We start from the raw sequence: 57,671 nt of genomic DNA, 5'->3' as shown, positions 1-57,671 counted from the left end.
AGGGGTGGAAATAACTTTTACAATTGAGGTGAGAGCCAAAATCGAAGCGGAAAACGGGTGAGCTGGGTGCATAGTTTACAATCTATGGATATAATATTAATAAGGACTGACGTGTAGCAAGCACGCCAGCCCGGCAGATTGTCTAACCGAACGGTTAGCCCGAATTAGAGGTTACAAGAAATAACCGCAATCCTTGGCAGGGGCGGTTATTTCTATAACTATTATAGCATAATCTTCCAGACAAAAAGATGAAACTCATCCCTGACTATTCCAGGGTTCAGGCCGCCTCATAAGCGAGGCGGCTGATTTGTTCCTTACGATCAATTCATGCAAGTCAGGCATTTATTAGTCGGAAGCAACCCTCTACTCGGGAACGCATTGAAGATATCTTAGAGAAGTCTGTGACCAAGACCTAACTGAATATTAAGGGGAAGAGGAGCGGGCAGCTGCAGGATAATGATCCGGGCCGCTCGCTCCTTTGTTAGCCGTTTAACGCCATCCCAAGAGTTCTCGGATCTGGACACTCGACCCCGGAATGAAACTCGGGATATCGAGCGATGCCAAGGTACTGAGAAAGCCGAAGTGGTCGTTTGCTTCTGCACAAGAAATGCTGACCATGAAGGATCGTATTGACATGGCTCTGGAGCTGCGCAGCCTTGTTCGAGAAGCGTCCTCCCCTAAAGAACGACGAGGTACGCCGCATCCTCGCCATTTACCGTTTTCTCCTGCCTGATGCCGCACTGCGTTTGGCAGGAGGCTGCGGTCTGCTGCCAGATAAGGCACTTGTTCTACTTCTTACCGGATACAGTCTTATAGGGCCAGCGTATTATGCCGCCCAAATTGTAAAGATTAGAATACCCAAGCTTTAATAACATCTTTACTGCAGCTTTGCTTCGATTGCCACTCCTGCAATAGACAAAAATAGCAGCTTGCTTGTTTGGAAGTTTTTGGCCGGCCTCTCTGGCCAGCACGTTCAAGGGAATCAAAGTACTTCGAGGAATGTGGTTCTCAACATATTCCTTTTCGGTCCTGACATCCAGAAGAATGATATCCTTTTCAGTATCCAGTCGCTTTTTAGCTTCGGAGGGATCGATCCGTAATTTATTGACGTCTTTGTCTGCGTACTTGCCGTACAGCCAGATTATTATTACTCCAACTATCATGGATATAGTTATTGTCTGGTTCATGCTCTATCCCTTTCTTTTCATAATTTTAATGATGATGCCGATATACCCCACAAGGGTATATCGGCATTGTAGGCCAAAACATCCATTTTGTCAATTGAAAATAATCCCTATATCTCAGCACAATCTTAATAAACTGCTTCTCTTTTGCTAAAAGCATCGATAAAATCTAGGTTAAACTAACTTTTAGCAAAAAAGCGAAACACATGACCGCAATTTTAGATTCAAAAAATCACCATTAATAAATTATCCTCGTGCCGAGCTGTCATTCAATATCCTGGGGTAAGGAAGCCGGTCTACCTAAGTAATATCCTTGTACCAGGTCAACGTTAAGACTTTTTAAAGCTTCGAAAATCTCCTTGTTTTCTACAAACTCTGCGACGGTCTTCTTCCCCAGAGTATGGGCGACATCGTTAATGGCTACGATCAAGGCTCGCTGCGTCGGGTCTTTGTCCATATTGCGGACAAACGAACCGTCAATCTTCAGGTAATCGACCGGAAGCATACGAAGGTAAGTAAAGGATGAAAATCCCATGCCGAAATCATCGAGGGCAAACTGACATCCTAATCGTTTAAGCCATTCTATCCAATGTTCCGCTCGAATAAAGTCTTTTACCGCACTGGTTTCAGTGATCTCAAAGCCAATTCGAGAAGGGCTGACACCACTCTCGCGGATACTGGTTTCGATGTATTCCAGGAAGTCAGCATCTTCTAAACTCATTCCGGAGATATTTACAAAAATTTTAATCTGAGGGTATTGTTGTAAGGTCTCAAGGGCCGCCTTAACAACCCATTGATCAATTTGCGGCATTAAACCAAAGCGCTCGGCAACCGGAATAAAATCATTCGGGGAAATTAATTGGCCCTGACAATGAATGCGAATTAAGGCCTCATAATGGCTAATACTCCCATCCATCGTAAAAACGGGCTGGTAATAGAGGACAAACATATTTTCCTTAAGTGCCTTTACCAAAAGGGTGGCAATTTCACTTGTCTGAGTAAGAAGTGTACTCATTTTGGAAGTGGAGTCTATGAAAATAACTTGATTGCGGCCTTTATCCTTAGCCGAATAAAGTGCGGTATCAGCTAAGGAAAGGATCTTTTGATAGTCTAAGCTGCCGTCAATCTTGGCGACACCGATGCTGACCGTTAAGTTGCAAGATAGATCATGAGAAAGAGGGCCAAAATTGTTTTCATCAATGGCACGCCTCAACGTTTCCGCAACCTTGGTACCCCTGTCAACCGACGCTCCCTCCAGCAAAACGACAAATTCGTCCCCGCCGAGCCGCGCCAGAAAATCCTCTTCGGTAAGGTGCGACTTTAAGATATTCACCAAGGTTATGAGTAGATTATCCCCTGCTTGGTGTCCCAAGGTATCGTTGACTAACTTGAAATTATCTAAGTCAATAAAAAGCAAAAAACTATAAATGCCTCGCTTTGCCTTTACCACTACTCGTTTCAAGTTTTCTTCAAGATAGTACCTGTTGGGGATATTGGTTAACGAGTCATGGGTTGCTAAGTATTGCAGCCGTTCCTCCATTTGTTTCCGTTCAGTAATGTCGATGATAACCCCAACTAATCCGGCGATAACACCTTCAGAATTTAAGTAACTGGCTTTATTAAAGATAACGTCATGCCATGTTCCATCGGCATACACTACGGAAGATTCATAGGTTTGCACCTCCGGTTTGTTAAATAACACCGAGTCCATTTCAGCGTATTTGTCGGCTAGTTCTTTGGGAGATAAATCATAGACAGACTTGCCCACTATTTCATCTTTGGGCAGCCCGAGATATTCCTCAAACGCAGTATTGCATCCCCGATATAAGCCATTCGAGCCCTTGTAAAATATTGGGTTTGGAATGGTGTTAATCAACTTCTGAAGAAAATGCAGCTGTTCTTTTAAAGCATTTTCAACCTTTTTTCTCTCCGTAACATCCCTATTGATTGCCTGATAGTATTTTTTCCCTTCAACAACAATCGACCTTAAACTTACTTCAATGGGAAATGTAGATCTATCCTTACGCTGATGAATCGTATTATAGACGACTCCATCGGCACCCTCGTCTTGTATTAAATGCTTAATTTCCTCTCTCTGTTCTGGGGGCCGCAAATCAACGATACTATCAAGTTGATATAACTCATCTAATTCATAACCATAGGTTAAAACCGCTCGTTCGTTAGCATAAACAATTCTAAGATCTTCATTAAGAAGGAGTATAATATCGTTCGCATACTTAGCTAAGTACTCGCAATGGCGATTAATAGCCTGCTGTTGCTCCAGTTCATCTTGATCTTTCTTTCGTCTGCAGACTTCGTGTTGACGTTTCCAAAAATATAAGAAGATAAGTCCTAGGTTAATGACCATGATACAAATCGTAAAAACATGTAAGAGAACAGATTCTATTCTTTCATTGAGATAGATCGTGTAAACAATAATTCCGAGACTTATTATGAGAGAAACCATCATAAAAATACCAGCAAAAGAAGGACGGCTGACTATTTTTTTCATTGAACCCCCCCTCAAAGTATGTTAAAAGGGATAACCCTGCTTCAGTTCACAACGATTTCATGTGATCTTACAATTTTTTATAGTCAATGAATTCGACATATTTCGCTAAAATCCTTTAGTATGATGGCACATCAAAAAGCGGATTAATCATTAATTTTTGTCACAATGCTCGGACGTATTACGTAAATTATTCTAGGATATCTTATCTTCTGTCATCTCAGATGAAAGGAGATGGCGGTTATGTATCCTTGGTGTTGGGGTAACAGAATCTTTGGCTGCAGATGTTGTTATCCATGTTATTGCCGCCCTTGGTATTGGTAGGATTATCTGGTGAAACAGCCCCTAATGCCATTTTCGGTATTAGGGGCTGTACCGTTGCTTAATATTTTTTAAACTAAGCTAATGTAGGATGATTTATATCTATTCCGCCACCTTTGTTAAACGGAACTTTCCAAAACCACCAACTTACATACCCTTTTAACATAACCACAGATGTAATGGTTTGTGATGACTGTAAGTCTTGGAATTGTTTTTTAGGTACGTATACCATGAAAGTCACAGTTCCTCCTGGTTTAATGTTTGTATTGTTACCCTGAGTAGCTTTAGCTTTCACTGGCATCATATATCTCCTTGCTGTGAAATAAAGAGTGTTATCCTTTAATGTATAACTGCTATTGTTTTCCACCTTCAAAGTGTAATTGATCCCGTCCGGAGTTAATTCTTGTTTCATTAGAGATACTGATACTACCTTGTCATCAAATTTTGGCGGAAAATTAAAGCCGACGTACAGACCTAATCCCAAAATGACAAGAATTAATGCGATACCCATTTGCCAGAATAATCTTTGTTTATTTCTCATAGAAAATCACTCCCCCCTTGTTCCCCGAAAAAAGATTTACCATCTGTATCCTATTCTATTTCTCCTATAGTTTACCTTCTAATCAATCCAAACCCGGAAAATATTATCAAGAACCAGAATCGCAAAAACAGATCCATTCAAAGCTATGGCATTTACCTCTTTAGACACCATGATAAAGGAAAGTTAAAACCATTTCCTAATTAATTACCTTTATTTTACTTATGTATTGTTATTTACTTATTAGCTATTTAGCTATATACTCAAACTACATTTAGGAAACGTTTTATTGGCAGGTGAAATCAAATGAATGAGGGCATCTTTAAGGCCATGTCCGACTCAACACGGAGAAAAATCATCGAACTCTTGAAGGAAGGACCAAAAACGGCCGGTGACATTGCAAACCAATTTCCGTATGCTCAGCCCACAATTAGTCGTCATTTGAATGTGCTCAAAAATGCAAATTTAATTATCGATCAGAAGGAAGGAAACTTTATTATTTACAGACTTAACGCAACGATTTTGCAAGAATGGCTTGGATGGCTTCTAGAACACTTCGGAGGTGGAAATAATGATGAAAACGAATAAAGCAATGCCTTGGTGGGGTTGGCTTACATGGGTTTTAGCAATAATACTTGGACTTATAGCTTACTCTCATCTCCCTGCACAGGTTATTGGCAAAGCGAACCGAATGACCCCGCGTTTACTAATTGTTTTGTATGAACCGGCAATCATGCTCTTCATCATTCTCTTATGGCACGTACTGTGGAGAATTGACCCAAAGAAAAAGAACTACGAAACCTTTTGGCCAACCTATCGATATATCGGCGGCGTCATTGTCGTATGTATTAGCTTGGTGTATCTAACTGTGATCGGTCATGCCTTAAACATCGCATCGATGCGATTAGTTCCAACCGTAATTGGCATTATGTTTATGCTTATAGCCAATATGTTACCCCGTATCCCCCAATTTTGGAGTGAATGTAAAGAGAATGGAATCGTCGCCAAAATTTGTTCCGTAGATCCCAATCAACCTTTGTTGGGCATTGGGATAGATTTTGAGCACGCCGGTACTCCGGAACTTGAAGTCTATCCCCTCGGAGATGGTTCGTCTGAGGACTATCTTATTTATGATTTAGCTTACATTTTCAAGTAAGTCTTCGTTACAGATATTACTTTTCTTTTCCTTCAATAGTACAAAACCGTATACCAACATGAAAATAACCATAAAGATGTCAGAAAATCGATACATTATAGCATAACTCTTAATATCTGCAATTAGGCTTAATATTATTGAACCAATTGTAAAGCTTAAGTCCATAGACGATAGGAATGTTCCATTGGCTGCACCTATACGTTCGGCAGGTGACCTACTTACCGCCCAAGCCTGTAATGATGGCTGAACCGCACCATATCCAAATCCATAAAATAGTGAAGCAATGACCAGAGAAGCAACCGAATGTACGTAGGAGAGTATCATAAGTCCAATGATCATTGATATTGCTCCAGGTATAATTACTACGGCATGACCTTTCTTATCAAATAACTTTCCCACAAAAGATCTTGTCACTAAAATCATTGAAACGTGTCCAATAAAATATACCCATATATTGAATAGCTTTATTTCTCGACCAAATAACATTATATAGCTCATAATTCCACACAAAGGAATTACTAATAAAAAACAAAGAAACGACGGGAACAACGCTCTCTTTTCGATTAAATCTCTTAATACAATGATTTTTTCTTTTTTAGCACCTAACCTTTGTGCCTTATTTTGAGGAATTACCACTAATTGTAACAATAGTATCGCTATACCAACGAAAATTATTGAAACCGCAGCTACAACATTGAACTTATATCTATTCATAACTATAATTGCTATAATTGGCGCTAAAGACATCGAAATTATCATAGATAGTGAGTAATATCCCATTCCCTCACCTCTAAGTTTACTGGGAACCATTTCCGAAACTACGGCAGCAATAGCTGTAGATGACATCCCCCAACCCACGCCTTGAAGAATACGTACTACTATAACTGCTGATATTGGAAGGAACATATAAGAAAGAGTGCATAAAGCTAAAATTAAAAGACCAATTAATAAAAGTGGCTTCCTATCAATTTTATCGGCTACGTGTCCCGTAACTGCCCTACATATAAGTGAAGATATAGAGAATCCGCTGACAACAAGACTTGCTTGAATATTACTCCCACCGATCTGTTTTGCAAATGCAGGTAAAGTCGGTACCAATAAATAAAAAGCTATATAAACAAATAAATTTATAATTAAAATAAGTATATAACTCTTCGTCCAAAGTCTATTCGAAGAATTCAAATTTAATCTTTTCAATTATTTCTCCACCTTCTCCTGAATAGTTATATTTCCGTTAATTTTTAAGAGAACACGTTTATAAATTTCTATTTCCTCATCTGAGATTCCCGCGACTATTGTCTCAAACATATTTTCAAGAAGAGGTGTTACTTGTTTCTTTAGGTTTATTCCCTTCTCAGTTATTTGTACACAAAATGCCCTTCTATCCTTTTCATTAGGTTTTCTTTCAACAAGTTTTTTCCTTTCTAAGATATCCAATATCCTTGCCAAAGTAGGTTGATCCTTATCGACGTTTACTGCTAACTGCTTCTGTGTGATTTTATCTTTCTGTGATAGTTTCAATAATACAATCCACTGCTCAAGAGTAATATCATGTAATTCAAGTTTTGAGTTTAAATAACGCATTATTAATTTATTAGTTTGATTTGTCAGTTGGCCGATAGATTCATCATAAGACATTAATATGCCCTCCCATTTACTTGTCCAAACAATTATTGTTATGCTAATTATATTTTAGTTGAATAATTAATGTCAATTACATATACAAATTTGACTTAGTCTTTAATATAGGAGTAGCACCGATGATAAGCGCGTAACTTTTGCCCCTTGCCGCGAAGGTATTCACTTCTTCTACGTTCCGTAAAATAATCCAAAAAAATGAAAAGGACCAGATCGTCCAATGGAATGACAATCTGGCCATATGTTCCCTCACACACTCTGTCACTATAAAAAGACAATCGCTCTCTCAAACCCGTAACTCACTTTTTCGCTCCCTATTTCTCTCAAAGAAAGACCTTTGGCCATCTCAACTACCCACGCCTAGCGCTGTCAAGTAAAGAAAACTTAGCGGACGCTAAGCCTCCGGCGAAAGCGGCAGGTTAGTTGCACTTATGCTTGAAGACGAAGACACTGTCTTCGCACGAATTAGCTCTTCTTGCAGTATACAACCAAAGGTTATACTTTCTGATAGTACTAGAAAAGGCCACCTTCGGTGCCCACCCTGCCATGCACCACACAAGACTCAAAGCCCTCCATGGTAATTTCTCATTGTTTTTCGGGGAACTCGCTGCTAATCTACCCTCTATATTTATTAGTTAATCCTTTTAAGAAATTTCGAGCGTATTTATCACCGCACTCTTTATAATTCTTATGCCCTTCGCTTCTTAACAGAGCGCTTATTTCACCTTTCGTAACATTGACCCCTGTTTCCGCGAGAATATTTATTATATCGTCGCTTGTCAGGGACAACGCTATTTTCAATTTCTTAAGCAACATATTATTAGGGTTTTCATTGTTCTTTAATACCGGTTTTTCAGATGACTCAGGTTTGGCATCTTGCTTCCCTCTTTTATAAGTTATCAAACCATTTAAAAATGACTCTAACATGCTGTTCTTGCATGTTATTCTTTCTTCCATATCTTCTGTTGCGCCCTGATCGTCAACCTTATCATTCTGACGGTAAGGGTTCTTTGATTTAATAAGCAGCTTTCTAACCATTTCTTCGGTTAGTTCAAGGCCACCAAGCTTAAATATCTCAACCATTTCGGTATTTCTTATGTTCAGTGCATACCTTATTCTAATGAGTATGTCATTATTATCCATTCATAAGCCTCCTAAATCGTTCTCAGCTATCCATTATATCATGAATATCTTAATGCGGCAGAGCTAGATAACTAACCCTGATAATATGACCAGAGTTGGGAGGGTTCAAAAACATGCTCCTAACAAATCCTGCGAAATATTTTGATGTTCCTGAAGAAAATAATCACGAGAAGGTATCTCGATACATATCTTAGGATCGTGTGTGACTTAATTCTTTTACAAATATTTTACAGCAAATATCTTTAGAATTAACATTATTTCGATAAAATGAAGTAAAGAAAACTCAGCTGGTGCAGGCGGTTGCCTAGTTGCACTTATGCTAGAGGACGAGGACACTCTAATACATTGATTATAATAAGGAGGATTATATGATTCTGCATTCCTGTAAAGAACTATCTCAGCTATCTCTTGAAATTGATCGACTTTGGGTACCTGAACTGTGCGGTACCAGCGATAATGTAAAATTCAGTGCAATAAAAGGAACAGCCCTTGATATTCTAGGAGATTTATACGGAGAAAGCTCCAGGGAGTTCAGAGTTGTCAAGCTGACTAATTCACCGGCCACCATTGCCAAAGTAGTGAACCATATTATTCAGCGAAACTGCCAAAACTCGCTTCGAACTGACGTAGTTAATCTGTAGATTCCAAATTCCTTAGGATATCAACAATCAAGAAGCGTTCTCCTTTCACAATAAAATGGAATGAGAACGCTTTCGTCTTTTCTGAAATTCTGCCTTATACGTTCACTATGCCAGTGACTTTCTGAAAATCTACGGGCAGCCTTGAGAGCAGTATACTCACACATTTTTTTAATCAATATTGAGCTTCAATCTCTTTTATCCGCCGATATAGTTCTTGATTAACTGGTGTCGCTACACCGTATTTTTTTCCCAACTCCAAAACTGCCCCTGAAAATAACTCCACCTCGCTGAAACGCCGGGCTTCCATGTCCTGACGCATAGAAGGTTTGCCTTTTGGATTTAATGTATCTAAGAGATTCAGCCAATAGGTTAAATCCGTCTCCGTCAAATAAATACCTTCCTTTTCGGAAAGAACCATGACTTCCCTCATAGCGGCAATCATTGTTTCTCTCGCTGAGCCTTCTTTTTGAATCCCACCGTAATTGTTCTCATAAACCGCAACTGTTTGGTTCACGCCCACATTGAGCATAAATTTGCCCCACATACGCCGGTTCATATCCGTTACTGCTTCAAAAGGTACGGCCATACTTTCAAGAAATTGAGCAACTCGTTTGACTCGCTGGGAAATAACCCCCGGTTCTTGTTCCCCAAAGACCAGCATTCCCATATGCTCATAGGTTAATCGGTTCCCTTCTTTAACAGCATCCATGCCCTGGGCTACACAGTAAAGAATCTTATCCATGCCATAGGTCTGCCCAATAATCCTTTCACTGGTAATCCCGTTGAGCGCCGATAAAATGATTGTCTGCTCCCCTACTTGATTCTTGGCAGCCTGGATAGCCTTATTTAGTCCATTGTACTTTACTGCAAAAATAAGCAGATCTGCTGGGTCTTCTTTATCTTCCGGGTTCAGATAATTAAATTCACAGCGTTGACCATTACAATAAACGCCGTCACGTTTATATCTTCGGATTCTTTCTTCATCAGCGATAATTCGCAAATCTCCTTTGGGCATTCTCTCGCTCAAATGATGAGCAAATAAAATCCCTAAGGCTCCCAAACCAATAATTGATACCTTTTTTATCTCCATAACACATTAACCTTTCTTGTTTATTACTTCTTGCTTATTGTGTATATCTGCAATTGTCCCATAACTCAGACGGATATTAAAGTGTCGCTGACCAAGGCTGGTTTACTCTTCCCCTTCCATAACATAGGGTACTAAACTCTTTTTAATTTTCCGAATCCCGCCGCGAGGGTCCGAAACGTCTCCGTTATAGCGGGGTATCACATGAACATGCATGTGAAAAATGGTCTGCCCGGCGGCTGCCCCGACATTAACACCAATATTATAGCCATCGGGATGGAAGCGATCCTCCAAAATTTCTTTCACTTCCTCAGCCAGCTCCCAGATGCCTATCACTTCATCCTCAGTCAATTCAAAAAGACTTGCACTATGCCTTTTGGGAACTATCAGAACATGCCCTTCATTGACCGGAAACTTATCGAAAATAGCACAGGCTAGTTCGTTCTGGGCTAAAATGTCTTTTTCCGAAAACGTACAAAACATGCAATCTGTCATTTTGCTTCCCCTTGCTTCTTGTGTAAACACCCTTCCTTGGCATAGCCGTCAATGACCAACGACGGCCGAGTGTCATTTATTCATTTTCGCCAGATATTCTTTAGTTCCCTTCCTTTATTTGCAAGTTTTCATTAAAACAAATGGGTACACCATATCGGTGCCCCATTTGTTTTTCAAGTTTTATATGTTTTACAGACTAGATTTTTTAGATTGAGCTGCTCGCTAATTTAGCTCCCATATCAAAGGCCTTCTGACAATCGATCGGAAATCGCTCGGCTTTCACTTTAGCCTTGTGGTTTACATCAAACATGGATGCCTCATATTTGGAGTAATCGTCAAATTGGTAGGTATCCGTGGAAATTACAAATTCGGAGGGCCCTCCCAGCCGCTGCAGCATGTTTTTATAATTCTGAAACACATTTTCTTCGTAGTTAACGTGTTTCAAAAAATCCTCCGGAACATTCATAGTATATATGAAACCCGATGATAGCTTGCCTTGAAAAACAGATTCATGGCGTTCATTATAGGATAGGTTAGAAAATAACAACCGTTCCAGAAAACCCCGTACCCCGGCGGTAACATTTCCAAAATAGATAGGTGAACCAATGAGGAGGACGTCGGCCACTAAGACTTTCTCCAAAACATTGGTTAAATCATCCCGTACGGCACAATGTCCGGCATTCAAAGAACCTTTCCGCTTACAAGCGAAGCAGCTAATGCATCCTTTAAAATTCAAGTCAGCTAAATGTATAATTTCCGTTTGAGCTCCGACAGATTCAGCACCCTCCAGAGCTCTTTGCAACAGCGTAGCAGTATTCCAAGTTTTCCTCGGACTTCCATTAATAGCAATTACGTTCAAGGTCATAATCATCTCCTACTAAATTACTCTATTTAATGAGTAGCATTATACTCTTAAAAAATTAATTTACAAGTTGGCAAACGGCAGCCTAAACTTTTAATTCTCGGCCTCAGATTGAATAAGAATTTATGAATTTTGATCTGGAAATGGTCTATTATTTAATGAAAAACGCAGCAGCATTTAAAGCTTAGATTAAGGATACTATGAACATTCTCTGATCTAAATTTCTTTGATAATTTTGGGATTTCGTCTATAATTGGTTTGATATGTCTAGCGAATGAATATCTCTGGAGAGGAGCGAGCTGGAATTGTCCGATAAAAAGATTCACCTTTTAATGGTCATGACGTCTATATTTTGGTCCGGCGCTTTTATTACCGGTAAAATTGCAGTAGGAGCATTTCCTCCTTTTGCCCTTACTTTCTTTCGCTTCCTCTTCGCTCTGCCATTTATTTTCGGAATACTGTATTTCCGAGAACCGGGTAACCTTATCCCCCGCGGTAAACAATGGGTCCCCCTTATTGTTCTCGGCTTTATCGGAACATTTTGCTATCACTCATTATTCTTTACTTCCTTAAAATATACCACGGCCATTAATTCCTCGCTTATCGGGGCTATGAATCCTATGGTTACTGCACTTCTGGCAGTATTGTTCTTTGGCGAAAAATTGACTCCTACGAGGACATTTGGCTTTATTTTATCGTTTAGCGGCGTTTTCCTTGTTATTACCAATGGTGATCTTCAGCTTATTTCCCAATTTCGTTTTAATAAAGGGGACCTCATTATGCTGGCTGCCGTTTGCTGTTTCGCTGTTTATTCCCTGCTTAGCCGCCGTTATATGAAGCAATATCACCTCTCCCCTCTGATGGTAACTGCTTATACCTTCTTGATCTGCGTTATCATCTCCGTCCCTTTCCTTTTATGGGAGAACCCATCGAGCTATTTATTTTCAGCGTCGGTTAAGGGATGGCTCTCAATTCTTTATATGAGCGTATTTGCCTCTGTCTTGGGTTATCTTATTCAGATGGTTGCTATTCAACGGATTGGGGCTCCCCGAACCGCTGTTTTTATTAATTTGGTCCCGATCTTTACGATTATTCAGTCCGTGACTATCCTTGGAGAATCAATCACACTCATTAAACTTATCGGGGCCGCCATCGTCATTTCTGGTGTATATCTAACGACACGGCCGGAAGCAAAAAGAAACTATACCGAAAAAGCCAACAGCGCTGCCTAAGGGAATTATGGACTGAAACATCCTAAACAAAGGTAAAATACATCCAAATAAAACGAAACTGAGAGAATTAAAAATGGAACAACTATTATTGGGTGCTCTTAAGACCAGCCTCTTTGAATTAATCAGCCTTGTAGGACCGTTATTTGTTATTGGATTAATACTAGGCTTCATAGAACGCAAGTCTAACATGTATTTCTTTAAAGCCTTTGGTTATAAGGGAATTTTAGCGACGGCTTGGCTTGGAACTCCGGTTCACGAGCTGGGGCATGCCTTTATGTGTCTGATTTTTGGTCATAAAATAACCGATATAAAATTACTGACACTTAATCGTTCAAATGGTACCCTGGGCTATGTCTCTCACTCTTACAATAGAAAGAGTATTTATCAGTCCGTAGGAAATCTCTTCATTGGCATGGCACCTCTAATCACAGGTATTGGCGTTCTGTTTCTCTGCCTGCACTTTTTCTTGCCGAAATCATTTAGTGTCTACGAATTATATTTAAAAACACAAGTGCTCTCAAAGCCAGCCGACTTAACCTCGATTAGGGAGTTTTTCAACAGCAGTGCTCTTTTATTCAGAACCATCTTTACCTTAAGCAATTTATTAAGCTTAAACTTCTGGATTTTTCTCGTAATCGCTATCTGTGTTTCGTCCCATATAGCCTTAAGCTGGGCAGACATTGAGGGAGCAGCTCAGGGACTGATTGCCCTCTTCTTTGTCCTCTTCAGTCTCTCAACCATTGGAAGTTTACTAAATATTAATACGTATGGTTATATCACGAAAATAACTCATTATACCGCTTATATTGTCACTCTTTCAGAATTGGCTTTAATCTTTTCCTTCTTCAGCCTGGCAATAGGTTTTATCGTTTATCAAATCCCAAGAAAAACTACTCAACAAAATGCTCCTTCTATGTTCTGAGAAATGTCAAAAAGTTGCTGACCCAAAGCACGAAACTTCAGTTAACTAATTAAAAGGCCATAAAAATTCCCGCACCCTGTTCAATAGTGCGGGAATTTAAGCATTCTTTTTTGGCTACAGGAGGCTTTGACGATACTCTCCACTGGAGACTATCGTTGAAGTCCCGATGTACAGCTATAGCCGGACTGGTTCACTAAACTCTGTCAATAGCCTTCAGGATTCCATAAATTATTGCCTGAGGTCTTGGCGGACATCCGGGAATATAGACGTCCACGGGAACCAACGAATCAATGCCATTGTTTGTGGCATAGGTATCTCTGAATATTCCTCCGCTGCAGGCGCAGGCACCAACGGCGACAACAAGCTTGGGATCCGGCGTCGCTTGATAGGTTTTTATGAGAGCCTGCTGCATATTTCGAGTCCCGGTTCCTGTTACCAACAACATGTCGGCATGCCGCGGAGAGGCAACAAAACTAATCCCGAGTCTTTCCAGGTCGTTAAAAGGGTTGTTCAAGGCATTAATTTCGTAGTCACAACCATTACAGGACCCGGCATCGACCTCCCTGATTTGGAGACTTCGGCCAAAAATCTTCTTAATATTAGCTTGTAAATCCCTGCAAATAGTTTCGTAAGAGGTATCTGGCAAATTATCTTCATTAATTATAGTAGTTTTCTTGTCATGAGGATTTAACTTTACCTTATCGCTTTCGGCAAGCTCAAAATTGTTGGTCGTTTGCACAGCACTCACCGGGCATATCTCCTCGCACAGAACGCAAAAGATACACTTCGCGTAATCAATACCAATGGCGCGGGCGCTTTTATCAAAAATAATAGCTTGAGAAGGGCAATGCAAGGCACATTCCCCGCAGAACGTGCATTTACCCGGGTCTATCACCGTTTGACCCAGAAACGAAGCGGAGGTACTATCTTTTATATTTGGATAATCCTGCGTCAACCTTGGATATTTGATAATCTTTTTCAAAGTATTAAACATATCCATCTTCCTTGCTTAGTCGTGACATACTCCCACCACCTTCGCTCGCGCTCAGAGGCGGGGGCTTCTTGGGACATACCGGCTAACGCCCGTATAATTACCAAGCTATCCCCGTTTGCCCTACGGTTCCGGCTTCCATGCCAATTTACGAATCCAAAAGGCAGACCGCTCTACAAATCGTTTCCGGCATAGGAAAGGTTAAAACTCTTATTAATCAGGGGAAAATCCGGGACGATATTTCCCTTAACAGCATGGCAGAGAGCAGGCCAGTTGCAGAAGGAAGGAGTTCTGATTTTATAGCGGTAAATAGTATTATTCTCTCCTGTCATTAACCAGTGAATATTTTCTCCCCGCGGTGCTTCAGTTAAGCCGAAGGCAAAGCGATAGGGTTTAACTTCCGCGATCGGTTCGCAAACCTTCCCCTCCGGCATCCCTTCAAGAACCTGAATCATTAAGCTTATCGATTCAAAGCACTCTTCAATTTTAGTATTCATCCTGCAGTTGATGTCACCATTGTTGTGCTCAGGAACATTAAATTCCAGGTTCGCATAAGCCGCATAAGGAAATGCTTTGCGAACATCGTAGCGAATTCCTGACGCCCTCCCTCCCGGGCCTACAGCATTCAAATCCACCGCTATTTTTGTCTCCAGGATACCTGTATTTTCTACCCTATCGATAAACATGCTGTTCGATTTAATAATGTTCACGGTGTCTTCAAGTTCGGTACGAATTTTCAACAGCAGTTCAATCTGCTTAGCTTCCTTACCGGAGACAAAGTCCTTGCGGACTCCGCCTAATTTATTGACACTTCGTAAAAAACGCATACCACAGAGTTCATCGGCAATTAAATAAGCCCAGCCTCTCATCATTTGAAACTGAAAGTTGGCAAAACCATACCCTGTGTCGAGACAAATTCCTCCAAGGTCGCCTAAGTGACTGGTGAGTCTCTCCAGTTCGGCAAAAAGAACTCTGGTATATGCTGCTCTGACAGGAATTTTCATCTCTGCAATTTTTTCAATCGCTTGACAATAGGCTAAGGAATTAGCAAAGGTCTCATCCCCGGAGACCCGTTCGGCAATATACAGGCACTTTTCAATGCTTTGACTTTCCGCCAATTTTTCAATTCCCTTATGAACGAAATACAATTGTGCTTCAAGGTTGATGACCGGTTCACCCGCAACACTGAACCGGAAGTGCCCCGGTTCGATAATCCCGGCGTGAACCGGGCCAACAGGAATCTCAAAAACCCCTTCACCTTCTACTTCTTGAAAACGGATTTTTTCCTGAGCAAATGCGGGTTTTTGCCCGACAGCAAAATCCTTGCGCAGAGGATAAGCTCCTTGGGGCCAATTGCTATGAAATACCAATCGTTTACCGTCGGGATGCCCAACCGGCACAATTCCGAACAAGTCCTGAATTTCCCGTTCATAACCTGAAGCAGCGTGAACCTGATTGCTGATAGAGGGAATCTCCATGGTTTCGGGGTCTACTTTCGTTTTAATAACCAGGAGCATTCCTTCTTCTCGAGCCGCAAAGACATAATTAACAGCATAACCCGCTTGGAAATTTTGCTCGTCATTAGCAAACATTAAGACGAGTGGATAGCCGATTTCTTGAATATAGCTGCAAATCTCTTTGATCCTTTCAAGAGGCACTTCCAGATAATACGTATTATCTGGTTTCGGTGCAGACTTATCGTCACGATTGCTGGAACCGGCATCTTTCAAATTTTCTTCATAGGGCTCCGAAGCGGCCCGGAAATTATTAGTTGAACTTTTCGTTCTCGGCGGAAAGGCTGTCTCTGAAAATTCTTGGCCTGAAAATACCTTGAGAGAAAATTCCCCCTCAAGATTCTCTATTAAGTTTAACATCGTCACCCTTCGTGCCCCTCCTATTTCTGTATTCCACCGGCTATTCTTTTGAGAGTTTATCCAGTTTTTAAAACCCCCGCTTTTATAAGTAAGGGATGGTCCTTCGTTAAACTTCAGATGGGTACAGTCCCCATCTGAAGCCCCGATGTTGAGCTTTAGCTGAACGAGTTCACTGTCATAAGCTTATGTTCCAAGAATGATACCTTGCGCCCTCGTAATAAGTTCTTTTATATCTCCAGGCATATAAAGACCGCTTATAGCAATCCCAACTAAAAGTATCACCAGGCATACGGTCCCCGGAAGGTTTAATTCACCGGCCTTCAAGTCCTGATCGCTTGGTGCACCGTAAAAGATCTTCAGTAAAGTCACGGCAATTCCGGCAAATACGGCTGCCAAAAGTAAAACAAAGATTACCCCAACCCATTTATAGGGCCCAGTAAATAGGGCAACAACAATACTAAACTCGCTGGCGAAGACGCTGAAGGGCGGAGTACCGGCAATGGCAAACAAACCAAGCAGGAAGACCGTTCCCGTTACAGGCATTATTTTCAAGACTCCCTTCAGCTTGGAAATCTGTTTCGTTTCATATTTTTGCATAATATTACCCGAGGAGAAAAACAACATCGATTTGGTCAGAGAGTGGTTGATCATATGCATGAGCCCTCCGAAGACGGACAGAGGAGAGTATAGACCCATGGCAACAACAATAATTCCCATGTGTTCAATACTCGAGTAGGCCAAGAGCCTTTTATAGTCTTTTTGGGTTAGAATGAAGACGGCGGCAGTGGCAATAGATAAAATTCCAATGCCCATGAGAAGTCTTCCGGTAAAGCTGCTGCCTCCCTGATTATGATTTACAATAACTGCCGCACGAATAATTCCATACAAGGCTGTGTTCAGCAGGACCCCGGAGAGCATGGCACTGATTGGGGAAGGGGCTTGGCTGTGAGCATCAGGAAGCCAGTTATGCATCGGAGCAAGACCCGCCTTCGTTCCAAAACCAACCAGAATAAAAATAAAGGCCAGTCGCAAAACAGAACTTTGCAGGAAAGGTGCCTTAGCATATAAAGCGGTCCAATCTAAAAATGAGCTGCTGTTTAAAACACCGGCTGAGGAGAGATGAAGCAAAATGATGCCAAGCAAGGCAATGGCAATTCCTACCGAGCAGAGAATCACATACTTCCAGGCAGCTTCCAAAGCGTGTTTATCATTATAAAACCCTACCAGAAATGCTGAAGACAAGGTTGTAGCCTCAATGGCAATCCACATCAAACCCATATTTTTCACGGTTAAAGCAAGCACCATGGTAAAAATAAACGTATACATCAGACTGTAATAGAGGCCCAGTCTTTCTTTTTTAAGCTTACCTTGCTTAATTTCCTCCTCTAAATAGCCAATGGAAACAATGGCCGCCATAAAACTAATGATCAGGACAATGTCCAGAACAATCATGCTTAAAGCATCAACATAGAAGAAGCTGCCGAAGGAAGCGTATTGGACACTGCCATGAAGCAGCACTTCGCGATTCAAGCTTGAGGCCGAAATCAGCAGCAAACTTGATGCTCCAACGCTTATGGCATGCCGGAATCGGCTCTGCTTGATGATTAATAGCAACAGGGCTGCAATGACAGGGACGGTCAGGAGTAAAATGCCCATCTTCGTATCTTATCCTTTCAAGTTATTCAGTTGATCTGTATCAATGGAATCGAACTTTTCATTGATGCGAAACGTCATCACACCCATAATCAGCACAAACGTAAGAAGGTCAATAAATATCCCCACGTCAACGATAAATGGCATGCCTTGAGTTGAGAACATAGCGGTGATATAGAGACCGTTTTCAATGACCAAAAAGCCTATGATCTGACCGATGGCTTTTTTACGGCTGATCATAAACAACAGACCAATCCAAATCACAGAGACCGAGTTGACAAGCTGTATGTTAAGAGCATTTTGGCTTATCCCGTCAACCCCCGTCAAAGTGAAGTAGGTAAACACAACAAGTCCGCTGCACAGCAAGACTAGAATAGGAATATTTAAAATAAAGTCTTTTTCAACTTTGTATCGGACATTGGCGTAAGTTTTGCTCAAAGCGTTGGGAATATATAAGACTTTAAGGATAAAGATCAGCAAACATACTGCCACAAAATCCCAACGCCCCTCGCTCAGCAAACTTTGGATCCCCATAATCCCGGCGGCCAGTGCTATCAGGAACGACTGAATCCTGAAGGTTTTAATATAGGAATTGATTCTTTTATTCGCCGTTAGAACAAAGGAAGACAATAATATCAGGCCCGATAAGGTTTCCAGAAGATTAGAACTAACTGCAAAACTAGACATGCTTACCTCCCAGGATCAAAAACTGTAAAACGCCTAAAAATGCAAGAATAAACGATAAGGCCGCCAGATTAGGAATACTGAAAAGCTTTAATTTTACCGTATTGACCTCAATAATTCCCAAGAGCAAAGCCAGCAGAATGACCTTTAGCAAATAAATAAGAAGCGAAAGGATCAGACCGCCAAAACCTATGAGACCAATCAGCTGATCTTGAGGAATTAAAATGTTCACAAACAAGGTCATAAAAACAAGTTGCTTTACCGCAGCACCGTATTCCAGCAAAGCCAAATGTCTCCCGGAATACTCCAGAATCATGGCCTCATGAACCATGGTTAATTCCAGATGGGTTGCCGGATCATCAACGGGTATGCGGCAAGTCTCCGCCAGGATGATAATTAACAAGGCCAGGCCAACCATGATATACACCGGATGGGCTAAGGGGATACCAACGGTCTGCACTGTTTCCATGATCTGAGGCAGCGATGTTGATTGGGAAATAAGGGCAACGGTAAACATAGAAACGAGGATAGACGGTTCAAAGAGCGAAGAAATCAGGGCCTCCCTGCTGCTCCCCATTCCGCCAAACGTACTTGCCGTGTCTAAAGCCGCAATCATCAGGAAAAATCTGCCAAGAGCCAGGATGGAAACAAGCATAAGGAAGTCACCCGGGATTTGAGGCGGCAGAATCTTCGTCGATACGGGAACAAGTAAAGCAGCGGCTAAAGCTGTGGCAAAGACAATATAGGGAGTTACTTTAAAAACCCATGAAGATACATCCGAGACGACAGCTTTCTTTTTAATAAGCTTGTGCAAATCAAAATACATCTGAAAAACTGAAGCACCTTTTCTTTTCTGGCTCAAAGCCTTAACCTTTTTGATGACTCCGTTCACGAAAGGCGCGGCTAGTAGAATAACCAATAATTGAACCAAGAGGTAAACGATACTGTTCATTGCGCAATCTCCCCTCTCTTTCCCGGCGAACCGTAATTCTTAAGCAATACGGTTATATAGCATTAACAACAAGACCAGCGCAAAAATATAGAAGAGATAGTTATGAATGCTGCCGGTCTGAACTCTAAACTTTGTTCTCTTGGAAAACTTGAGAAGTGCCCGATATAGAGGCTCATAAAGGTAATCTTCAAAAATTGAAGTAACCGTCGTGGAATACATGATCGATTCCGGATGATACTGCGAATCTCCTTCACTTATAGTTTTTCGAATCGGTCTGAATAATGCCCTAAAGACGATCATAATCGGTTTAGAAAAGCCCGTAGCACTATATTGCATCCGTGAATTCAAAGCCTCAAAACCACAATCCCAAGTCCCATATCGACCTTCGCTGTATTTTCCGCCAACAATTCTAATCACGATCAGTGCAAGCAGAATGATGGCACCTAAAGCGAGGATAAAAACAAAGGGGGATATGCTGTTTACTGAAATTGTTAAGGGGTAATAGGCCAGCAAAAACCCTCCCCGCAGCTGACCGTAGATGGAACCGCCGCCTAAACTGAAAATGACCTTGTCCAAAAGCTTAATCATCGTTAAAGGAAAAAGGCCAATGCCCAGGCAGAGGGCAGCGAGTATCCCCATCCCTATCGTCATCGTTGCCGGAACATCTTGGGCTTTGGCTGCTTGCTCAGTTCTGGGCGAACCTAAAAAAGATATGCCGAAAAGTTTCACAAAGGCAGCCGCAGCTAGAGCCCCTGTCAGAGCAAGTGCTGCGACAGCTAAAACAGCTAAGAAATTCAGTCCGATATGTTCAGGTAGAATAGTGGCAAACAGGGACTGATAGGTAAGCCATTCACTGACAAAACCATTAAAAGGAACGATGGCCGATATTGCCAGAGAAAAACAAAGAACAAACAAGGCCGTAAGAGGCATTGTTTTAATGAGGCCGCCTAAATCTTCAATATTTTTAGTATGGGTTGCGTATTGAATAGCTCCTGCACCGAGAAACAGACCGCCTTTAAATAACGTATGGTTGAAGGTATGCAAAAGAGCAGCCGTCAGAGCTAACCCGCCGACAATTTGATGATGCAGGGCAAAGGCAATAAAAGAAACACCTAAGCCAATCAGGATAATCCCGATATTTTCCACACTGCAAAAGGCCAAAAGGCGCTTAATGTTATGCTCCATCGAAGTATAGGCAACGCCGAGAACAGCAGACAGAATGCCAAGAATTAAGATCACAATCCCCCACCAGGTATTCTGGATGCCCAGATAACAAAGTACAAAACGAACCAGTCCATAAATTGCTGTCTTAATCATGATGCCCGACATTAGTGCCGAAACATTGCTGGGTGCCGCAGGGTGGGCGTGAGGCAGCCAAATGTGCAGAGGTATAATACCGGCCTTCGTTCCAAAACCGATCAAGAAGAGTACAAACACAATATTTTTGGCCATCCCAGGAACAGCCAAAGTGTTGGCACTTAAAGCAAAGGACTTTGTATAACTATATATGATAATAAACCCAATGAGGAGCAGTGCTGTGGCTATGTGGGTCATGACAATGTACAGGGTTCCTGCTTTTGTGTTTTCCTCTTTCTCTGACTCGAAAACCACCAAAAAGTAGGAAAGCAAAGACATGGCTTCCCAAGATATATAGAAGAATACTGTATTGGCTGAAGTCAGGACACAAATCATCGAGAGAATAAACGTTGTATACAAGAAATTAAATAGTCCTATATTTCTTTTCCCCTTGTATTGTGAAAGATAGCCGATAGAATATATGGATACACAGAATACCAGGACAGATAGGGCTAAGACAAAGAACGCCGACAGGTTGTCGAGGTTCATATCTAGAGTCATAAACGGGATGACAGATGGTATGCTAAGAAGTTTAAGTGAATTCGCTAACAATAGAATTTTAGCAAGGGATGCGGCTGCTCCAAGACCGGAAGCAACAATACAGATGCCATTAATGATCATGCTGATGATATTGCCCGCACTGCCGTTTTTTTGTCGTTTGCTGAAGAGATTAACGATAGCCAAAGCAGCACCCAAGACATAAAGTGAAATGGACGTCACTAACAAATTACGCAGAAATAACTCCATGAATAATTAGACCTCCAAAAATTTGCAGATTTTCCTCTAGGACTTTAGCAAATTCCCTTCCAAAAATTTTCCCAGATGTCTTCAAAATGGATCGTAACATTTTCAGCTTGATAGATAATGATGCTTGATAAGATTCCATGAATCATGGCCATATAAGAAATAGCCACCGTTTCCGGATCTTGATTGCGAATAATCCCCTCCTTCATATAGGCACAGATAATATCTTTGACCATTTGGAATCGTTCCTCAGATAAAACGTGTATTTTGGCGATCAACGTTTGAGTAAAAGCTTTTGGCGGAAACAGTAACAGCCTTTTCCAAAAATACAATTTAGCTTGTGATTTGTCATAATAATTCAAAGTCATAGAAAACAGAGTTTTTAGATCTCTATAATGCTCATTAATTTCAAAAAAATATTGATTGATCTCTTGATCAATCACCGCATACAGCAGCTCTTCTTTACTGGCAAAATGAGCATATATCGAGGCCTTTTGTATTCCAACTTCACTTGCCACTTCGCTAAGGGAAAAACCGTTCCCTTTATAAGCAAACAATTTAAAGGCGGAATCCATAAGTTTTTTCTTTGTTTCCATTGCAGCAACACTCCTGACTCATTGCCTACCAAACGTTAGGTAGCCAAGCGAATTATAGTACACGGTGTCTAATCCGTCAATAAATTGACGATTAATTATGCTAATACATAATTCATGTCAACACAGTAAACTCGTTCAGCTAAAGCGGAACCTCGGGGCTTCGGTGACGAAAGTTTCCTGTGGACAGTTTCGCCGAAGGCGCCTAGCCAATAACAAATGCTATCGCGCTGAAGGATGGACTCTACCCCCACTCCCTCACAACATTCTTTCTTTGATTTCGGGGAATAGAAAAATTGTCTGATCGTTATTATGACCCCCTATAGTTTTGTGATAAACTAGTTAAAAAATCAATTATACGGGGAGGCCTATCTATGTCACTACCTATGTATTTAAAGTTCTTAGAAAGCAATGATCCGGACTTTGCTCAAGCCATCGAAAAGGTTTTTGCCTCTGCCATGACACCGGGAGCTTTAGATCAAAAGACTAAACTGTTGATTGCCCTCGCATTAGATGCCGCTCACGGGGCCGGTCAAGGAGTGACATCGATTGCCAATCAATTAAGGGCCCAAGGTACCAGCGATGCGGAAATTGCTGAGGCTCTGCGAATTGCCTACTTCGCTTTTGGCAATTCTATATTGACAACATCCTCAGCCGCCTTTGCTAAGAAAGATTCCTAAATCTCACTATCCTTTGGCTTCAATGACACTCCGCCATCCTAAGACCCCCTAATACCTTGCCGTATTAGGGGGTTTCGACTGCAACAACGCTTGAACTAAAGAAAACTTAGCTGGCACCAAGCCTCAGGCGCAGGCGGCTGCCTAGTTAATCATAAATAATTTTAAATTCTTAGTTGCTTAAAGAGGCAACTTTAGTTTAGTATTGAGCTTATTAACCGAGCATAATAATCTTGACCAAAAGGGAGGTTTAAAACTTTGAAGGACTTTCTAAGCTCAATTCAGCAAAACGTTTTATTATATGATGGCTCTAAAGGAGTTATGCTGCAAAGAAAAGGTCTAAGCGGACATGAAGCTTCCGAAGCCTGGAATTTGTCTCATCCGGAGATTGTAAGAAATCTCTATGTTGAATACCGGCAAGCCGGTTCAGACATAATCCAGACAAATACTTTTCCCGGCAACAAAATCACCCTGGACAAGCATGGTCTCGGGGACAAAACATACGAACTTGTGGCAGCAGGTGTGAAATTAGCGCGTGAAGCAGCAGGTGAAGACACCATGATTGCCGCTTCCTTGGGACCTACAGGTACAATTTTAGAACCTTCCGGTGATTTAAGCTTTGAAGAAGCCTACGATGTTTTTCACGAAACTCTAAAGGCTGTCGAGGCAGCCGGTGCCGATCTTGTAAACTTTGAGACCTTTATCGATTTAAATGAATTAAGAGCCGCTGTCTTAGCTGCCAAAGAAACGACAAAGCTTCCGATTATTGCTTCGGCAACCTTTGAATCTAATGGCAGGACAACCTTCGGTAATTCTCCGGAATCTTGTGCTATCGCCTGTCAGTCCCTTGGCGCTGCAATGGTGGGGGCAAATTGTTCAGGCGGTCCGGATAGTTTGATCGAACCTATCAAAAAAATGTATACCGTTGCCTCCGTTCCTCTTTGCGTCAAACCAAATGCCGGCATGCCTGAGCTCCTTAATGGGGAAATCATTTATCGTCAAACCCCGGAACAATTTAGTTCTTATACTAAAGAATTCGTGGAAAACGGCGTCCGGTTGATTGGCGGATGTTGCGGGACCAGTCCTGAATTTATTCGTGAATTGAAGAAGGCGCTTACAGGACTTGAAATTCCAGAAATACATTTGCAATCCACACCAACTCTTGCCTCGGCCTTTAACCATCTTGTACTTTCTCCCAACCAGGAACACTCCGTAAAAAGACTGTCACAAGATGCTATGACTTCTTTAATCGATGGGAACTTTTCCAGCCTAGCCCGAGAGTGCCGAACCGATGCTTTTGATTACTTACTGTTGGATTTTGGCAATATCGCAGAAACCTTTTTTGATGTTATCGATTTTGCGGGTCAATTTGGCTTAACGATTAGAAAACCGGTTGTGCTTAAAGCTGAGTCGCCAGAAATCATTGAACAATTCCTAAGATATTATCCCGGCAGGGCCGGAGTTGTTGTGTCGGAAAATTCCAAGCTCTCAATTTCTCGATTAGAGCACTATGGTGCATTTATCGTCAATGGTGATTCCGATCCCTTTTTGGGTCAATGATCAATATTTAATACGATTTTCCTTTAACCCGCTAAAGAGTAAATTGCCCCCCTTGAGAAGTTGTCTAACTTACCAAGGGGGGCGATTTACCTTAAGTACTGTTGTAAGTTCAATTATATTTCTTGAATTAGTACTTTGATCCGATAAAACGATTACTTCAATAATCCTAGAAGAGGTTTATTCAATAAAGGTAGCCATTACCCCCTGTATAAACCCTCTGATATCATCTAAGTTTTCTTGAAGAATCCTGTAAATTTCATTATCATCAACCTCTTGATACAAGTGAACGATACGATTGCGGAATTTCACCATCTGCACAAGAGAGAGCTCTTTATCTTTATTGAGTACCCCATGCTTTACTAATAACTTAACTACGTCAACAGATGTACCTGGAATTCCCCAACGTTCTCTGGCAACCACATGATTAGAAATGTCTATTAAAGCCTCAATACAAACTTGGAGGTTATACTTGGCCGCATCAACGAATTGAAAATTTGCTAAAAACTCCTGGCGTTCCATCAGTCTCAGAGTTTCTAAATTACGTAGCTTAAGATCAATAAATGTAAGTTTTCGCTGCAAAATATCTTTATCCACCATGACTATATTCCTCCTTAAGAGACAACCCATAATCTCGGGCGAATATAGCATATTTAACTGCATAGTCCGGATAAGTCTTTAAAACATATTCAATAAAATCACTGTGTTTTACGTAGTCTCCTTCGTAGACAAGTACTCCCTCTTGAAGAGCACGAAACTGCAGAGCGATTGGTGCACGGTTCAAATTTACCAAATCAATGCGATCATGACCAACAGAAAGGCTTATGGCTCCATCAAGCTCTAGTTCTTCAGAAAGAGTTACCGGATGAGTAAAGACAACTCCCAAATCTATATCGCTCTGGGGTTGTTCAAATTCAGTCCCAAAAGATCCGAACAAATAAACAGCTGCAATTTCAGTTCGGGTTCGGAAAAATCTCTCCCAGGATTGAAGTTCCGCAGGCACTTTTCGCATAGACGTCACCTCCCAGTCCATTATATCATGCTATATACACCCGGAGAAGGAATATGTAAATTTTTCCCTATCCTTTGTCCCTGATCTCAGGGATCTCAAATTTCAGATTAAGAAAGTTTGTCTACTTTTCAAAATGAAAATGCTCCGCAACAAATTCTTTGAACCTTTTAGCTGCCGGAGAAAGGTAACGTCCCTCAATCCAGGCCATTCCAATTACCCGCTGACATTTAGGCTCTGAGATATGGATTTGAGATATTCCGCTCATTTCCAGAACTCTAACCTTGGGAATAAGGGCTATCCCCAGTTTGGCCGCTACTAATCCCGTGATGGTTCCGACTTCTTCACCCTCAAACGTAACCTTCGGCATAATCCCTGCTTCCTGAAAAAGCCGGTCAATGATCTCGCCTAAGGATAATTCCTTTTTATAGGCAATGAAGGGCTCCTCCGCTAAGTCAGCAAGTTTGACTGTTCTGCGCCGGGCAAGGGGATGTTCATGAGGAACGATAAGAATAATCTCTTCGATAAACAGCTTAATCCAATGAATAGTTTCCCGAGCCAAAGGCTGTGAACAAAAGCAGAAATCAATCTCCCCTGCTTCTAATTGATCTAAAACTTGATGGGTTACATTTTGATAAAGCATAAATTGTATCTCCGGGAAGTTCTTGCGAAATGTCCCCAGTAAGTCAGGAACAAGATTTGATCCTTGAGAATGAATAAATCCCAAAGAAACACTCCCCTTGAAGGGATCTAGCAAATTCTGGATTTCCTGCTGCCCTAGCGTAATTTCCTGGATGGCACGGTTCACCCGATTGAGAAAGATCTTGCCATAACTATTGAGGACAACTGTACGCCCCTGCCGCTCGAATAAAGGAACTCCCAATTCTTCTTCCAACCTGGCAATGGAGCGGCTTAGTGCCGGTTGGGAAATAGCCAAGGTCTCTGAGGCTTTTGTAAAATGCTGCAGTTCAGCAACCGCCTGAAAATACTGCAATTGAGTCCATTCCATGTGAGTTAACTCTCCTAGTCTGCTTATTCTGCTCCTGCCTTTGCATTACTTCTTCTTGTGTTTGAAGTGACCGCTCTAAATTCCATTACATACATGCATTGATTTTATGCAAATTATAAATTAGACGTTATAAGGTGTCAAGGTGTACGATATAACCGAAGTAATTATTGGGGTGAACTCACATGAACGAAACGTCTTATATCCAAAAAGGAACAAAAAAGTTCCGCAAAACAACAATAGCTATGTTTTTCGGTGGTTTTAATACCTTTGCCATTATGTATAGTACACAGCCTTTGTTGCCCGTATTTTCCAACCAATTTCATATCTCGCCGGCTGTTGCGAGCTTATCCCTTTCTTTAACAACACTGGCCTTGGCGATTAGTATGCTGTTCGTAGGCTCCTTGTCAGAAGTTAAGGGACGTAAGCCGATGATGATTTTTTCGCAGGTCTCTGCTTCAGTTTTGGCGATTTCAACTGCTTTTGTTCCTAATTATCATGTCCTTCTTCTATTTCGCGTTCTTCAAGGGATTGCTCTGGCGGGTCTGCCCGCGGTGGCCATGGCTTATCTCAGTGAAGAGATCGAACGCAGGGACTTAGGAGTTGCCATGGGACTCTACGTCAGTGGTGTCTCCATTGGGGGCATGAGCGGCAGGATAATTATTGGAGTTCTTACGGATTTTTTCAATTGGCGGGTCGCTCTCGGGACCGTTGGAGTTTTAAGTGTTCTGGCAAGTCTGCTCTTTGCCTACCTCTTACCTCCTTCAGAACATTTTCAACCCCGCCCGCTGGAAATTAAAAACTTAACAATATCGATGATCAATCATTTGAAAGACCCCAGCCTTCTTTGCTTATATGGAATTGCCTTTTTTATTCTAGGAAGTTTTGTGACACTCTATAACTATATTGGCTTTCAATTAATGGCTCCCCCCTATTCCTTGAGTCAAACAATCGTCGGCTTCATTTTCGTTTTGTATATCGTCGGCACCTTCAGCTCCACTTGGATGGGCCGTCAAGCAGATATACACGGTCGGAACAAAATGCTCTGGATTGGTTTACTTTTAATGGCTTTAGGGGCTTATCTGACACTGCAATCATCTCTGTTCATTAAGATCTTAGGAATTGCCCTTCTTACCTTTGGCTTTTTCGGCAGTCATTCTATTGCCAGCAGCTGGGTTGGTCGCCAAGCACTTCAAGACAAGGCCCAAGCCTCATCACTCTATCTCTTCTTCTATTATGCCGGTTCGAGTACCGGAGGAACCGTCGGCGGCACCTTCTGGCAAACATTAGGCTGGGGTGGAGTAATAAATTTGATTCTAGGTTTTGTGACTTGTGCCTTCCTGCTTTCTCTTTATCTGAACCACGTAGCTTCCAAAAATCTTCAGCCTAAGACAACTCTTACTCCCAGGAAGCAAACGGTTCATGTCTAGTGAACGGGAACCACTCCCTCTTACAAGACGTGGGGGTCTCACGATTGGATATAAAATTTACTAGAGGAAAGTATACAATCGAAGGTTTATTATACTTTCTGAATACAGGAACTGTGAAAAACTTTACTCAAAAACGAAAGTGGGTTCAAATAGCCAAAGGCGTTATCACTAAAGCGGAGTGATAACGCCTTTATTTAATGATTAGGCAAGCTAAAGCAGGGATTCAATGAGGAGGCCAACAAGTTTTTGGTGCATCCCCTGGATTAATGCTATTTACGAAGCGGCGAATCAATTTTTTCCTTGATCTTTTCCGCTTTCCGAACAAACTTCGGCCTTAAATCAAAAAGGTTCAGGGCTCTTAAGAGCGGTATTTTCCTCAGTTCCTGTAAATCCATCCTTAACGAAGCTCCTTACTCGCTAAATAATTCAGCAATAGTTATGGCACTATAGCCGGTCATTAGTGATCCCGCTTTCGAATAATTTGCGCTAATTATAATTATTTGCTGCCACTCATTTCAATTTTCTAATAGGTAGTCCACACATTGATCCTCTTAGGCATATGATAGTCTAGATATTTATAATAAGGTGAGGATATTATGCTAGACATCGGCGTGCTTATAGTCATCATTTACAGTATTGTTGAGACCCTTGAGAAATTCGGGATGAACCAAAAAACAGTACATCTCCTTGCTATCCCACTTGGGCTTATGAGCAGCTTTTTATTTCTGCAGGGCAATTTTGAGCAGCTTGTTCTTCAAGGCTTGTTGATTGGGTTTGGATCTGCCGGGGTCTGTGACACATCCAACAACGTTTTAAATTGGGTGAAGTCCAAATTGCTTAATAGTTAAGCTGGTTATACCCGCTCTACACTACTACTCCTCAGACAGTAAAATATTAATTTCGATAACACTCACGGCAGTTACCCTCCCCGCTCAAATCTCAGCATAGATTTCCTTCAGCTTTAGCTTTAGCAGATAAATACCTATCTATTACAAAGATGGATACGAATTTTCGCTCCATCTATTTTTCCCATCAGTGATGCCCCTCAGCGGCACGGAGATCTGATAGTGCAAAAACGTCAGACCGTTAATAATAATAAAACAATCTGACATTAACATTTTAAAAATAATATTACGCTTAAGCATTAAATAGAGAAACGAGCAAAAAAATGCCCCTCACTAGGAGGGGCGTAAAGGAAGGACGACGGAAGAAAAGTAAGTATGTCAACCGCTTAGCGGCTAACCGTTGAATTATTACCTCGTAATGATTCATTACCTTTATCATAAATCACTTTTGTTATAGTTTTGTGAACTTTAATTAAACAATTTGTTAAACTTAAGAGATATCGAAAATTATTTCAAAAAAAGCCCCCTCATTTACGAGGGGTAAGATAGCTCGTGTGTTGTTAAACTTATAATACGTCATCAATGTTAGCTCACCATAAAGGTTGTGTAAAATATCTATTAAGCAAAGAAAGTTTTTCCTTCTAAAAATTAGAAACCCTATTTTATACCTTATTCAGCCTAAATATTTTTTCACAGCCGCAGCGGTACCGTATTTATCAGTACCCGACAGGAGAACTTCATTGGGGTGCCCCGTGGTAGATCCTCCCACAACAATCAACTGTGCAGCACTCATGGCATCCTTAGGAACGGAGTGATCATCCGGTCTTACGAATAAAGCACAATTTCCGTTCTTAACAGCAACATCGTAACCTGACCAAAAATCTTCTTTCGTATACAATAACACCGCTACGTTTAATCCCATGTCTGCACTCCCTTTCCATAAACCCGCATCGTTATTGACGTAATCTTGATCCACTAATATCCCTGCCAAAGAGACATTATTATTATATTGATAAATGTGGTTTGGGGCTACTTGACCGGCAGACCATGCATAGGTTTGAAAATACCTGTCAGCCTGAATCGTCTTCATCACCGAAAAGGACCCATAGATCCCCGTAAGATATTGCCCGCTTAATCCGTCCCGCACACCCCTGAAATAGTCTTGAATAACCGCCATATCTCCGGCTTGAGCATCGAAATCCACGGTAAAATAAATAGCTGTTCCACTGGGGACATTGAGAAATCCGGCCTCAGTAATGGCTTGTTTAGCATCAGCAACTCCCTTGTCATAGCTAAAATAGCCGGCACTGGTCGGATTAGACTCCCAAATAAGAAAGATCGCTAATCCGGCATCATGGACTACTTTAACCTCATCAGGAGTAAGCGATTTTGGCCAGCCTAGTGTATAACCCAAGTATCGCCCAATGGCTAAGTTCCCTAATTTTTTTAAGTTTTGCACCCCTGTCGTATCTAACCTTGCAACACAATCAATTCCATTCATTTTTCTTTCCTTTCTTTTTGAACTTTAATAATATAGGCTAAAGGCAAAACTTAATCTTAAACAAAAACCATTGCCTCTATATAGGCTATATGCAAAAGTAATTCTATATGTCACTCATGGACTAAGTTGACAAAGCGGACTTTGTTGATACTATTTTAATAGGAGATTTTCCTATAGATTTACTCCTCTCATTAAGCCTCTTTAATTTTAGTTCTATTTTTTAATCTAATTTTAATTTAAGTCAAATTGTCCTTGAAGTTTTTAAAGTTAGAATACAAACATAGTCGTTGCAGCGCTAAGGCATTTCACCAAAAGTTTTTGCCAAAAAGTATTCTAACTGAAAACAAGGAGGAATTTTCCAATGACTACCCTAGAGCAAGTAGAAAAACTATGTACCATGGCTAATATAAGCTACGAAGAGGCCAAAGCCGCCCTCGATGCAGCCAATGGAGATTTACTGGAAGCTATTATCTATCTCGAAAAGCAAGGAAAAATTACTGCACCTACCGGAGACGGTTATTACAGCAGCAAAAAGACCATTGATCCCAATGCCGAAGACACTCAAGACAATTATTGGGATAAGCACCACCATCATCATCATCATTGCCACGGCGGCAAAGGCTTTTTCTCAGTTCTGAAAAAAATCGGGGAATTTTGCTTTAAAATGATCCGCAAAGGCAATACCAATTTCGTTGAAGTGCTTAAGGGCGACGAAATTAAAGCCTCTTTTCCGGTCACGGTTCTGGCCTTGCTGTTAATCTTCGCCTTCTGGGTTACTATTCCGCTGATCATCATCGGGCTTTTCTTCGGTCTGCGTTATCGCTTCAAAGGATCCGATTTAGGCAGCGATACTGTGAATAAGGTCATGAAAAGTGCAGCGGAAGCAGCAGAACATCTTAAAAAATCCATCGATTTCGACTAAAAAAATGCGGAAATGAATGCGGAAATGGCGGGACTTTCTCATGGGTTCTAAAATATTGATTATAGAGGATGAAGAAAAAATTGCTCGCTTTATCGAGCTGGAACTTGGTTACGAAGGGTATCTAACCACTAAAGCTTTTGATGGCAGAACAGGGCTTGAACTCGCCGAATCCGGCGAGTTTGACCTCGTTTTGTTGGATGTCATGCTGCCTAAGTTAAGCGGTATGGAAGTGCTGCGGAGAATTCGACGCACCTCCTCAATTCCTGTCATTCTTCTGACTGCTCGGGACAGCGTCATGGATAAGGTTTTCGGCCTTGACAGCGGAGCGAGTGATTACATCACCAAACCCTTTGCCATTGAAGAGCTTCTGGCTAGAATCCGTACAGCCCTCAGGAAAACAATGACCGAAGATACAGAAGTGTTGTCTGCCTCCGGACTATTGCTGGACACCGGTCGTCATACGGTTACTATGATGGGTAAACCTATTGATCTGACCAAACGCGAATTTGACCTTTTGCACTATCTGCTTAAAAATAAAGGCATTGTCGTTTCGCGGGAAGCGATGATCGAAAATGTCTGGGGCTTCGATTTCACAGGCGAAACCAACGCCGTCGATGTCTACGTGCGTTTTCTGCGCGGTAAAATTGACGAGGTGTTCGATATCAAATTGATACATACCGTAAGGGGAGTGGGATATGTGATTAAGGATGAAAAGTGATCCCCTAAACAAATCCTCAAATTCGTCAAATGCCTCTGACTCTAAAAGTCTAAGTTCCAGAATACGGTTTTCTATTGTCTGGAAACTCAACATAAAATTATTCTTCCGTATGCTTGGACTCCTTTTAATCCTTGATCTGTTTTTATGCCTGCTGACAACTGCCGGCTGGATCATTCGAGCCGAACAAACTGTGACAGGAGCAGCTAAACTCCTCACCGAATCAGGTTTGCCTGCTCCGGAGGCGGAGCAGTGGCTCGCCCTCAACGATTGCAGTATAAATCTGCCAACCGGAGAATCTAAAGGGATTCCAATACCCGAACCTCTGCGAACCTACTTCTCCAAGCAAACTGTTTCCGGTCTAAGGAGCATCAGCTTGCCCAATTCTAAAGGATTAAACGGATTAGGACGGTTTTTAGGAATTACTTATAATGTGACCATCGATGCCGGCAATCGTTCTTATCTAATTTCCTTCCATCCTCAAGAAACCCTGCAGATCTTTATCGGCATATCAGCCATAGTATTAGTTCTGGAATTTTTAATGCTGTTGCGCAGCATTTTTACAGGTGCCAGGATAATCCGCACAACTCTTCGCCCGATTCAGGAATTGGCTGAAACAGCACGAGGCTTAAGTACTGAAGGTGTTTTTTCTCCTGAACAATTAGAAGTACTCGCCGGTAAATTGGACGATATCAATGCCACTCGTTTAGACACGAGAATCTCAGTGGGCGAAACGCAAAGTGAATTAAAGACCCTGGCTTCAGCCATCAACGGAATGCTGGACAGAATCAACGCCTCCTATCGGTCTCAAATACGCTTTGTATCCGATGCCTCCCATGAGTTAAGGACACCGATTTCCGTTATTCAAGGGTATGTCAATTTGTTAGATCGATGGGGGAAAAACGATGAAAAGACGCTGCAGGAATCTATCGATGCCATCAAAGATGAAACAGAGAATATGAAGAGCTTGGTAGAACAGCTTTTGTTTTTGGCTCGAGGAGACAACAACTCCATGGCTCTGCAGATAGAACATTTTGAACTCTCTGCTCTGGCGGAAGAAGTACTGCGGGAAACTCGGATGATCGACGAAAATCACGATTATGGTTCCAAAATTTCGGCGGTATTTATTAACGCTGACAAAAGCCTTATCAAGCAAGCCATGCGTATACTAATTGATAATGCTATGAAATATACTCCCACGGGTAAACATATCACGCTTTCAGTTTCTAGTGCAGACGGTTTGGCCCGGCTTACCGTCCAAGATGAGGGCATTGGCATCGCCCCTGAGGCAGTTCCTAAAATCTTTGACCGCTTCTTCAGGGCTGATGAATCCCGTGCCCGGGCCACAGGAGGAACAGGGCTGGGGTTAGCTATTGCTAAATGGATAACCGAACGCCACGGTGGACACATGGAAGTGTTAAGCAGACTCGACATAGGCACCAGGATTTCCATTGTCCTTCCGGTTGCACTCAAAGAAAATCAAACCACACAAAAAGTTAAGTAAAGAAACATAGCCGGCGCTTCGCACGTATTAGCCCCTTCTTGCAGGATACAACCGAAGGTTACACTTTCCGCCCTGGAAAAAAATATTCCATTCACTAGTGATGCCGCTAAGCGGCATGGAAGTCTGATAGTGTAAAAAAGGAGAGATTTCTGTTTATGTACAGAGATCTCTCCTTTTTACTTAATCACCATATTAGGGCATATATATTCAGACAAAAAGCTGCGGCTAAACTGACTATTGACTTATCTGAGATAAAGTTGATTTATCCTGGCAGAATCAAATCAGAAATCGCGTTGATAGCATCACCCTTTGCGATGAACTTCCAGCTATCCCCTCTGCCCAAGTCCACTTTTTGACCGACTGCCTGAATTCTGCGTTCAATACAATAGCGGCAATCCTCAGGATGATCATCCCCGCAAATCTTGTTTTCATAAAGTGCGTACTTTTTTCTTACAGAAGTCGGGGTTATAATCGGCATCACTACATTAGCTCCCGCCTGCAAGGCCATCTCCCTGCCCAACGGATGCAGAGTACCCAAAGCCGTTGTGGCCGGAATAAGACTATCGGGAATCAGTAAGCGCGCCAAAGCCACCATGACTAAAGTGTCTTCCACAGTTCCACCCTTCTCCGTTCCTAATGGGGTTTCGCTATGGGGAATAAAGGGGCCGATCCCAATCATGTCCGGATGAAGTTTCTTTAAATATAGGAGGTCTTCGGCCAAGTCAGCGGAGGTCTGTCCTGGCAGCCCCACCATAAACCCGGCTCCCACCTGGTAGCCAATCTCTTTTAACGTATCCAAGCAAGCCCGACGTTCCTCAAAGCGCATGGTCGGATGCAGCCTTTCATACAATGCCTCCGAAGCCGTTTCGTGACGCATTAAAAAGCGATCGGCCCCCGAGGCAAAAAGACTTCGATAGATTTCTGCGTCCCGCTGACCAATGGATAAGGTAACTGCAATCTCTTGGTCATACCGGTTCTTAATCTGGCGAATCAAGTCAGTCAGGATCTCCTCTGTATACCATAGGTCCTCGCCGCTCTGTAGTACAAAGGTACGGTAGCCTAGTTCATATCCTTGATCGCAGCAAGCCAAGATATCCTGCGGAGTTAACCGGTAACGCTCCACTTTAGTATTAGAGGCCCGGATACCGCAGTACAGACAATCTTGCCGGCAAATATTTGAAAACTCGATCAGGCCTCTTAAATATACCTTATCGCCATAATATTTTTCTTTTGTTTTTAAGGCCTTGCTAAAAAGGTTTTCTCTATCCTCCGGGGTTATACTTTCTAGAAGAGCAATAATTTCTTCTTTAGTCAAATCATTCATTTGATAGGCTTTTTCCAGTAAATCCTGCTTCTTATTCACAATGTCACTTCCTTCAACCAGAATAGCCCGTAATTTTGAAACTCTAGACCTGCTCTGTTTAGAACGGCTTATAAATAATTGAAAAGTAACTATCTTCATGATAGAACTTTATAATCCAAAATTACTCATTCAACTCCGGACATTTCCCCATACTCTTCTTCTAAGGCCATTTTCGCAAGGGGGAATGGTTCCAAGGCTCTCGTCAGTAATCCCTGCACATAAGCGATCAGGATACCATAATTGACAATGGGTACGCCCAAAGCTTTAGCGCTGGCTACTCGGCTGAGCATGCCGGTTCTGTTCATCATACAAGCCCCGCAATGAACGATAAGGGCATATTTTTTGACATCCTCCGTAAAGGTCGCTCCGGAAGAGAATTCAAATTCGATTTGTTTGCCCGTTCTTTGACGTATCCAGCGGGGTATCTTCACGCTGCCGATATCATCGGATTGTCTGTGATGAGTACATCCTTCAGCGATCAGAACCCTATCCCCATCCTTCAGAAGGTCAATAGCCTTTGCCCCTCGGATAAATTCTGTTAAATCTCCTTTTTGGCGGGCAAACAAGATGGAAAAGGAGGTCATTAAGATATCCTTAGGCGTATCTGCTCCTACCTTTAAAAATACCTGAGAATCGGTAATGACGAGCTTGGGCTTTTTAGCCAAACCGTTTAAGGTCTCTCTCAGTTCGTATTCTTTGGTGACGATGGCCATGGCATCACTTTCCAAGATGTCACGAATTGTCTGCTGCTGCGGAAGAATCAGTCTCCCCTTGGGAGCCGCCTTATCAATAGGAGTTACCAACACAACGAAATCACCGGGATTGATCAAATCCCCAACCAGTTTAAAGGTATCTTCGTTTTCAGGGATCATCGAAGTAATGGCACTTATTAAGTCTTTGATTCCTTGTTTTTGCAGAGCGGATACAGCAACCACCGGGGTATTTAACTCTTCGTTAAGCTGAGTTGATAACTTAACAGGGTCTTTGTTTTCCAGGGTATCCAACTTATTGAGTACAACAATAATAGGCTTTTTCTTGTCCTTAAATTTTTTGAGGATCAAGCGATCCTCTTCCCCGATCCCCTTATTAATATCAACCACGAGGAGGGCAATATCGGTTTTATCAAGAACCTCTAAGGTCTTCTTAATCCTAAGCTCTCCTAATTCTCCCACATCATCCAGTCCGGCTGTATCGATGATGACACAAGGACCTAATGGTAAAATCTCCATCCCTTTGAACACAGGGTCCGTTGTCGTCCCTTCCACTTCGGAGACAATGGCGGTTTCCTGACCTGTCAGGGCATTGATTACACTGGATTTTCCTGCGTTTCTTTTTCCAAAGAGCGCCAAGTGCGCTCTGACTCCCCTCGGTGCATCATTTAAACTCATACCAATACCCCCGTTATCATAATCCTTGCTTTCCAGGTATGCCAGGTTTGGTAATTCCTAATGGATTTAGAATCTCATCAATTCTGGAATTCGGAAAGGTGGTCTCTTCCTGCATGACTTCACGTATGGATTTATTCTCTCTTAAGGCTTTACCGGCAAAGCAAGCGGCTTGATCGTAACCAATATGATGCACAAGGGCTGCAGCCATAACGGCAGACGTTTCAAGGGTTTCCCGACATTTATCCTTGTTTGCTTTTATACCCAGGATACATTTTTCCCGGAAGATAATGACTCCCTGATTCAGAAGTTCCAGGGATTCCAGCAAACATTCTGCGATCAGAGGCATAAAGGAATTAAGTTCTAATTGTCCGGCTGAAGCAGCCATGGTAATGGCATAATCATTAGCCATCACTCTCATTGCCACTTGACCGATCATTTCCGCTATGACTGGGTTCACTTTTCCCGGCATTAAAGTAGAACCGGCCTGCATTTGGGGGAGTTCTATTTCCCCCAAGCCGCCTTTAGGTCCCGAGGCTAACAGTCTCAGGTCATTGGAGATTTTTAATAAATTTGTGCTGCAGGCTTTAAGAAGCCCTGACACTTCGACAAAGACATCATTATTTTGGGTTATATCCATAGGAAAGTCAGAACGGGCCAGCCCTAAGCCGGTTAATTCCTGAATGGTATCGGTAATCCCGAAAATATAGTCCCAAGAAGCATTGAGGCCCGTGCCAATAGCGGTTCCCCCCAGATTGATCTGCCTTAACCGTTCTTCTCCCTTATAAACTCTCCAGCGGTCACGCTCTATACTCTTGGCATAGGCCCCAAATTCCTGTCCCATCATCATTGGGAGGGCATCCATTAATTCGGTTCTGCCGAGCTTCAGAACATCGCTGAATTCGTTTTCCTTTAGTTGCAAAGCCTCCTGAAGGTCTGCCAGGGAATAGCTGAGTGCCCGAAGTAAATGAATAGCAGCGATTCTTAAAGCCGTAGGATAAACGTCATTGGTGGATTGGGACATATTTACATCATTAAGTGGATGGACAAGCTCATAATTTCCCTTTTTGCCGCCAAGAATCTCGATGGCCCTATTGGCAACGACCTCATTGACATTCATATTTGTTGAGGTACCTGCTCCTCCTTGAAAGGCACTCAGGTCAAATTCCTGATCAAGTTTCCCGTCAATGACCTCATCACAAGCCTTGATAATAGCCTTGGCTTTGTCCGCAGGCAATTTCTTTAACCGTTGGTTGACTAGTGCTGAGGCCTTTTTGATCAGAGCGATTTCATGGATTAGTTTTAAATTGACGCTCTTAACACCTAACTTAAAGTTCTCTTGGGCGCGCTTAGTGTTGATCCCAAAATATTGATTTTCCGGGATCTCCCGTTCCCCGATAGCATCCTTTTCGATCCTAAAGCCCACATTATAACCCTCCAACGGACATCTATAGTCTCTCTTCTTGACTTATTGCCTTAAAATCTTAAATCCCTCTCCCCGGCTTCGATCCTCTTCAGTTTATCCTCGGCAGCCTTTCGAGCCGCTTCTTTGGGGATATCCTGAAGTCCTCTTTCAATAGCGCTGCGTCCTAATTCTTTTAATTCTTCATCTGCATAGTCAATCAGGAATTCTTGAAAGGTCAGTAAGGCATTGGGCAGACAAACATTATGAATTTGTCCGGCCTTTGCCAAAGCCATAAACCGGTCCCCGGTTCTCCCTTCCCGGTAACAAGCGGTACAGTAGCTAGGCATATAGCCGCTCAAACATAAACTTTTAATGACTTCCATAGGTGAGCGATGATCAGCGACTTCAAACTGGGGTTTCTCCTCGGTCTTATCAATGCCATGTTCTTTAGAGTAGGCTCCCACTCCTGTGCAAGACCCGGCACTGTACTGGGAGATCCCCAGAGCTAATACTTCTTCTCTAAAGCCGGCTTCTTCTCTGGTGGAAAGGATCATCCCGGTGTAAGGCACGGCCAGTCTTAAGACAGCAACAATCTTTTTGAAATCATCATCTGCCACAAGATAGGGAAGATCTTTAAGATTGACGCCTTCAGCCGCCCGCAATCTGGGCACAGAAATGGTGTGAGGCCCTACACCAAAGGCATCCTCAAGATGTTCAGCATGCATCAGCATAGCTATCGTTTCGTATTTATAATCATATAAGCCATATAAAACACCAATACCCACGTCCCCAATTCCAGCTTCCATAGCACGATCCATGGCTGTCGTGTGATAATTGTAATCATGCTTCGGACCCGTTGGATGCATTTTTTCATAAACTTCCTGGTTATATGTTTCCTGAAAGAGAGTATAGGTCCCTATTTCAGCATCTTTCAAACGTTTATAATTCTCGACGGTGGTAGCAGCCACATTAATATTAATTCTGCGAATGCTCCCATTGGCAAATTTCAAGGAATAGATCTTCTTTATTACCTCAAGGATATAATCCATGGAACAATTCACCGGGTCTTCTCCCGCTTCAAGGACAATTCGTTTGTGTCCTAAAGATTCCAGGACCCTTACTTCCTCTTCCAATTGTTCCATCGTTAATTTACTTCTTTTCAGATCTTTATTGCAGGCTTGATAACCGCAGTAGACACAGCCATTCACACAATAACTGCTGATATAAAGGGGTGCAAAAAGAACAATTCTTTTACCATAAATCGTCTCTTTAATCTCTTTGGCCGTCTTGAACATTTCATTCAAAATGTTCTCATCTTCGACATTAAGGAGTACGGCTGCTTCACGGTGGGATAAACCTTGACAGGTTTTAGCCTTAGCCAAAATTGACCTGACTAAATTCTGATCTTTCGCTTTTTCAGTTCCCTCACTTAATGTTGTTCTGATCTCTTCATCGTTAATAAAATCTTTTGCTAAATACTCTTTCAATGTTATTCCCCCCTATTTTTTGTCAAGGCTGATTTGACATTTACCCCTCTGATTTTCCCAAGTTTCCCCGTTAAGGCGCTGATTTCATCGGTGGTACCTTCGACAATCAAAGAGATAATGGCTATTCCCATCTCTTTACGCGGAACTCCCATCCGCCCGACAATAATACTCGCCAACTCATGGAGCGTTTCATTGACCTTATTGGCGCTTTCAAATTCTTCAATGACAATACCTACGACCCCTATTCTCTTCTCCATGCTTTCCTTCCCTCCAAATAAAGAAAAGCCTTCCCAAAAACGAGAAGGCTTCTCTGAAATCAGCATCAATTTACCCTTCTCTTCTTGCTCAGATTAATCTTCGCAATTAGATCAATGTTTTATAAATCCACTCTGCCGGAAACCTCCAACACAGCCGATACTTATTTATAGTAGTTCTTAGGGCAAAAAAATCGAGGAATAGGTTTTGCCTATAACACCTGCTTTCCTAATGCTTTAGGAAAGCCATAACTTTTACTTTAATATTAGATCTTCCTGCGCGGCGTGTAGGTGGTATGCAGTAATTGATGGGCTCTCTCTCCGTAAGGATCGCCCAAATAGTCTTTATACAGCGCGACGATTGCCAGATTTTCATGGGACTTGCGCAGGGGCTTGGCACGATCTTCACGGTAAATGGCGGCGGCACGGTGTTTAAGAATTTCCATATTGCCATGATGATAAGGTTGTCCGCCTCCTCCGATACATCCTCCCGGACAGGCCATGATCTCTATGACATCATAGGTGCTCTCCCCGGCTCTTATTTTCTCCAATACAGAGCGGGCGTTACCCAGGCCATGGATAACGGCAATTCGATAATCGTGTCCTGCTATGGGAATAACGGCTTCTTTAATTCCATTCATGCCTCTGAGAGCTTCAAACTCTACTTTTTCCAGAGTTTCCCCCGTCAGCATTTCATAAGCTGTCCGAAGAGCAGCTTCCAGAACTCCTCCGGTGGTCCCGAAAATAACGGCTGCACCCGTCGATTCCCCTAAAGGATAATCAAATTCTTGATCTTTAAGATGATCAAAATGAATGCTGGCTTCACGGATCATGCGAGCAAGTTCACGAGTCGTGATCACGATGTCCACATCTGCAGTGTCAGCACTTTGGGCAAGTTCAGGCCGAGCTGCTTCGTATTTTTTAGCAACACAAGGCATGACAGAAACCACTGTAATGCTTTTAGGATCAATGCCCAACGTTTTAGCATAATAGCTTTTTGTCAGGCTCCCTAACATTTGATGAGGGGATTTACAGGTTGAAGGGATATCTAAGAGATCCGGAAACTGATGTTCAAAGAATTTAACCCAGGCCGGGCAGCAGCTTGTAAGTAAGGGTAAACGCCCGCCATGTTTTATACGGTGCACAAGTTCGCTGGCTTCCTCCATGATTGTGAGATCGGCTGCAAAATCCGTGTCGAAAACGCGGTCAAATCCCAATCGTCGAAGAGATGCCACCATTTTCCCCGTAACCACTGTTCCCGATTCCAGGCCAAACTCCTCTCCTAAAGCAACCCGTACTGCCGGAGCAGTTTGTACAACGACAAATTGGTTAGGATCGTTGAGAGCTTTCCAAACTTTATCCACTTGGTCCACTTCAGTTAAGGCCCCTGTGGGACATACTGCCAAGCACTGTCCGCAAAAGGTGCAAGCGGTTTGACTTAGAGGCAAATCAAAGGCAGTTTTGATCACCGTTTCAAAACCACGACCCATGGCAGAATATACTCCAACCGTCTGAACTTCATTGCACATAGTTTCGCAGCGGCGGCAGCGAATGCATTTATTAGGGTCACGAACAATTGACGAACTTGACTGGTCAATTTCGAATTCAGATTCTACCCCTTCATAGCCGATGGTCCGCACACCTAACTCCGCAGCCAGCCTTCTCAAATCACAGTCCATATTCTTGGCGCAAGTTAAGCAAGATTTAGGGTGGTCAGAGAGCAGCAGCTCCACCATAGCTCTTCTAGCTTGGATGGCACGCAGGGAATCAGTTTTGATAACCATTCCTTCCATGACAGGAGTAGAACATGAAGAAGCTAAATTCCGCCGGCCTTCAATTTCTACGACACAGACCCGGCAAGAGGCTATGTTATTATTATAGTGCATTTCATGAAGTTTCATGTGGCAGAGAGTAGGAATATCTATATTAATAGTTCGGGCTGCTTCTAAAATAGTTGTTCCTTCCGGAACAGTCAGGGATATGTCATTAATCATTAGCTGAATATCCATTGGAAGTCCTCCTTCACGGGTGCCTTAATGACGAATAATGGCGCCGGTAACTCGGCATTGTTCCATACAGGCCCCACACTTTAAGCAACGTTCTTGGTCGATAGCATGGCGTTTTTTGGGTGAACCACTGATACAGCGTGAGGGACATTGTTTGGCACAACGGCCGCATCCTACGCATTTCTCAGTAATTTCATATTTCAATAGGCTCTTGCAGACGCCGGCGGGACAGGTTTTATCGACAACATGGGCAATATATTCATCCCGGAAGTATTTGAGAGTTGAGAGGATTGGATTAGGAGCACTTTGTCCCAGGCCGCAAAGAGCAGTGTCCTTGATGATATGGCACAGTTTTTCCATGTTTTCTATATCCTCTAAAGTCCCGTTGCCTTCCGTTATTTTTTCCAGAATTTCATGGAGCCGTTTTGTCCCCACCCGGCAGGCCGTACAGCGGCCGCAGGATTCGTCCATAGTAAATTCTTGGAAGAACTTAGCTATATCGACCATACAGTCATCCTCATCCAATACGATCAATCCACCGGAACCCATCATAGAGCCGATTGCCGATAACGATTCATAATCTATGGGAGAGTCTAAATATTTGGTCGGAATACATCCGCCGGAAGGTCCTCCGGTTTGGGCAGCTTTAAAGGTTTTATGCTTTTTGATGCCCCCGCCGATACCAAAAATGATTTCTCTGAGAGTTGTTCCCATGGGAACTTCCACCAGACCGACATTATTTACTTTGCCTGCCAGAGCAAAGACTTTTGTACCTTTGCTTTTTTCTGTCCCAATATTAGCGAACCATTCCGCTCCGTTGAGAATAATGGGAGGTATATTAGCCAATGTCTCGACATTATTAACGCAAGTTGGCTTACCCCACAAACCCTTTTGGGCAGGAAAAGGAGGTTTAACGGTAGGTTCTCCCCTGGAACCTTCAATAGAATGGATGAGTGCGGTCTCTTCCCCGCAGACAAAAGCACCGGCTCCGAATTTAAGTTCGATATCAAAACTAAAATCGCTGCCCAAGATTTGCTTGCCAAGCAAGCCATACTCCCGGGCCTGTTCAATAGCTACTTTTAAACGATGGATAGCGGCAGGATATTCCGCCCGAACGTATATGTATCCCTCGGTAGCTCCGATTGCAGCCCCAGCAATGGCCATAGCCTCAAGCACGCTGTGAGGATCTCCTTCTAAAACGGACCGATCCATAAAAGCCCCCGGATCGCCTTCATCAGCATTGCAAATGATATAGCGCTGGTCTGCTTGACTTTTGCGGGTGAATTCCCACTTGGCTCCCGTGGGGAAACCGGCACCGCCGCGTCCCCGCAGCCCGCTGACTTTAAGAACATCGATAACCTCAAGGGGGGTCATGCGAAATAGAACTTTCGCTAAGGCTTGATAACCATCCACAGCAATATATTCCAGGATATTTTCCGGTGCAACATAACCAACATTTCTAAGAGCAATCCGCAGTTGGTTATTGTAAAAGGGAATTTTCTCAGCATAACGCTCTTTAGTGTTGGGGTCCATATAAAGAAGGTGTTCAATTATCTTTCCTTCAATTAAATGTTCTTGCACTATGGCAGGGACATCTTCAGGAGAAACCTCACAATACGTGATATTGTCCGGATGAATCTGGATCATAGGGCCTTTTTCGCAAAACCCAAAACAACCTGGTTCGAAGACTTTTATTTGATCCGACAATCCTTGTCGATTGATTTCCTCTTCCAAAGATTGAGCGATTCGTGGACTGCCTGAGGAATGGCACCCCGGTCCCCCACAAACCATAATGTGCCTGACTAAACCGAGGGCATCTTTCGTGTTAACTGGTTGAGCAGCTTGGCGTGCCTCAATAAGCTTAAGACTTTGGGCCTTTAAAGCATTTAATTCATCAATGTTTTTAAGTTTCATATGGATTCCCTTCCTTCGATAACGGTTTTCCCGCTTAACCTTCCGGGCGGTACTTGGCTAAGACCTCGTTAATTTCTTGGGGCTCGTGCATTCGTCCATGGACTTCTCCATCAACGATCATAACCGGAGCAAGGCCACAGGCTCCGACACAACGCAGTGTTTCTAAAGTGAAAAGGTTATCCGGGGTAGTTTCACCGGCTTTTATTTTCAATTGATTTTCAAGTTCATTTTTTAATTTTTCAGCACCGCGTACAAAGCAAGCAGTACCCATGCATACATTAACGACATGTTCTCCACGGGGTTTCATAGTGAAATAAGAGTAGAAGCTTACGACACCATAGACCTTAGCCGAAGGAATATCTAGTTTTTGCGCAATATGCCACTGTACGTTATCAGGAAGCCATCCATATATTTCTTGGGCATAATGCAGAATTGCGATAAGGTTTTCCTTTTTGTTCGGCAAACTGTCAATATAGTTATCCAGTTTTTGCGCAAACTCGTTGGGTGAGTCACTGTTACACATATTCATCCTCCTTTTTTAATGATGGTAATCGGAATTTTGTTGGAACCAAGCAATAAACTAAATTTACCAAAGGATCATTAAATATGAGTATAGTTTAGCCTGATTAGTTTGAATTGTCTTCCTTATTAACATAATTAAAGTATTTTTTGAATAAATAAACCATTATTAAAATGCAATGAATTATGTAAGTGAATTATTTAAATGAATAATTTAAATAATTATTAAAAGTTATATTTTTCACAAAAATAACTCCTCGGAAGAACACCAACTTTGTAGTACACAGCAGATAATTACTTTATCATCTTATACCTTAAGAAAACTTAGCTGGCGCTAAGCCTCCGGCGAAAGCGGCAGGTTAGTTGCACTTATGCCAGAGGACGAAGACACTGTCTTCGCACGTATTAATTCTTCTTGCAATATTTAACCAAAGGTTATACTTTCTGATAGTACAAAAAAATATGCTTGGCAGCACCAGGCACAGAAGATTAAGAGGCAAGTTTATATTGCCCGCCTTTTCAAATAATATATAAACTTAGTGATAATTGGATTGTCCAATGTTTTTTAGCAACATCTGTTCAACAGTACATGCAGATAGCTAAACCAACTATGAAGGTCGTATGGTAATGGCTTACAACCTTTACAGCGGGATGAAAATCTTGACAGGCCGCCCCACCGTGCCGCATTTCTGTTCGGACTTTAATACACCTTGTTGTTCTAAAAATTCAAGATAACGACGTACGGTCACTCGAGTCAGCTTGACACCTTCCGCGACTTCTTCCGTAGAAATTGGGCGGTGATTTGCTTCCAGATAATGAACAATTTGGTTAAGAGTCGCTTTGTTTAAGCCCTTGGGGAGCCCATTTTCACCACTGCCCCAAGGGGTGTCCAGTCCGTACAATGGGTCAGTCCTAAAGGAAGCAGTTTCATCAGGGAAGGATTCACTGATGGTTTCACCGCCTTTGAACTGCTCAATAATAGTGTTGAAATTGCCTTTCGACTGAATGTTCTCAGAATTCGTCATTGCTGAACGATTTATTTCACCCGTCAACGTTTGAATTTGCTCCGCCATTTGAATAAATGCGTCCTCTAGTTTCTCAATCTCTTCAACGCCAGAGTGTTTTCCGAGGGCGAAATTCTCAGTTGCCGGTTCCTGAGTGCCCTTGACAATTTCCTGCCAAGAAGGGGAAATAAATTTGCGCAGTAAAAGCCAGGCCAGGAACGAGAGCAAAATCGTCCAGGCTAATCCTATTTCTGTTATTCTAATTAAAGATTTCTCTAAAGCTTCCTGCTCCGAGGCATGGGGAATTCCGACATAGAGCATGCCTATGATCATGCCGTTGTCTGCACGCAAGGGAAGATAGGCCGTTTGATATGGCTGACCGATGACATTTGCATCTCCAACATACATCTGACCATTCTTTAGCACTGCATCGATGACATTCATAGAAGCTTTAGTACCGATTGCCCGTTCGCCATTGGTACTGCGTATTGTTGTCGCTGTTCGCGTATCTCCTGAAAATAAAGTGACCGCATCCCCGGTGAGCTGAGCTATATGATCCACCATGTCGCTGTTAAGACTGATTTTCACAGTTCCTTTATACAGCTCCCCATCTCGTACGGTCCATGAGCCTGGATATTTTAAATCAATAAGCTCTCTGCAAATTGTCAAATCCGATTGTGCCTTGACAGAAGTCTCAGTTATAATGCGATGATTCATATACCAACCAAAAACAGATATTAAACCGGCCGCCAAAATAACAAGCGAACCCAGCAGAAGTAATGACATCTGATGTCTGAGCGAACGCACGGGTGCACCTCTTTCGTTGAATCCTAACTTACTTTTGATCTTTAGAGAATATATTCACGAATAAATCAGAAAAACCTCTTTTTTTTAACTAAATAATAAAAATTTGATTAAAGAGAAAGACAGGTACACTGCCTGAATTTAACAGTATACCCGCCCTGTGCTTTCAAAAAAATCTAATCTCTGTACCTTACTTATAAAACTCAGATGGATTTTACTTAAGACGATGTTTTGAAAGATCTTGAAATACCTTTAAAACCTCTTCGTCATCTTCAAGTCCGATGATGTTCTTCATTAGATGTTGATATCCCAATGACTTGGGTTTATTTTCGCTTATCCCTGATACCGGCCCTTCAGTAAATAGCGCCTCCAGAGAAAAGGAATCTTCTTGGGGGTCTTCTTGGATATCTTCTTGAGGTAGTTCCTCTATTCTGCATGAATCGTTAACTTCACGGAGCTCCGAACTCCCAGTATTTTGATTCAGCGTGGGAATCTTTATCATCTCGTCTTGAAGCAAAAACTTTTCTACAAGGCAATAGTTTTTCAGCATCATTCGCAATACTTCTTTAATGAACGTGCTTCTCAGATCCGGTTCTATTCGCTGTAAATCCTGCCAAAGTTCTGAGTCTGCCTCGTCAAAACTCAGGGTAATCGAGGATGGCAAAGGCGAAATCATACTGTCGGGTTTTCCTTTTTGGTAATTGAATTGATCAACGTTGATGCCATAATCCTAAAGCCTGTAGCATTTCCAAACTGGGGATTTTCAATCAATCTTTTATTTTCTAATTGTATATGTTCGAAGATCTTTTCTCCGACGTTGCCGGCAACGAGAACCGTGTGTATTTTTCCAAGCATAGGTTTCAGTGCTTTCTTCACTTCGCGGGTTATATCTGCACCCAAATGAGAAAGCATCGTCTGCATAATGGGATTAAGATTCAACGATCCGTTATTCCAAGGATATTGTCCTTCATTGACACGGAATATTTTATCCAGTTCTTTATCATCCGTCTCAATGGGATTAGCGTGATTGCTAGTCATTTCTTTAAGCTTTTCCGCCACGCCGGTATATGCCCATTTCAAACCCTTTTCAATACTAAAAGAGTTGGGAGGATCGAGCATAACGCCATCATAAAAGGTTGCGATATCTGTCGTCCGGAAACCGGCATCGATAACCACTACATAACCATTAAAAAGTTTCTCATCGGTAGGCAGTCCATACTCATCGAGGGTTTCTTTAATGAACACGCCGTAACTTTGCGGAAGTACCCGCGACCTTAGAATATTGAGATGACGCGTTACCCCCTCTAAGGGACCCGAAAGGAATTTTACAGAGAAGGACCCCTTTAACTCTGCTTCATACTTTTCTTTCAAGTTAGAATAGTATTTCACCGGCACACCTGTTCCCAAATAAATATTGACTTTGGGGGTTTGTTGAGCCAGGGCTAAAGCCACTACTAATAATGAGGTTGCTTCTTCATCGGAAGATTTATCTTCATCCCAGCAATAATGAGCTTCATTAGGATTTAAACTCTCTGCTAAACTCCCCATAAAATAATGATTTTCAACACCTGTGGAATTATTTTTAACAATCACATCAAGCGAAGAAATTTGCGTTTCAATATCTGTCCCTTTATCCATTAAAACATTCCCTAAGGTTGAAAAAATCCGTTCATTACCTTTACAGATCACTGCAGGAAATAAGATTTTTGCATCGCGGGTGTCTAGTTTAATCGCTCCAAACCCCGGATCAGCTCCGGCTATGAGAATATCACTATCAAGCACACTCGTTCCCCCTCGCCAAGATTCTAATAAAATCCGCACATACTTCATTAAACTGCTAATAGTTACCATTATATACGAATATTTTCCGCTTGTAAAAATGTATATCCCTACCATATAGTTCTTAATGTCGGAAAATGACAATCTGCAAATTTTGCAAACGCCCTTGAATGTATTAAAATATTATTAAGATAGAATTTTATGAGGTGACATTAAGATGAGAAGAATAGCTGCTTGTTTTTTACTTATTTTTCTGGTATTAGGGGTAACCGCCTGCAATACGAAAACTCCAAATGGCACCACTCAAAACACAGTAACCTATACAAAAGAATTTTCATATCTTCCTGCATACGGCAACATGGAGTATCAAAGTCTTACCGAAACGAATCAAGGTCAAACCGCCAGGTATCTTATCAAAAACACAACAGTTGATAAAGTCTTAACCGGTTATGGTGATATTCTCAAAACGGACGGTTGGACATTAAATTGGAGCTATACGAAAGACAAAAAACCTGCCAGTCTTGTTGCCCAGAAAGACAATCATACCGTTGCCTTATTACCGCGGCAAGACAACAAAGATGTTTTATTAATAGTCTCAGTTCCCAAGTAAACACCATCAGTGACTTAAGTGACACTCGGCCAATCCCCACAGCAGGAGTATGCGTAATGAGTTGCAGTGGGACGATTAGCTCGTCCGCTTATCGACATGGCAGGGCAGTACGAGAAATACCCAGGAAAATGGGTTGTGTAAAACTTAATTCAGAAAATCCAAAGTGGGGTCAATAGCCAAAGGCGTTATCATTTCACTACTATAGTGGAGTGACAACGCCTTTCTTTAGTGTTAGGGGAGCAAAAGCGGGGATGCAATGCGGGGACCAACAAGTTTTGGCACAGTCCCATTTTCCTTCTCGGAATACTATTCCTTGTAAAGATCTCTCAGTAGGGTTATTTCCTTGGCGTAGCCTTGAACATCGTTAGGGGTTTCCAGAAAAAAGGGCAGATGACGGAGTCTGGGATGGTTGATAACTCTTGTTATCGCTTCTAAACCGATCGAACCTTCACCGATTTTAGCGTGGCGGTCCTTATGGCTTGCCCTGGAATTCATGCTGTCATTGAGATGGATGGCAGAGAGCCTCTCTAACCCAATAACCTTATCAAAGGTATCAAGCACCCCATCGAGGTCATTGACAATGTCGTATCCGGCATCATAAACATGACAAGTGTCTAAACAAACGCCCATTTTTTCGGTAAGAACGACTCCATCTAAGATCTGTTTAATCTCTTCAAAGGTTCGGCCTACCTCGGTACCTTTACCTGCCATGGTTTCGAGCAATACTGTTGTCGTCTGTTCAGGCTTTAAGAGATTATTCAACTGCGCTGCTATCTGCTGAATACCGACCTCTGAACCTTGTCCTCCATGACTTCCGGGATGAAAGTTATAAAGGTTGCCGGGGATATACTCCATTCGAATCAGATCGTCAGCCATAACTTGGGCTGCAAATTCCCTTGTTTTTTCCTCAGGGGAACAAGCATTGAGTGTATAGGGAGCATGAGCCAGAATAGGGGCAAACTGATTTTCCTTCATTATTTTGAGCAATTCCTCTGTATCCTTGGGATCAATTTCTTTGGCTTTACTGCCTCTTGGATTACGGGTAAAGAACTGAAATGTATTGGCGTTTATTTTTAGGGCCTCATTGCCAATTGCTTTAAATCCTTTAGAAATAGATAGATGACAGCCAATTTTCAACATTCTTATCCTTCTTTCCGATGTATGGTTTTGTGCCCTCGATAAATCCCCGTCTTTAATTCGTTAATATAGTCTTCTTTCTCAGGCATATCCGTTAAATCTGCCTGATGAATTGCCAGCTCTATATCATAAGGAACTCTCACTAGTGCTATAGAAAACGACGCTGGGTTTCGATCATCCAAAGCTCCCTCAATGATGCCATAGGAGGCTTGAGTGATATCCAAGGGATTGCCGACGCTGCCAACATTAAAAATAGTCTTTCCAGCAAAATGATCGATATGAGCACCATGTATATCCCCATAGCCAACCACATCTGCTTCGGCATCAAGGGTAGAAGTGGCCTCAAATAATTGCAAGCGTTCGGCTTGTTCCGTTGAGAGGTAAACTCGATGGAAAAGGTCATTAGGCGATGCATGACATAACCTTAATAACTTGCCGCTGATATAAAATTCTTTATAGACTGGCAATTCTTTCAGATACCTTAAGCGTTCCGCACCCAACCTGTTCTGATGCCAGCTTAGTACCCCTTCCCTCTTTTGTTCTGTTAAATAATAATCCCAATTGCCTTTAATGACGACTTCACAGTGATCTCTAATGGTATCAACTGCTTCTGCCGGGTTAGGTCCTTTACCAGCTAAATCTCCCAGGCAAAAGATTCTTGGAATCTTTTTGCGTTTAATATCGTCAAGTACCGCCTCTAAGGCTGGGATATTACCATGAATATCGGATATTATTGCAATTCTCTCCATATTGTCTCCTTACCTTACCTTTTCTACTAGTTACTTTACACCTTTTCAGAGTGACATAGAAGCATATATTTCATCCTCATTTATACAATGACTAATAAGAGCATTCCGTGCTCCTTCTTATTTTCTCCAATTAATCATGATGATTAATTGGGGAAAACAACTAAGGAGATACTTAATGGGGGTGATGATAATTCAAGATGTTTCAAGACGCATACACGTCTCTGTTAATTCCTTTATCTATAATATTAGAGAACGGCAATCCTTTGTCTCCTCTTTGCAGGAACTTAGCTGCGGAAAAAGAGTTCTCTTTGCCTGTATAGGTACGGATCGAGCAACAGGCGACAGTCTGGGACCTCTTGTCGGCACAAATTTAAAGCGCTCGGGACACACTGTCTTAGGGACATTGGAGGAACCCCTGCACGCTCAAAATCTGATTCAAAAACTAAATGAAGTTTCCGCTAATCTACAGCCCGATTTAATCATTGCCATTGATGCCTGCCTCGGCAGAGCAGAGGATATTGGGAAAATTACCTTAGCCGATTCACCATTAATTCCCGGTGCTGCAGTCCATAAAAATTTGCCCACGGTGGGTGATATTTCAATTTTAGGAGTTGTCAATGTAGGTGGCTTTTGCGAACTTCAAGTACTTCAGGGTACCCGTCTTCATACGGTTATGAAACTAGCCAATGACATTACTCATCTAATTTGGCGGGCCATACCAATTTCCCATGGATACTCCACCCTGCGTAAACAAGGAGTGAACTCGTTCAGCTAAAGCTGAACATCGGGGCTTCGGTGGGGGACTCTACCCACCGAAGCAGAGACCGGGGACCACTCCCACTTAAGAAGTGGGAGTCTCACGATTGGATTAATATTTAAAATACATCTGTCCAACATAGATTATGTATTTGCGAGGAAATATCTCTGCTTTTTTGTGCCCCGACCTTGAAATTTCCTTAAGTTATACTTATAATTATTCTAATTATTATATTTTGTTAGGAGGAATTATTTTTATGCTAGAGGTAGGAGACAAAGCTCCTGATTTTGAGGCGGAAGCAAGTGATGGCAGAAAGATCACTTTGTCGGAATTTATAACTGAAGGGAAGAAAGTTATTCTCTATTTTTACCCCAAAGATATGACGTCCGGATGCACAACTGAAGCCTGCGACTTTCGTCAGTATCATCCGAGCTTTGAAGAAGCAAAAACAGTTATCATTGGGGTTAGTAAAGACACGATGTCGAGTCACCATAAGTTCATTGAAAAATTTCGGCTGCCCTTCCTCCTGATCAGTGATCAGGACTTAGAAATCATTAAATTATATGGTGTATGGAAAGAAAAGACTATGTATGGAAAAAAGTCTATGGGCGTTGTACGTACTACTTTCCTGATCGATGAAAAGGGCATAATCAGGAAAATCTATTCCAAAGTGAAAGTTGCTGGGCATGTCGCCCAAGTTTTAAGTGATCTCACGACAATTTAATTCATAAGTTGGGAGTAGAGACACCACCCAAGCCCCGGGTTTCAGCTTTAGCTGATGAGTTCACTTTTTGCCGAAGTCCAATAATAATTGAATTATGTAAAGAACAAGGGATAGGTGTTGATGGATAACAGAGGCCTATTCCTTTTCAGTGTCCAATAAAGTAATATGAAAAATTTGGTGAATCCTATTAAACTATGTCGTATATTATTGTATACTTATGTTAATTTAAGAAAAAGGGGCCTCCATATGAACTTCACCTGTAGATACGATCTGAAAGGATTTTCGAATGAGCTAGGTCTTCCTCTGAAGGATATGGCTGACCTTTTCTCAGAACTTATCAAGGAAATTAAGGGTGAATTACTCGAAGCAAGAAACGTCTTAGAAACTAGGAACCTTGAATCACTGAAGCAAATTAACCATAACATCAAAGGGATATCGGCAAACTATAGAATCCTAGACCTCTATGAGCAATCTTGCCAAATAAGTAATGCTCTAAAAATTAGTTGTGACAATCAAACACTTCAGAGTCTTTTTGATAACCTCTTCCTCACTTTCGAAAGTGCAGTCCAAGAAATAATTGCCTTTTTCGCGCATGAGGGTATTGATATCAGTCAATAATCCTGCCTTGGATAATGGCCTCTCTTAGACTAAAAATAAATTGCGTATAAACATGTAAAAGAGGTAATTATATTGAAGGTTTTAATAGCCGATGATCAGAAACTTTTAAGAGAAAGCTTCAGAACAATTATCGAACGAAACAGTGAAATAAAGGTCGTAGCCTGTGCTTCTAATGGCAAAGAAGCCTATGAATTATGCGGAAAGCTCAGGCCCGATGTTGTACTCATGGATATTTCCATGCCTTTATGCAATGGAACTGAAGCAACAAAATTAATCAAATCACAATACCCCAACATTAAGGTACTAATTGTCACTGCATCCGATGATCAAATTGATGTTTGTCAGGCTATCCGCAACGGTGCAGACGGCTATATTCTAAAATCAGTTGGAACCGAAGAATTAATCCTATCCATCAAAAGCACATTCCTCGGTTTGCAAATTATACATAAAGACGTTTTTAAGCCTGAAACATTCGCCGGCCATTCCGAAGAACCAAAAGCACCCAGAAACAACCAAATTACCGTCGAGGGAGTTGATGTAAAGCTTACCGACCGGGAATTGGATATTATCGAAATGATTGTCGAAGGAAAGGATAACAAAGAAATAAGTGCCTCACTGTTTATTGCTGAAGGAACTGTAAAAAATATCATCACGACGATAATCTCTAAACTACACCTCAAGGATAGAACACAACTTGCAGTGTTCGCTATCAAGAATTCCCTGATCTGAGGAAGAAAGACACTCTCCGAGCTGGCGCCCACGAAGACACTGTTAAGCACCACTAAGCAGCATTAGGGTCTGATAGTATTAAAAAGTCAAACTGGTTACTGTCCATCTCAAGACAGTAACCAGTTTTCTGATGTTATGGGCAATGAGGATAAAATCCACTCTCAATCCGTATTCACTAAGCAGATGAGCTCAGGTCGCTGTTGAAAGCACGTTATTGCTGAGATTGATTTATTCCTGATCTTTGGTCAAATATTTTCCGAGCATTTCTTCGAGTGCTGCCAGGGTCACCGGTTTACTTATATAATCGTCCATACCTGCCGCGACACACCTTTCACGATCACCTTCCATAGCATGAGCGGTCATGGCGATAATAGGAGAATGCTTATTTAAACTACTCATTTTTCTTATTCTATCTGTTGCTTCATAGCCGTCCATCACAGGCATTTGGCAGTCCATAAAGATAATATCGTATTTTCGAGTATCACATAATTCAACCGCTTGTTTTCCGTTCACGGCTATGTTTGCTGAATAACCAAGCCTTTTCAGCATAATCAGTTCTATCCGTTGATTAACCTCTTTGTCTTCAACGAGTAAAATACTGAGATCAGCCATTTGTTTATAGTTTTCAGCCGTAGTTAGCAGGGGGATTTGTGGTTCCTCTGGGGCAGCGGCTTCTGAAGCGGCAAAACCAGAAATCGCTTTAAGCAATTCCTTCTTGCGGACAGGCTTACAAATGTATCCCGAAAATCCTATCGTTTTAATTAATCTAGCATCAAGCCGAGCTGCAGAACTAAGCAGAATTAGTTTGATATGTTTAAACCTTTCTATCTCTTTAACCTTTTTGCCAAATTCAATCCCGGTCATTTCCGGCATCATATAGTCAACAAGGATAATTTGAGGCAGGTTTTCATCTCCCAGTCCTTTAAGAATCTCGAGACCCTCCCTACCGTTATTGACGCTCATAACCTTACAGTTGGTTTCTTTTAGGTATTCCCGGAAGATCATTCTGTTGCTTTCGTTATCGTCAACAATTAATAGATTTAACCCCTCCAAACTTGTGGATTGCAAATCATCCTCAACTTTGATTTCACTTTTCTCCATCTCTAAAGTTAGAGTAAATGTACTTCCCCTGCCGAGCTCACTATTTACTGTTATACTGCCGCCCATCAGTTCCAAGATCCTTCGGGATATGGCAAGTCCCAGACCCGTTCCTTCATACTTCCGCGTTGTTGAAGCATCTGCCTGAGTGAATACTTGGAATAAACACTTCATGTCCTCTTCAGAAATGCCTATGCCGGTATCCTTAATATCAATTTGCAAAAGCACCTTATCTTCAATTTCTTTAAGCGCTGTTATTTTAAGCGTTACTTCACCTTTATCTGTAAACTTAACAGCATTGCCAATAATATTATTCAAAACTTGCCGTAATCTGCCGGGATCTCCTTGCACTTGGCTGGGAACTCCCTCTGCGATAAACGATAGAATTTCAATTCCCTTACTATGGGCTTTCGGAGAAAATAGAGAAACTGAATCCTCAATAAGTTTGTAAAGATCAAACGGAGCGTTATCTATAAACATCTTACCGGCTTCAATTTTGGAGTAATCCAAGATATCATTGATCAATACAAGAAGAGCATCCGTTGAAGCTTTAACCTCAGCAATATAACTTGCTTGTTCTTTTTCTAAAGGCATTGTGGAAAGGAGTTCAATATAACCAATAATCCCGTTCATAGGTGTCCGAATTTCATGAGACATGTTGGCGAGGAACTGACTTTTGGCTACGTTGGCTGCTTCTGCAGCTTCCTTAGCCTTTATCAGTTCTTGTTCAGTCTTTTGTTTTTCTTCCAGACTTTCAATAAATACATTAAACCATTGATATAATTCGCTCATCTCATCATTTAAGGAAACCGGCAAACGAGTTTTAAAATCGATGGTACCTTTTTGAATTTCCTTAAAGAAATTTGTTACTCTCTTGATACGATTTACAAACTTCCTGCCGATCAGGAAAATGGACAGAAACACAAAAATAATGGAAACCGCAAAAAGCAGCCCTAAGTTTGTATCTTTAATCTTGTTGATAATACTTTCTTCGGGAATAAGCGCCAGAAACATCCATGAGTTCTTATTGGATTTATCGTAAAGGACGAACTTATCATCACCATTAACAGTCGTTTTAAAACTTCCGGAGTTTTCATTAGCCAGTTTAAGTAAATTCCCGTCCGTCATGCTGCCGATTTCTGACTTATCCGGGGAATAAACGATTTTGTTTTCCTTATCCAAGATCAGATATTTTGTATCATTGTAAGTGTTCGCAAAATGACTGTAGAAAACGTCAAGATTATAGTTCACTATAAGTATGCCTACCGGCTCTTCTTTAAGGGAAATCGGGTCAATTCTCTTTAAAATCGTCCCAATGACAATAACCTTTTTAGAACGCGATCCGAGATTGATATTCTCTCCGACGCCCTCCCAGAGAATCGGGGTTGGAGAGTTCAAGGCTTTTTGATACAAAGTATTCAGTTCATTTTTATTAATTTCTTGTTCATTCAAGATGTCCCCCACATGATAATGCTGGCCTTTTAAGGAAAAAACGTCAATGGATACAAGACCTTTTAGATTAGTAAAGCTGTTCAGAATATAATCAATCATACCTTGTATCCTCTGCCGCTTCTGATCGGAGACACTTTTTCCATCCTTAGCTAAGACCATTTTGATATAATCAATGCTTGATATGTCAGCCATCAGACCTTCAACATTATCCATAAGATCATTCAAATTGCGTTGTTTCTCTGTCATTAGGTTTTTGGCAGACATGGTTATTTCGTTGGTCAGGGCAGTTTTTGTTTTAACGTAAGACATCCTGCCCAAAATAGCCATAGGAAGTACACAGATAATTATTAAAACGATAGCAAGTTTTTTAGTAATGCTGAGTTTGATTGGTTTTTTCAACATAGGAATATCCTTTCGGTCCAATTTCTAGGGCCTCACAACTGACACCTCTGTCAATTCTGCACTTTTCAAGTATTTCCTGCAAAAAAATTGAAGCAATTCTATATAACTACTTATTTTACGATTTTTCTGCGTGCAGACCAGTGAACTCGTTCAGCTAAAGCCGAACATCGGGGCTTCGATGGGGGACTCTACCACCGAAGCAGAGACCGGGGACCACTCCCACTTATAGAAGTGGGAGTCTCACGATTGGATGACTTACTCTCCTTGCCGAAACAGCTAGATACATACTGTTGACATTGATCGCCTGAATCTAAATATGGCGATGGTAAATAATAATTGTTAACAAATAATGAAGGCTAGGGTGTAATCCATGAACGAATTAAAAACAAAGTTTGGGGCTGAAAAACTAGGCCGCCTTAAAAAGGTGTTGCTGCATAGCCCCATCGAATCCCTCCCTGTTATTTCAGAAGATAATTACAAATACCATCTATTTAATTTTGTACCCGAAATCGATCAATACTTAAAAGAATATGAACAATATGCACAAATACTGCGGGAACACGATGTCCAGGTCCTATTTGTCAGAGATTTCGTGCGGCAGACTAAAGACTTACTACCAATTCTCCCCAATTTGCCTTATCTTCATGATACTGCTGTTATCACAAGCAAAGGAGCCATTCTATCGAAAATGTGCCCCGGCTCCAGGGCAGGCGAAGAACAGGTCGTTAAAGAGGCTCTTACAAATATCGGTATACCTATCTTTCATGAATTTAAAACCCATGAAAAATTCGAAGGCTGTTTAATGTTGTCCCCTGCAGCCTTAATTATTGTGAATACCGAACGTTCAAATCCCGGCACCATCGAAGGATTTTTTTCTAAAGCCCTGGAGATATTTGAAGAAATCATTTACGTCGAGGCACCACAGGCCCGGAGGTTCATGCATGCAGATATGATTTTTAGCAGGATTAGCGAAGACTTAGCCTTGTATTTTCCTCCTGCATTCCTCAAGACATATCTAATCAGTAAGCAAAAACGGATGGAAATTGACTTCAAGTCATATCTGGAAAAAAAGTCGATTGAGCTAATACCAATCAGTGATGAAGAGCAAAGAAATTGGGGGTGCAGCTTTGTGCCTCTTGAACCTAAAAAATTTATTCACTATGATTTGGCCTTAGACGTTCAGACTAAAAAAGCGCTGAATGAACGCGGAGTTCAAATCCACGAATTTCGCCCCAAAGCCCTATTGGCTGGCGGCGGAAGTCTTCGCTGCCTAACTTTAAGGCTTTGGCGGGCTTCCAATTAAACACCTGACCAACTATTCATTTTCCAATGGAATAGTACTATAATGGAAAAACAATATAAAAAATGAATCCTGGGTTAAGGTGGTCGATAGTTCATGAATCCAATCGATAAATCAATTGTACAGCCAGCGCTTAACAGTTTTCTCAACCGCGAGGTTTATCTCCACCTTGAGACGACCAATGGGGCATATGCCGCTCATCGACAAGAAAGCCAAATGACGGTTGGGGCCTATATTCGCAATGGCCTTATCACTTATGTCCGGGGAACCATCACAGGTGACGGGCCCTACCGTGTGGGTCTGAAGATGAACAGCGGCTGGGTCTACGCCGAAGGACTGACCGACTTTGAACTGAATCAAGAGGGCCAGCTCCTGCTCGCCGGTCATGACCAGGAGGGACGGCTGGCCGTAGCTTTGGAACTTAGTTTAGAACC

54 protein-coding genes (1 of these 54 only partly in view) are annotated in these 57,671 nt (G+C 41.9%); 19 read left to right on the top strand and 35 right to left on the bottom strand.

The features are described from left to right. Positions 1–788: 788 nt before the first annotated feature. The 3 genes from DESACI_RS01675 to DESACI_RS01665 all read right to left on the bottom strand — a co-directional run bounded on the left by DESACI_RS01675 (position 789) and on the right by DESACI_RS01665 (position 4,555). The gene (locus DESACI_RS01675) at positions 789–1,187 is read right to left on the bottom strand and encodes a rhodanese-like domain-containing protein (protein ID WP_014825427.1); all 399 of its coding nucleotides are present in this window, start codon (positions 1,185–1,187) and stop codon (positions 789–791) included. 262 nt (positions 1,188–1,449) lie between these two features. Further along, on the bottom strand, positions 1,450–3,696 hold the full coding sequence (locus DESACI_RS22930) for a sensor domain-containing protein (protein WP_014825426.1): 2,247 nt from the start codon (positions 3,694–3,696) through the stop codon (positions 1,450–1,452). Between the two features lie 394 nt (positions 3,697–4,090). Then, positions 4,091–4,555, bottom strand: a complete 465-nt coding sequence (locus DESACI_RS01665) for a hypothetical protein (protein WP_014825425.1) — start codon at positions 4,553–4,555, stop codon at positions 4,091–4,093. 303 nt (positions 4,556–4,858) lie between these two features. On the opposite strand from DESACI_RS01665, the gene DESACI_RS01660 reads away from it, so the two are divergent. Both DESACI_RS01660 and DESACI_RS01655 read left to right on the top strand, forming a co-directional pair. Then, complete coding sequence (locus tag DESACI_RS01660; protein ID WP_014825424.1) at positions 4,859–5,140, top strand: autorepressor SdpR family transcription factor; 282 nt, start codon at positions 4,859–4,861, stop codon at positions 5,138–5,140. After that, the gene (locus DESACI_RS01655) at positions 5,124–5,708 is read left to right on the top strand and encodes an SdpI family protein (protein WP_014825423.1); all 585 of its coding nucleotides are present in this window, start codon (positions 5,124–5,126) and stop codon (positions 5,706–5,708) included. The genes DESACI_RS01660 and DESACI_RS01655 overlap by 17 nt, the downstream gene beginning before the upstream one ends. On the opposite strand, the gene DESACI_RS01650 is transcribed toward DESACI_RS01655, so the two are convergent. The 3 genes from DESACI_RS01650 to DESACI_RS01640 all read right to left on the bottom strand — a co-directional run bounded on the left by DESACI_RS01650 (position 5,688) and on the right by DESACI_RS01640 (position 8,489). After that, a complete protein-coding gene (locus DESACI_RS01650; protein ID WP_014825422.1) occupies positions 5,688–6,905 on the bottom strand; it encodes an MFS transporter in 1,218 nt (405 codons plus the stop codon). The two genes, DESACI_RS01655 and DESACI_RS01650, sit on opposite strands and share 21 nt — an antisense overlap. Beyond that, on the bottom strand, positions 6,906–7,346 hold the full coding sequence (locus tag DESACI_RS01645; protein ID WP_014825421.1) for a MarR family winged helix-turn-helix transcriptional regulator: 441 nt from the start codon (positions 7,344–7,346) through the stop codon (positions 6,906–6,908). Positions 7,347–7,961: 615 nt separating this feature from the next. Further along, positions 7,962–8,489 (bottom strand): YehS family protein, encoded by a 528-nt coding sequence (locus tag DESACI_RS01640; protein WP_014825420.1) that lies wholly within the window; start codon positions 8,487–8,489, stop codon positions 7,962–7,964. 368 nt (positions 8,490–8,857) lie between these two features. Between DESACI_RS01640 and DESACI_RS01635 the strand changes: the two genes are divergently transcribed. Further along, positions 8,858–9,130 (top strand): hypothetical protein, encoded by a 273-nt coding sequence (locus tag DESACI_RS01635; RefSeq protein ID WP_014825419.1) that lies wholly within the window; start codon positions 8,858–8,860, stop codon positions 9,128–9,130. Between the two features lie 172 nt (positions 9,131–9,302). Here DESACI_RS01635 and DESACI_RS01630 read toward each other — a convergent pair whose 3' ends face one another. The 3 genes from DESACI_RS01630 to DESACI_RS01620 all read right to left on the bottom strand — a co-directional run bounded on the left by DESACI_RS01630 (position 9,303) and on the right by DESACI_RS01620 (position 11,571). Further along, on the bottom strand, positions 9,303–10,220 hold the full coding sequence (locus tag DESACI_RS01630; protein ID WP_014825418.1) for a ketopantoate reductase family protein: 918 nt from the start codon (positions 10,218–10,220) through the stop codon (positions 9,303–9,305). A 102-nt stretch (positions 10,221–10,322) separates the two neighbouring features. Then, the gene (locus DESACI_RS01625; RefSeq protein WP_014825417.1) at positions 10,323–10,712 is read right to left on the bottom strand and encodes an HIT family protein; all 390 of its coding nucleotides are present in this window, start codon (positions 10,710–10,712) and stop codon (positions 10,323–10,325) included. Between the two features lie 205 nt (positions 10,713–10,917). Then, positions 10,918–11,571: a flavodoxin family protein gene (locus tag DESACI_RS01620; RefSeq protein ID WP_041276203.1), complete on the bottom strand. Its 654-nt coding sequence runs from the start codon at positions 11,569–11,571 to the stop codon at positions 10,918–10,920. A 308-nt stretch (positions 11,572–11,879) separates the two neighbouring features. Here DESACI_RS01620 and DESACI_RS01615 point away from each other — a divergent pair, with 308 nt between their 5' ends. Beyond that, entirely contained in the window at positions 11,880–12,806 is a 927-nt protein-coding gene (locus tag DESACI_RS01615; protein ID WP_014825415.1) for a DMT family transporter, read from the top strand. Between the two features lie 73 nt (positions 12,807–12,879). Next, positions 12,880–13,728, top strand: coding sequence for a hypothetical protein (locus DESACI_RS01610; protein ID WP_014825414.1), 849 nt, complete (start codon positions 12,880–12,882; stop codon positions 13,726–13,728). Positions 13,729–13,921: 193 nt separating this feature from the next. On the opposite strand, the gene nuoB is transcribed toward DESACI_RS01610, so the two are convergent. The 7 genes from nuoB to DESACI_RS01575 all read right to left on the bottom strand — a co-directional run bounded on the left by nuoB (position 13,922) and on the right by DESACI_RS01575 (position 22,578). After that, positions 13,922–14,722, bottom strand: a complete 801-nt coding sequence (gene nuoB, locus DESACI_RS01605) for an NADH-quinone oxidoreductase subunit NuoB (protein ID WP_014825413.1) — start codon at positions 14,720–14,722, stop codon at positions 13,922–13,924. A gap of 170 nt (positions 14,723–14,892) precedes the next feature. After that, positions 14,893–16,593, bottom strand: coding sequence for a hydrogenase large subunit (locus DESACI_RS01600; RefSeq protein ID WP_083845639.1), 1,701 nt, complete (start codon positions 16,591–16,593; stop codon positions 14,893–14,895). A gap of 183 nt (positions 16,594–16,776) precedes the next feature. Continuing rightward, on the bottom strand, positions 16,777–18,249 hold the full coding sequence (locus DESACI_RS01595) for a hydrogenase 4 subunit F (protein ID WP_014825411.1): 1,473 nt from the start codon (positions 18,247–18,249) through the stop codon (positions 16,777–16,779). A gap of 9 nt (positions 18,250–18,258) precedes the next feature. Then, entirely contained in the window at positions 18,259–18,933 is a 675-nt protein-coding gene (locus tag DESACI_RS01590; RefSeq protein WP_014825410.1) for a hydrogenase, read from the bottom strand. Next, entirely contained in the window at positions 18,926–19,882 is a 957-nt protein-coding gene (locus tag DESACI_RS01585) for a respiratory chain complex I subunit 1 family protein (RefSeq protein WP_014825409.1), read from the bottom strand. The genes DESACI_RS01590 and DESACI_RS01585 overlap by 8 nt, the downstream gene beginning before the upstream one ends. Positions 19,883–19,921: 39 nt before the next feature. Beyond that, positions 19,922–21,985 (bottom strand): proton-conducting transporter transmembrane domain-containing protein, encoded by a 2,064-nt coding sequence (locus DESACI_RS01580; RefSeq protein ID WP_014825408.1) that lies wholly within the window; start codon positions 21,983–21,985, stop codon positions 19,922–19,924. 44 nt (positions 21,986–22,029) lie between these two features. After that, on the bottom strand, positions 22,030–22,578 hold the full coding sequence (locus tag DESACI_RS01575) for a TetR/AcrR family transcriptional regulator (RefSeq protein ID WP_014825407.1): 549 nt from the start codon (positions 22,576–22,578) through the stop codon (positions 22,030–22,032). 371 nt (positions 22,579–22,949) lie between these two features. Between DESACI_RS01575 and DESACI_RS01570 the strand changes: the two genes are divergently transcribed. Both DESACI_RS01570 and DESACI_RS01565 read left to right on the top strand, forming a co-directional pair. Next, a complete protein-coding gene (locus DESACI_RS01570) occupies positions 22,950–23,255 on the top strand; it encodes a carboxymuconolactone decarboxylase family protein (RefSeq protein ID WP_014825406.1) in 306 nt (101 codons plus the stop codon). Between the two features lie 255 nt (positions 23,256–23,510). Then, positions 23,511–24,812: a homocysteine S-methyltransferase family protein gene (locus DESACI_RS01565; protein ID WP_014825405.1), complete on the top strand. Its 1,302-nt coding sequence runs from the start codon at positions 23,511–23,513 to the stop codon at positions 24,810–24,812. A 177-nt stretch (positions 24,813–24,989) separates the two neighbouring features. On the opposite strand, the gene hepT is transcribed toward DESACI_RS01565, so the two are convergent. The 3 genes from hepT to DESACI_RS01550 all read right to left on the bottom strand — a co-directional run bounded on the left by hepT (position 24,990) and on the right by DESACI_RS01550 (position 26,827). Continuing rightward, positions 24,990–25,409 carry a type VII toxin-antitoxin system HepT family RNase toxin gene (hepT, locus tag DESACI_RS01560; RefSeq protein WP_014825404.1) on the bottom strand — a complete coding sequence of 140 codons (420 nt, stop codon included), beginning with the start codon at positions 25,407–25,409 and terminating at the stop codon, positions 24,990–24,992. Further along, complete coding sequence (gene mntA, locus DESACI_RS01555; RefSeq protein ID WP_014825403.1) at positions 25,399–25,821, bottom strand: type VII toxin-antitoxin system MntA family adenylyltransferase antitoxin; 423 nt, start codon at positions 25,819–25,821, stop codon at positions 25,399–25,401. The genes hepT and mntA overlap by 11 nt, the downstream gene beginning before the upstream one ends. A gap of 121 nt (positions 25,822–25,942) precedes the next feature. Further along, the gene (locus DESACI_RS01550; RefSeq protein ID WP_014825402.1) at positions 25,943–26,827 is read right to left on the bottom strand and encodes a LysR family transcriptional regulator; all 885 of its coding nucleotides are present in this window, start codon (positions 26,825–26,827) and stop codon (positions 25,943–25,945) included. Positions 26,828–27,009: 182 nt separating this feature from the next. Between DESACI_RS01550 and DESACI_RS01545 the strand changes: the two genes are divergently transcribed. Then, complete coding sequence (locus tag DESACI_RS01545; protein ID WP_014825401.1) at positions 27,010–28,254, top strand: MFS transporter; 1,245 nt, start codon at positions 27,010–27,012, stop codon at positions 28,252–28,254. A gap of 269 nt (positions 28,255–28,523) precedes the next feature. On the opposite strand, the gene DESACI_RS25340 is transcribed toward DESACI_RS01545, so the two are convergent. Next, positions 28,524–28,649: a hypothetical protein gene (locus DESACI_RS25340; protein WP_014825399.1), complete on the bottom strand. Its 126-nt coding sequence runs from the start codon at positions 28,647–28,649 to the stop codon at positions 28,524–28,526. A gap of 201 nt (positions 28,650–28,850) precedes the next feature. Between DESACI_RS25340 and DESACI_RS01540 the strand changes: the two genes are divergently transcribed. After that, positions 28,851–29,102, top strand: coding sequence for a hypothetical protein (locus DESACI_RS01540; protein WP_014825398.1), 252 nt, complete (start codon positions 28,851–28,853; stop codon positions 29,100–29,102). A gap of 670 nt (positions 29,103–29,772) precedes the next feature. Here the strand turns inward: DESACI_RS01540 and DESACI_RS01535 are convergent. Next, positions 29,773–30,600 (bottom strand): DUF1906 domain-containing protein, encoded by an 828-nt coding sequence (locus DESACI_RS01535; RefSeq protein WP_014825397.1) that lies wholly within the window; start codon positions 30,598–30,600, stop codon positions 29,773–29,775. Between the two features lie 361 nt (positions 30,601–30,961). Between DESACI_RS01535 and DESACI_RS01530 the strand changes: the two genes are divergently transcribed. Genes DESACI_RS01530 through DESACI_RS01520 form a run of 3 tightly spaced genes read left to right on the top strand, consistent with a single transcriptional unit; the run spans position 30,962 to position 33,741 of the window. Further along, the gene (locus tag DESACI_RS01530) at positions 30,962–31,522 is read left to right on the top strand and encodes a UBA domain-containing protein (RefSeq protein WP_014825396.1); all 561 of its coding nucleotides are present in this window, start codon (positions 30,962–30,964) and stop codon (positions 31,520–31,522) included. A 40-nt stretch (positions 31,523–31,562) separates the two neighbouring features. Then, complete coding sequence (locus DESACI_RS01525; protein ID WP_014825395.1) at positions 31,563–32,240, top strand: response regulator transcription factor; 678 nt, start codon at positions 31,563–31,565, stop codon at positions 32,238–32,240. Then, positions 32,230–33,741 (top strand): sensor histidine kinase, encoded by a 1,512-nt coding sequence (locus DESACI_RS01520; RefSeq protein ID WP_014825394.1) that lies wholly within the window; start codon positions 32,230–32,232, stop codon positions 33,739–33,741. The genes DESACI_RS01525 and DESACI_RS01520 overlap by 11 nt, the downstream gene beginning before the upstream one ends. A gap of 262 nt (positions 33,742–34,003) precedes the next feature. Here DESACI_RS01520 and hydE read toward each other — a convergent pair whose 3' ends face one another. The 11 genes from hydE to DESACI_RS01465 form a co-directional block, all read right to left on the bottom strand. Beyond that, a complete protein-coding gene (gene hydE, locus DESACI_RS01515; protein ID WP_014825392.1) occupies positions 34,004–35,203 on the bottom strand; it encodes a [FeFe] hydrogenase H-cluster radical SAM maturase HydE in 1,200 nt (399 codons plus the stop codon). Between the two features lie 26 nt (positions 35,204–35,229). Then, on the bottom strand, positions 35,230–36,492 hold the full coding sequence (gene hydF / locus DESACI_RS01510; protein ID WP_014825391.1) for a [FeFe] hydrogenase H-cluster maturation GTPase HydF: 1,263 nt from the start codon (positions 36,490–36,492) through the stop codon (positions 35,230–35,232). A 16-nt stretch (positions 36,493–36,508) separates the two neighbouring features. Then, entirely contained in the window at positions 36,509–37,915 is a 1,407-nt protein-coding gene (locus DESACI_RS01505; protein ID WP_014825390.1) for an aspartate ammonia-lyase, read from the bottom strand. A gap of 50 nt (positions 37,916–37,965) precedes the next feature. Continuing rightward, on the bottom strand, positions 37,966–39,381 hold the full coding sequence (gene hydG, locus DESACI_RS01500; protein ID WP_014825389.1) for a [FeFe] hydrogenase H-cluster radical SAM maturase HydG: 1,416 nt from the start codon (positions 39,379–39,381) through the stop codon (positions 37,966–37,968). 2 nt (positions 39,382–39,383) lie between these two features. Next, complete coding sequence (locus DESACI_RS01495) at positions 39,384–39,638, bottom strand: TM1266 family iron-only hydrogenase system putative regulator (RefSeq protein ID WP_041276199.1); 255 nt, start codon at positions 39,636–39,638, stop codon at positions 39,384–39,386. A gap of 263 nt (positions 39,639–39,901) precedes the next feature. Beyond that, positions 39,902–41,644 (bottom strand): NADH-dependent [FeFe] hydrogenase, group A6, encoded by a 1,743-nt coding sequence (locus DESACI_RS01490; protein WP_014825387.1) that lies wholly within the window; start codon positions 41,642–41,644, stop codon positions 39,902–39,904. 24 nt (positions 41,645–41,668) lie between these two features. Beyond that, positions 41,669–43,555, bottom strand: coding sequence for an NADH-quinone oxidoreductase subunit NuoF (locus DESACI_RS01485; protein ID WP_014825386.1), 1,887 nt, complete (start codon positions 43,553–43,555; stop codon positions 41,669–41,671). Positions 43,556–43,589: 34 nt separating this feature from the next. Then, positions 43,590–44,078 carry an NADH-quinone oxidoreductase subunit NuoE gene (gene nuoE / locus DESACI_RS01480; RefSeq protein WP_014825385.1) on the bottom strand — a complete coding sequence of 163 codons (489 nt, stop codon included), beginning with the start codon at positions 44,076–44,078 and terminating at the stop codon, positions 43,590–43,592. Positions 44,079–44,715: 637 nt separating this feature from the next. Continuing rightward, positions 44,716–45,885: a cache domain-containing protein gene (locus DESACI_RS01475; protein WP_014825384.1), complete on the bottom strand. Its 1,170-nt coding sequence runs from the start codon at positions 45,883–45,885 to the stop codon at positions 44,716–44,718. Between the two features lie 211 nt (positions 45,886–46,096). Beyond that, positions 46,097–46,558 carry a hypothetical protein gene (locus DESACI_RS01470; RefSeq protein ID WP_014825383.1) on the bottom strand — a complete coding sequence of 154 codons (462 nt, stop codon included), beginning with the start codon at positions 46,556–46,558 and terminating at the stop codon, positions 46,097–46,099. Continuing rightward, positions 46,555–47,664 carry a ParM/StbA family protein gene (locus DESACI_RS01465; protein WP_041275931.1) on the bottom strand — a complete coding sequence of 370 codons (1,110 nt, stop codon included), beginning with the start codon at positions 47,662–47,664 and terminating at the stop codon, positions 46,555–46,557. The genes DESACI_RS01470 and DESACI_RS01465 overlap by 4 nt, the downstream gene beginning before the upstream one ends. A 214-nt stretch (positions 47,665–47,878) precedes the next feature. Here DESACI_RS01465 and DESACI_RS01460 point away from each other — a divergent pair, with 214 nt between their 5' ends. Beyond that, positions 47,879–48,271 (top strand): hypothetical protein, encoded by a 393-nt coding sequence (locus tag DESACI_RS01460; RefSeq protein ID WP_014825381.1) that lies wholly within the window; start codon positions 47,879–47,881, stop codon positions 48,269–48,271. A 306-nt stretch (positions 48,272–48,577) separates the two neighbouring features. Here the strand turns inward: DESACI_RS01460 and DESACI_RS01455 are convergent, their stop codons facing one another. Both DESACI_RS01455 and DESACI_RS01450 read right to left on the bottom strand, forming a co-directional pair. Then, the gene (locus DESACI_RS01455) at positions 48,578–49,411 is read right to left on the bottom strand and encodes a deoxyribonuclease IV (protein ID WP_014825380.1); all 834 of its coding nucleotides are present in this window, start codon (positions 49,409–49,411) and stop codon (positions 48,578–48,580) included. Positions 49,412–49,413: 2 nt separating this feature from the next. Next, positions 49,414–50,157 (bottom strand): metallophosphoesterase family protein, encoded by a 744-nt coding sequence (locus DESACI_RS01450; RefSeq protein ID WP_014825379.1) that lies wholly within the window; start codon positions 50,155–50,157, stop codon positions 49,414–49,416. A gap of 175 nt (positions 50,158–50,332) precedes the next feature. Here DESACI_RS01450 and yyaC point away from each other — a divergent pair, with 175 nt between their 5' ends. The 4 genes from yyaC (at position 50,333) to DESACI_RS01430 (ending at position 52,985) form a co-directional block, all read left to right on the top strand. Further along, on the top strand, positions 50,333–50,932 hold the full coding sequence (gene yyaC / locus DESACI_RS01445; protein WP_014825378.1) for a spore protease YyaC: 600 nt from the start codon (positions 50,333–50,335) through the stop codon (positions 50,930–50,932). Positions 50,933–51,170: 238 nt separating this feature from the next. Beyond that, positions 51,171–51,638 (top strand): thioredoxin-dependent thiol peroxidase, encoded by a 468-nt coding sequence (gene bcp / locus DESACI_RS01440; protein ID WP_014825377.1) that lies wholly within the window; start codon positions 51,171–51,173, stop codon positions 51,636–51,638. Positions 51,639–51,884: 246 nt separating this feature from the next. After that, positions 51,885–52,256 carry a hypothetical protein gene (locus tag DESACI_RS01435; protein WP_014825376.1) on the top strand — a complete coding sequence of 124 codons (372 nt, stop codon included), beginning with the start codon at positions 51,885–51,887 and terminating at the stop codon, positions 52,254–52,256. Between the two features lie 69 nt (positions 52,257–52,325). Further along, complete coding sequence (locus DESACI_RS01430; protein WP_041275930.1) at positions 52,326–52,985, top strand: response regulator transcription factor; 660 nt, start codon at positions 52,326–52,328, stop codon at positions 52,983–52,985. A gap of 228 nt (positions 52,986–53,213) precedes the next feature. Here the strand turns inward: DESACI_RS01430 and DESACI_RS01425 are convergent, their stop codons facing one another. After that, positions 53,214–55,958: a HAMP domain-containing sensor histidine kinase gene (locus DESACI_RS01425; RefSeq protein ID WP_014825374.1), complete on the bottom strand. Its 2,745-nt coding sequence runs from the start codon at positions 55,956–55,958 to the stop codon at positions 53,214–53,216. A gap of 349 nt (positions 55,959–56,307) precedes the next feature. On the opposite strand from DESACI_RS01425, the gene DESACI_RS01420 reads away from it, so the two are divergent. Beyond that, on the top strand, positions 56,308–57,240 hold the full coding sequence (locus tag DESACI_RS01420) for a dimethylarginine dimethylaminohydrolase family protein (RefSeq protein ID WP_014825373.1): 933 nt from the start codon (positions 56,308–56,310) through the stop codon (positions 57,238–57,240). Between the two features lie 93 nt (positions 57,241–57,333). Continuing rightward, positions 57,334–57,671, top strand: the 5' portion of a protein-coding gene (locus DESACI_RS01415) for a YojF family protein (RefSeq protein WP_014825372.1). 13 nt of this gene lie beyond the right edge of the window; 338 of the gene's 351 nt are visible here — the first part of the coding sequence; it begins with the start codon at positions 57,334–57,336; its stop codon lies beyond the right edge, outside the window.

Origin of the sequence: Desulfosporosinus acidiphilus SJ4 (genome assembly GCF_000255115.2) — a bacterium.
GTDB classification, from domain to species: domain Bacteria; phylum Bacillota; class Desulfitobacteriia; order Desulfitobacteriales; family Desulfitobacteriaceae; genus Desulfosporosinus; species Desulfosporosinus acidiphilus.
Note: the sequence above shows the minus strand (reverse complement) of the source record. Positions and strands in the feature narration are given on the sequence as shown.

Excerpts from the sequence above, each read along its gene's own strand:
- DESACI_RS01675 (WP_014825427.1), bottom strand. The coding sequence starts at position 1,187 with ATGAACCAGACAATAACTATATCCATGATAGTTGGAGTAATAATAATC.
- DESACI_RS22930 (WP_014825426.1), bottom strand. The coding sequence starts at position 3,696 with ATGAAAAAAATAGTCAGCCGTCCTTCTTTTGCTGGTATTTTTATGATG.
- DESACI_RS01665 (WP_014825425.1), bottom strand. The coding sequence starts at position 4,555 with ATGAGAAATAAACAAAGATTATTCTGGCAAATGGGTATCGCATTAATT.
- DESACI_RS01660 (WP_014825424.1), top strand. The coding sequence starts at position 4,859 with ATGAATGAGGGCATCTTTAAGGCCATGTCCGACTCAACACGGAGAAAA.
- DESACI_RS01655 (WP_014825423.1), top strand. The coding sequence starts at position 5,124 with ATGATGAAAACGAATAAAGCAATGCCTTGGTGGGGTTGGCTTACATGG.
- DESACI_RS01645 (WP_014825421.1), bottom strand. The coding sequence starts at position 7,346 with ATGTCTTATGATGAATCTATCGGCCAACTGACAAATCAAACTAATAAA.
- DESACI_RS01640 (WP_014825420.1), bottom strand. The coding sequence starts at position 8,489 with ATGGATAATAATGACATACTCATTAGAATAAGGTATGCACTGAACATA.
- DESACI_RS01635 (WP_014825419.1), top strand. The coding sequence starts at position 8,858 with ATGATTCTGCATTCCTGTAAAGAACTATCTCAGCTATCTCTTGAAATT.
- DESACI_RS01630 (WP_014825418.1), bottom strand. The coding sequence starts at position 10,220 with ATGGAGATAAAAAAGGTATCAATTATTGGTTTGGGAGCCTTAGGGATT.
- DESACI_RS01625 (WP_014825417.1), bottom strand. The coding sequence starts at position 10,712 with ATGACAGATTGCATGTTTTGTACGTTTTCGGAAAAAGACATTTTAGCC.
- DESACI_RS01610 (WP_014825414.1), top strand. The coding sequence starts at position 12,880 with ATGGAACAACTATTATTGGGTGCTCTTAAGACCAGCCTCTTTGAATTA.
- nuoB (WP_014825413.1), bottom strand. The coding sequence starts at position 14,722 with ATGTTTAATACTTTGAAAAAGATTATCAAATATCCAAGGTTGACGCAG.
- DESACI_RS01600 (WP_083845639.1), bottom strand. The coding sequence starts at position 16,593 with ATGTTAAACTTAATAGAGAATCTTGAGGGGGAATTTTCTCTCAAGGTA.
- DESACI_RS01595 (WP_014825411.1), bottom strand. The coding sequence starts at position 18,249 with ATGGGCATTTTACTCCTGACCGTCCCTGTCATTGCAGCCCTGTTGCTA.
- DESACI_RS01590 (WP_014825410.1), bottom strand. The coding sequence starts at position 18,933 with ATGTCTAGTTTTGCAGTTAGTTCTAATCTTCTGGAAACCTTATCGGGC.
- DESACI_RS01585 (WP_014825409.1), bottom strand. The coding sequence starts at position 19,882 with ATGAACAGTATCGTTTACCTCTTGGTTCAATTATTGGTTATTCTACTA.
- DESACI_RS01580 (WP_014825408.1), bottom strand. The coding sequence starts at position 21,985 with ATGGAGTTATTTCTGCGTAATTTGTTAGTGACGTCCATTTCACTTTAT.
- DESACI_RS01575 (WP_014825407.1), bottom strand. The coding sequence starts at position 22,578 with ATGGAAACAAAGAAAAAACTTATGGATTCCGCCTTTAAATTGTTTGCT.
- DESACI_RS01570 (WP_014825406.1), top strand. The coding sequence starts at position 22,950 with ATGTCACTACCTATGTATTTAAAGTTCTTAGAAAGCAATGATCCGGAC.
- hepT (WP_014825404.1), bottom strand. The coding sequence starts at position 25,409 with ATGGTGGATAAAGATATTTTGCAGCGAAAACTTACATTTATTGATCTT.
- mntA (WP_014825403.1), bottom strand. The coding sequence starts at position 25,821 with ATGCGAAAAGTGCCTGCGGAACTTCAATCCTGGGAGAGATTTTTCCGA.
- DESACI_RS01550 (WP_014825402.1), bottom strand. The coding sequence starts at position 26,827 with ATGGAATGGACTCAATTGCAGTATTTTCAGGCGGTTGCTGAACTGCAG.
- DESACI_RS01545 (WP_014825401.1), top strand. The coding sequence starts at position 27,010 with ATGAACGAAACGTCTTATATCCAAAAAGGAACAAAAAAGTTCCGCAAA.
- DESACI_RS25340 (WP_014825399.1), bottom strand. The coding sequence starts at position 28,649 with ATGGATTTACAGGAACTGAGGAAAATACCGCTCTTAAGAGCCCTGAAC.
- DESACI_RS01540 (WP_014825398.1), top strand. The coding sequence starts at position 28,851 with ATGCTAGACATCGGCGTGCTTATAGTCATCATTTACAGTATTGTTGAG.
- DESACI_RS01535 (WP_014825397.1), bottom strand. The coding sequence starts at position 30,600 with ATGAATGGAATTGATTGTGTTGCAAGGTTAGATACGACAGGGGTGCAA.
- DESACI_RS01530 (WP_014825396.1), top strand. The coding sequence starts at position 30,962 with ATGACTACCCTAGAGCAAGTAGAAAAACTATGTACCATGGCTAATATA.
- DESACI_RS01525 (WP_014825395.1), top strand. The coding sequence starts at position 31,563 with ATGGGTTCTAAAATATTGATTATAGAGGATGAAGAAAAAATTGCTCGC.
- DESACI_RS01520 (WP_014825394.1), top strand. The coding sequence starts at position 32,230 with ATGAAAAGTGATCCCCTAAACAAATCCTCAAATTCGTCAAATGCCTCT.
- hydE (WP_014825392.1), bottom strand. The coding sequence starts at position 35,203 with ATGAAGATAGTTACTTTTCAATTATTTATAAGCCGTTCTAAACAGAGC.
- hydF (WP_014825391.1), bottom strand. The coding sequence starts at position 36,492 with ATGAGTTTAAATGATGCACCGAGGGGAGTCAGAGCGCACTTGGCGCTC.
- DESACI_RS01495 (WP_041276199.1), bottom strand. The coding sequence starts at position 39,638 with ATGGAGAAGAGAATAGGGGTCGTAGGTATTGTCATTGAAGAATTTGAA.
- DESACI_RS01490 (WP_014825387.1), bottom strand. The coding sequence starts at position 41,644 with ATGGATATTCAGCTAATGATTAATGACATATCCCTGACTGTTCCGGAA.
- DESACI_RS01485 (WP_014825386.1), bottom strand. The coding sequence starts at position 43,555 with ATGAAACTTAAAAACATTGATGAATTAAATGCTTTAAAGGCCCAAAGT.
- nuoE (WP_014825385.1), bottom strand. The coding sequence starts at position 44,078 with ATGTGTAACAGTGACTCACCCAACGAGTTTGCGCAAAAACTGGATAAC.
- DESACI_RS01470 (WP_014825383.1), bottom strand. The coding sequence starts at position 46,558 with ATGATTTCGCCTTTGCCATCCTCGATTACCCTGAGTTTTGACGAGGCA.
- DESACI_RS01460 (WP_014825381.1), top strand. The coding sequence starts at position 47,879 with ATGAGAAGAATAGCTGCTTGTTTTTTACTTATTTTTCTGGTATTAGGG.
- DESACI_RS01455 (WP_014825380.1), bottom strand. The coding sequence starts at position 49,411 with ATGTTGAAAATTGGCTGTCATCTATCTATTTCTAAAGGATTTAAAGCA.
- DESACI_RS01450 (WP_014825379.1), bottom strand. The coding sequence starts at position 50,157 with ATGGAGAGAATTGCAATAATATCCGATATTCATGGTAATATCCCAGCC.
- yyaC (WP_014825378.1), top strand. The coding sequence starts at position 50,333 with ATGGGGGTGATGATAATTCAAGATGTTTCAAGACGCATACACGTCTCT.
- bcp (WP_014825377.1), top strand. The coding sequence starts at position 51,171 with ATGCTAGAGGTAGGAGACAAAGCTCCTGATTTTGAGGCGGAAGCAAGT.
- DESACI_RS01435 (WP_014825376.1), top strand. The coding sequence starts at position 51,885 with ATGAACTTCACCTGTAGATACGATCTGAAAGGATTTTCGAATGAGCTA.
- DESACI_RS01420 (WP_014825373.1), top strand. The coding sequence starts at position 56,308 with ATGAACGAATTAAAAACAAAGTTTGGGGCTGAAAAACTAGGCCGCCTT.